The organism is Planococcus sp. MSAK28401 (genome assembly GCF_018283455.1).
Lineage (GTDB): Bacteria > Bacillota > Bacilli > Bacillales_A > Planococcaceae > Planococcus > Planococcus alpniumensis.
Map to the genome: position 1 here is coordinate 3455794 of NZ_JAAMTH010000001.1, position 57671 is coordinate 3513464.

The 57671-nt window shown below is 48.0% G+C and carries 54 protein-coding genes and 3 riboswitches (2 of these 57 only partly in view); of the genes, 14 read left to right on the top strand and 40 right to left on the bottom strand.

Annotation, left to right across the window (positions count from 1 at the left end; all coding sequences use genetic code 11):
• The 6 genes from kdpDN to G3255_RS17570 all read right to left on the bottom strand — a co-directional run.
• On the bottom strand, positions 1 to 692 hold the 5' portion of the coding sequence (gene kdpDN / locus G3255_RS17545) for a KdpD-like non-kinase potassium sensor (RefSeq protein ID WP_211655649.1). It extends 463 nt beyond the left edge of the window; 692 of the gene's 1155 nt are visible here — the first part of the coding sequence; its start codon is at positions 690 to 692; its stop codon lies beyond the left edge, outside the window.
• Positions 693 to 745: 53 nt separating this feature from the next.
• A complete protein-coding gene (kdpC, locus tag G3255_RS17550; protein ID WP_211655650.1) occupies positions 746 to 1321 on the bottom strand; it encodes a potassium-transporting ATPase subunit KdpC in 576 nt (191 codons plus the stop codon).
• 26 nt (positions 1322 to 1347) lie between these two features.
• Positions 1348 to 3348 carry a potassium-transporting ATPase subunit KdpB gene (gene kdpB, locus G3255_RS17555; RefSeq protein ID WP_249222378.1) on the bottom strand — a complete coding sequence of 667 codons (2001 nt, stop codon included), beginning with the start codon at positions 3346 to 3348 and terminating at the stop codon, positions 1348 to 1350.
• Between the two features lie 144 nt (positions 3349 to 3492).
• The gene (gene kdpA, locus G3255_RS17560) at positions 3493 to 5163 is read right to left on the bottom strand and encodes a potassium-transporting ATPase subunit KdpA (RefSeq protein ID WP_211656027.1); all 1671 of its coding nucleotides are present in this window, start codon (positions 5161 to 5163) and stop codon (positions 3493 to 3495) included.
• Between the two features lie 34 nt (positions 5164 to 5197).
• On the bottom strand, positions 5198 to 5275 hold the full coding sequence (locus tag G3255_RS20430) for a potassium-transporting ATPase subunit F (protein WP_211656028.1): 78 nt from the start codon (positions 5273 to 5275) through the stop codon (positions 5198 to 5200).
• A gap of 122 nt (positions 5276 to 5397) precedes the next feature.
• Entirely contained in the window at positions 5398 to 5802 is a 405-nt protein-coding gene (locus tag G3255_RS17570) for a hypothetical protein (protein WP_211655652.1), read from the bottom strand.
• A gap of 424 nt (positions 5803 to 6226) precedes the next feature.
• Positions 6227 to 6368, bottom strand: a riboswitch (cyclic di-AMP (ydaO/yuaA leader).
• A gap of 293 nt (positions 6369 to 6661) precedes the next feature.
• Here G3255_RS17570 and G3255_RS17575 point away from each other — a divergent pair.
• The 3 genes from G3255_RS17575 to G3255_RS17585 all read left to right on the top strand — a co-directional run bounded on the left by G3255_RS17575 (position 6662) and on the right by G3255_RS17585 (position 8414).
• Entirely contained in the window at positions 6662 to 7030 is a 369-nt protein-coding gene (locus G3255_RS17575) for a Na-translocating system protein MpsC family protein (RefSeq protein WP_211655653.1), read from the top strand.
• A gap of 352 nt (positions 7031 to 7382) precedes the next feature.
• Entirely contained in the window at positions 7383 to 7925 is a 543-nt protein-coding gene (locus G3255_RS17580) for a PadR family transcriptional regulator (RefSeq protein WP_211655654.1), read from the top strand.
• A gap of 12 nt (positions 7926 to 7937) precedes the next feature.
• The gene (locus tag G3255_RS17585; protein WP_211655655.1) at positions 7938 to 8414 is read left to right on the top strand and encodes a DUF4188 domain-containing protein; all 477 of its coding nucleotides are present in this window, start codon (positions 7938 to 7940) and stop codon (positions 8412 to 8414) included.
• Between the two features lie 185 nt (positions 8415 to 8599).
• Here the strand turns inward: G3255_RS17585 and G3255_RS17590 are convergent, their stop codons facing one another.
• Positions 8600 to 9241 carry a Yip1 family protein gene (locus G3255_RS17590; RefSeq protein WP_211655656.1) on the bottom strand — a complete coding sequence of 214 codons (642 nt, stop codon included), beginning with the start codon at positions 9239 to 9241 and terminating at the stop codon, positions 8600 to 8602.
• 162 nt (positions 9242 to 9403) lie between these two features.
• Between G3255_RS17590 and G3255_RS17595 the strand changes: the two genes are divergently transcribed.
• Positions 9404 to 9976 (top strand): YdeI/OmpD-associated family protein, encoded by a 573-nt coding sequence (locus tag G3255_RS17595; protein WP_211655657.1) that lies wholly within the window; start codon positions 9404 to 9406, stop codon positions 9974 to 9976.
• A 136-nt stretch (positions 9977 to 10112) separates the two neighbouring features.
• Here the strand turns inward: G3255_RS17595 and G3255_RS17600 are convergent, their stop codons facing one another.
• The 10 genes from G3255_RS17600 to G3255_RS17645 form a co-directional block, all read right to left on the bottom strand.
• Positions 10113 to 11129 carry an ABC transporter ATP-binding protein gene (locus G3255_RS17600; protein WP_211655658.1) on the bottom strand — a complete coding sequence of 339 codons (1017 nt, stop codon included), beginning with the start codon at positions 11127 to 11129 and terminating at the stop codon, positions 10113 to 10115.
• Complete coding sequence (locus G3255_RS17605; protein WP_211655659.1) at positions 11126 to 12133, bottom strand: ABC transporter ATP-binding protein; 1008 nt, start codon at positions 12131 to 12133, stop codon at positions 11126 to 11128. Before G3255_RS17605 ends, G3255_RS17600 begins: the two co-directional genes overlap by 4 nt.
• A gap of 13 nt (positions 12134 to 12146) precedes the next feature.
• Complete coding sequence (locus G3255_RS17610) at positions 12147 to 12977, bottom strand: ABC transporter permease (RefSeq protein ID WP_211655660.1); 831 nt, start codon at positions 12975 to 12977, stop codon at positions 12147 to 12149.
• A 23-nt stretch (positions 12978 to 13000) separates the two neighbouring features.
• Complete coding sequence (locus G3255_RS17615; RefSeq protein WP_211655661.1) at positions 13001 to 13945, bottom strand: ABC transporter permease; 945 nt, start codon at positions 13943 to 13945, stop codon at positions 13001 to 13003.
• A 93-nt stretch (positions 13946 to 14038) separates the two neighbouring features.
• Positions 14039 to 15619, bottom strand: coding sequence for an ABC transporter substrate-binding protein (locus G3255_RS17620; RefSeq protein ID WP_211655662.1), 1581 nt, complete (start codon positions 15617 to 15619; stop codon positions 14039 to 14041).
• A 279-nt stretch (positions 15620 to 15898) separates the two neighbouring features.
• Positions 15899 to 16001: riboswitch (SAM riboswitch) on the bottom strand.
• A gap of 100 nt (positions 16002 to 16101) precedes the next feature.
• Positions 16102 to 16869 (bottom strand): alpha/beta hydrolase, encoded by a 768-nt coding sequence (locus tag G3255_RS17625; protein WP_211655663.1) that lies wholly within the window; start codon positions 16867 to 16869, stop codon positions 16102 to 16104.
• A 158-nt stretch (positions 16870 to 17027) separates the two neighbouring features.
• Positions 17028 to 17981, bottom strand: coding sequence for a homocysteine S-methyltransferase (gene mmuM / locus G3255_RS17630; protein WP_211655664.1), 954 nt, complete (start codon positions 17979 to 17981; stop codon positions 17028 to 17030).
• A gap of 42 nt (positions 17982 to 18023) precedes the next feature.
• Entirely contained in the window at positions 18024 to 18761 is a 738-nt protein-coding gene (locus G3255_RS17635) for an amino acid ABC transporter ATP-binding protein (RefSeq protein ID WP_211655665.1), read from the bottom strand.
• On the bottom strand, positions 18761 to 19480 hold the full coding sequence (locus G3255_RS17640) for an amino acid ABC transporter permease (protein WP_211655666.1): 720 nt from the start codon (positions 19478 to 19480) through the stop codon (positions 18761 to 18763). The genes G3255_RS17635 and G3255_RS17640 overlap by 1 nt, the downstream gene beginning before the upstream one ends.
• A gap of 21 nt (positions 19481 to 19501) precedes the next feature.
• Positions 19502 to 20314: a transporter substrate-binding domain-containing protein gene (locus G3255_RS17645; protein WP_211655667.1), complete on the bottom strand. Its 813-nt coding sequence runs from the start codon at positions 20312 to 20314 to the stop codon at positions 19502 to 19504.
• 125 nt (positions 20315 to 20439) lie between these two features.
• Positions 20440 to 20549, bottom strand: a riboswitch (SAM riboswitch).
• Between the two features lie 199 nt (positions 20550 to 20748).
• On the opposite strand from G3255_RS17645, the gene solA reads away from it, so the two are divergent.
• The gene (gene solA / locus G3255_RS17650) at positions 20749 to 21888 is read left to right on the top strand and encodes an N-methyl-L-tryptophan oxidase (RefSeq protein WP_211655668.1); all 1140 of its coding nucleotides are present in this window, start codon (positions 20749 to 20751) and stop codon (positions 21886 to 21888) included.
• A gap of 332 nt (positions 21889 to 22220) precedes the next feature.
• Here solA and G3255_RS17655 read toward each other — a convergent pair whose 3' ends face one another.
• On the bottom strand, positions 22221 to 23279 hold the full coding sequence (locus tag G3255_RS17655; RefSeq protein WP_211655669.1) for a Gfo/Idh/MocA family protein: 1059 nt from the start codon (positions 23277 to 23279) through the stop codon (positions 22221 to 22223).
• 421 nt (positions 23280 to 23700) lie between these two features.
• On the opposite strand from G3255_RS17655, the gene ahpC reads away from it, so the two are divergent.
• Together ahpC and ahpF are read left to right on the top strand one after the other, a co-directional pair.
• A complete protein-coding gene (gene ahpC, locus G3255_RS17660; protein ID WP_121299338.1) occupies positions 23701 to 24270 on the top strand; it encodes an alkyl hydroperoxide reductase subunit C in 570 nt (189 codons plus the stop codon).
• Between the two features lie 12 nt (positions 24271 to 24282).
• Entirely contained in the window at positions 24283 to 25830 is a 1548-nt protein-coding gene (gene ahpF / locus G3255_RS17665) for an alkyl hydroperoxide reductase subunit F (RefSeq protein WP_211655670.1), read from the top strand.
• Positions 25831 to 25882: 52 nt separating this feature from the next.
• On the opposite strand, the gene G3255_RS17670 is transcribed toward ahpF, so the two are convergent.
• Both G3255_RS17670 and G3255_RS17675 read right to left on the bottom strand, forming a co-directional pair.
• The gene (locus G3255_RS17670; protein WP_211655671.1) at positions 25883 to 26365 is read right to left on the bottom strand and encodes a nucleoside deaminase; all 483 of its coding nucleotides are present in this window, start codon (positions 26363 to 26365) and stop codon (positions 25883 to 25885) included.
• A gap of 91 nt (positions 26366 to 26456) precedes the next feature.
• On the bottom strand, positions 26457 to 27644 hold the full coding sequence (locus G3255_RS17675; protein WP_211655672.1) for a DUF4317 domain-containing protein: 1188 nt from the start codon (positions 27642 to 27644) through the stop codon (positions 26457 to 26459).
• Between the two features lie 246 nt (positions 27645 to 27890).
• On the opposite strand from G3255_RS17675, the gene G3255_RS17680 reads away from it, so the two are divergent.
• The 5 genes from G3255_RS17680 (at position 27891) to G3255_RS17700 (ending at position 33451) form a co-directional block, all read left to right on the top strand.
• Positions 27891 to 29267: an outer membrane protein assembly factor BamB family protein gene (locus G3255_RS17680; protein ID WP_211655673.1), complete on the top strand. Its 1377-nt coding sequence runs from the start codon at positions 27891 to 27893 to the stop codon at positions 29265 to 29267.
• Positions 29268 to 29602: 335 nt separating this feature from the next.
• Complete coding sequence (gene pgaC / locus G3255_RS17685) at positions 29603 to 30862, top strand: poly-beta-1,6-N-acetyl-D-glucosamine synthase (protein WP_211655674.1); 1260 nt, start codon at positions 29603 to 29605, stop codon at positions 30860 to 30862.
• The gene (locus G3255_RS17690) at positions 30820 to 31320 is read left to right on the top strand and encodes a hypothetical protein (RefSeq protein WP_211655675.1); all 501 of its coding nucleotides are present in this window, start codon (positions 30820 to 30822) and stop codon (positions 31318 to 31320) included. The genes pgaC and G3255_RS17690 overlap by 43 nt, the downstream gene beginning before the upstream one ends.
• Complete coding sequence (locus tag G3255_RS17695) at positions 31274 to 32146, top strand: polysaccharide deacetylase family protein (protein ID WP_211655676.1); 873 nt, start codon at positions 31274 to 31276, stop codon at positions 32144 to 32146. Before G3255_RS17690 ends, G3255_RS17695 begins: the two co-directional genes overlap by 47 nt.
• A 207-nt stretch (positions 32147 to 32353) precedes the next feature.
• Positions 32354 to 33451: a hypothetical protein gene (locus tag G3255_RS17700; protein ID WP_211655677.1), complete on the top strand. Its 1098-nt coding sequence runs from the start codon at positions 32354 to 32356 to the stop codon at positions 33449 to 33451.
• A gap of 80 nt (positions 33452 to 33531) precedes the next feature.
• Here G3255_RS17700 and G3255_RS17705 read toward each other — a convergent pair whose 3' ends face one another.
• Positions 33532 to 34437: an AEC family transporter gene (locus G3255_RS17705; protein WP_211655678.1), complete on the bottom strand. Its 906-nt coding sequence runs from the start codon at positions 34435 to 34437 to the stop codon at positions 33532 to 33534.
• A gap of 262 nt (positions 34438 to 34699) precedes the next feature.
• Positions 34700 to 36007 carry a 2-hydroxycarboxylate transporter family protein gene (locus tag G3255_RS17710; RefSeq protein ID WP_211655679.1) on the bottom strand — a complete coding sequence of 436 codons (1308 nt, stop codon included), beginning with the start codon at positions 36005 to 36007 and terminating at the stop codon, positions 34700 to 34702.
• A gap of 379 nt (positions 36008 to 36386) precedes the next feature.
• On the opposite strand from G3255_RS17710, the gene G3255_RS17715 reads away from it, so the two are divergent.
• Positions 36387 to 37454, top strand: coding sequence for an alpha/beta hydrolase (locus tag G3255_RS17715; protein ID WP_211655680.1), 1068 nt, complete (start codon positions 36387 to 36389; stop codon positions 37452 to 37454).
• Positions 37455 to 37558: 104 nt separating this feature from the next.
• Here G3255_RS17715 and G3255_RS17720 read toward each other — a convergent pair whose 3' ends face one another.
• The 8 genes from G3255_RS17720 to G3255_RS17755 form a co-directional block, all read right to left on the bottom strand.
• On the bottom strand, positions 37559 to 38275 hold the full coding sequence (locus G3255_RS17720; protein ID WP_211655681.1) for a response regulator: 717 nt from the start codon (positions 38273 to 38275) through the stop codon (positions 37559 to 37561).
• Positions 38268 to 39881, bottom strand: coding sequence for a DcuS/MalK family sensor histidine kinase (gene dcuS, locus G3255_RS17725; RefSeq protein WP_211655682.1), 1614 nt, complete (start codon positions 39879 to 39881; stop codon positions 38268 to 38270). Before dcuS ends, G3255_RS17720 begins: the two co-directional genes overlap by 8 nt.
• Positions 39882 to 40259: 378 nt before the next feature.
• Entirely contained in the window at positions 40260 to 40877 is a 618-nt protein-coding gene (locus G3255_RS17730; RefSeq protein WP_211655683.1) for an NAD(P)-dependent oxidoreductase, read from the bottom strand.
• Between the two features lie 60 nt (positions 40878 to 40937).
• Positions 40938 to 41903, bottom strand: a complete 966-nt coding sequence (locus G3255_RS17735; protein WP_211655684.1) for a nucleoside hydrolase — start codon at positions 41901 to 41903, stop codon at positions 40938 to 40940.
• A gap of 127 nt (positions 41904 to 42030) precedes the next feature.
• Positions 42031 to 42630 (bottom strand): DUF4230 domain-containing protein, encoded by a 600-nt coding sequence (locus tag G3255_RS17740; protein ID WP_211655685.1) that lies wholly within the window; start codon positions 42628 to 42630, stop codon positions 42031 to 42033.
• Positions 42631 to 42692: 62 nt separating this feature from the next.
• Positions 42693 to 43169, bottom strand: coding sequence for a GNAT family N-acetyltransferase (locus G3255_RS17745; protein ID WP_211655686.1), 477 nt, complete (start codon positions 43167 to 43169; stop codon positions 42693 to 42695).
• Positions 43170 to 43217: 48 nt separating this feature from the next.
• Positions 43218 to 44009, bottom strand: a complete 792-nt coding sequence (locus G3255_RS17750) for a GNAT family N-acetyltransferase (protein ID WP_211655687.1) — start codon at positions 44007 to 44009, stop codon at positions 43218 to 43220.
• Between the two features lie 180 nt (positions 44010 to 44189).
• Entirely contained in the window at positions 44190 to 44777 is a 588-nt protein-coding gene (locus G3255_RS17755; protein WP_211655688.1) for a putative immunity protein, read from the bottom strand.
• A 181-nt stretch (positions 44778 to 44958) separates the two neighbouring features.
• On the opposite strand from G3255_RS17755, the gene G3255_RS17760 reads away from it, so the two are divergent.
• Positions 44959 to 45708: an SDR family NAD(P)-dependent oxidoreductase gene (locus G3255_RS17760; RefSeq protein ID WP_211655689.1), complete on the top strand. Its 750-nt coding sequence runs from the start codon at positions 44959 to 44961 to the stop codon at positions 45706 to 45708.
• Positions 45709 to 45954: 246 nt separating this feature from the next.
• On the opposite strand, the gene G3255_RS17765 is transcribed toward G3255_RS17760, so the two are convergent.
• The 10 genes from G3255_RS17765 to G3255_RS17810 all read right to left on the bottom strand — a co-directional run.
• Entirely contained in the window at positions 45955 to 47463 is a 1509-nt protein-coding gene (locus G3255_RS17765; RefSeq protein WP_211655690.1) for a DUF1846 domain-containing protein, read from the bottom strand.
• Positions 47464 to 47850: 387 nt separating this feature from the next.
• Positions 47851 to 48330: a 23S rRNA (pseudouridine(1915)-N(3))-methyltransferase RlmH gene (gene rlmH, locus G3255_RS17770; protein ID WP_068459441.1), complete on the bottom strand. Its 480-nt coding sequence runs from the start codon at positions 48328 to 48330 to the stop codon at positions 47851 to 47853.
• Positions 48331 to 48419: 89 nt separating this feature from the next.
• Complete coding sequence (locus tag G3255_RS17775; RefSeq protein ID WP_349291458.1) at positions 48420 to 48632, bottom strand: CxxH/CxxC protein; 213 nt, start codon at positions 48630 to 48632, stop codon at positions 48420 to 48422.
• A 269-nt stretch (positions 48633 to 48901) separates the two neighbouring features.
• The gene (locus G3255_RS17780; protein ID WP_211655692.1) at positions 48902 to 50104 is read right to left on the bottom strand and encodes a S1C family serine protease; all 1203 of its coding nucleotides are present in this window, start codon (positions 50102 to 50104) and stop codon (positions 48902 to 48904) included.
• Between the two features lie 680 nt (positions 50105 to 50784).
• A complete protein-coding gene (locus tag G3255_RS17785; protein ID WP_211655693.1) occupies positions 50785 to 51573 on the bottom strand; it encodes an MBL fold metallo-hydrolase in 789 nt (262 codons plus the stop codon).
• 13 nt (positions 51574 to 51586) lie between these two features.
• Positions 51587 to 52390 (bottom strand): two-component system regulatory protein YycI, encoded by an 804-nt coding sequence (locus tag G3255_RS17790; protein WP_211655694.1) that lies wholly within the window; start codon positions 52388 to 52390, stop codon positions 51587 to 51589.
• Positions 52377 to 53711 carry a YycH family regulatory protein gene (locus G3255_RS17795; protein WP_249222165.1) on the bottom strand — a complete coding sequence of 445 codons (1335 nt, stop codon included), beginning with the start codon at positions 53709 to 53711 and terminating at the stop codon, positions 52377 to 52379. The genes G3255_RS17790 and G3255_RS17795 overlap by 14 nt, the downstream gene beginning before the upstream one ends.
• The gene (walK, locus tag G3255_RS17800) at positions 53702 to 55528 is read right to left on the bottom strand and encodes a cell wall metabolism sensor histidine kinase WalK (protein WP_211655696.1); all 1827 of its coding nucleotides are present in this window, start codon (positions 55526 to 55528) and stop codon (positions 53702 to 53704) included. The genes G3255_RS17795 and walK overlap by 10 nt, the downstream gene beginning before the upstream one ends.
• 5 nt (positions 55529 to 55533) lie before the next feature.
• The gene (gene yycF / locus G3255_RS17805; RefSeq protein ID WP_058382289.1) at positions 55534 to 56241 is read right to left on the bottom strand and encodes a response regulator YycF; all 708 of its coding nucleotides are present in this window, start codon (positions 56239 to 56241) and stop codon (positions 55534 to 55536) included.
• Between the two features lie 1147 nt (positions 56242 to 57388).
• Positions 57389 to 57671 carry the 3' end of an adenylosuccinate synthase gene (locus G3255_RS17810; protein ID WP_211655697.1) on the bottom strand. It continues 1004 nt past the right edge of the window, so 283 of the gene's 1287 nt are visible here — the last part of the coding sequence; its start codon lies off the right edge, out of view — the gene reads right to left on this strand; its stop codon occupies positions 57389 to 57391.

Consider the following 57671-nt stretch of genomic DNA (forward strand, 5'->3'; position numbering starts at 1 on the left):
GCGATCTCTCTGAGCGCCAACTCCCTTAGGGCAGAAAGGTTCGTAGTGGTGAAAAAATTCTCCAAGCTTTGTTGTATTTTTTCCGGGGCATAGATTTTGCCATCCTCCAACCTTTTTCTAAGTGTTTCGGGTGATGCATCGATAAATTGAACTTCATTGGCTTTTTGGATAAATCGATCCGGCACCCTTTCCCTCACCGCCACGCCACTAAGCGTTCGGACAATATCGTGCACACTCTCCAAGTGTTGGATATTAACGGCGGAAATGACATCAATGCCAGCTTCTAGCAGTTCATCGACGTCCATATACCTTTTTACATGTTTAGAGCCCGGAATATTCGTGTGTGCAAGCTCGTCAATGATAACTGCTTCAGGAGCACGCCTTTTAATTTCTTCTATATTAAGTTCGTCGAATATTCTCCCCTTGTAAGAAATCTTCATCAAGGGGATTTGTTCCAAATTCCCTATTTGTGCTTCTGTCTCACTTCTTCTATGCGTCTCTACGTACCCGATTGTTACGTCGATGCCTTCTCTTTTTAAATCGTGTGCATCTTGAAGCATTTTATACGTTTTTCCAACTCCAGGAGCGGCGCCGATGTATAACTTCAACTTTCCCCGCCGACCTTCGTTGATCTCCTCCAATAGCTCGTCAGGTGTCTTTTTTCGAAAATAAGGGTGCATCTCTTCCGGCATGTCATCACCTTCTTATGGAAATACCTCGACCAGTAAATGGTCGAGGTGATGAATTATTTTATTAACTGATTCAGATCGACATTTAATAACAGGACATTTACGCGGGGTTCTCCAAATAATCCAAGTTCCCTGTCTTGAGTATTCTTTTCTATCAACCCATTTAAATCAGTTTGACTTATGCCTGTTGCCAAGGAAACGCGTGCCGTTTGAGCATAAGCTCCTTCTGGACTGATATGGGGGTCCAAGCCTGAAGCTGAGTTCGTCACGAGATCAATCGGCACTGCATTATTGTCGGGATGCACCTGCTTCCACTTCTCCACGGCAAGTTTCGTGCGCTCAATCATTTCTTCATTTGATGGCGCATAATTTCCGGACCCTGAATTTGCCGCGTCATACTCAATACTGGAAACGCGGCCATGAAAATAATTTTCGCTGGTGAAGTTTTGGCCAATCAACTCCGCTCCCATTTCTTTGCCGTCCTCATCATATAACAGGCTGCCCCCTGCTTTCTCCGGCATCAATACTTGGGCTATCCCAGTTGTTACAACAGGATAAATAACACCGCACAATAGCATGATTAAAAAACTGGTTCGCACGATGGGGCCAAAAACACTTTTATTTTTACTCATTACTATCCCTTCTTTCTTTAACTTTATTAAATGAATAACGATATGATGATATCGATCATTTTGATTCCGATAAATGGAACTGCCAAGCCTCCCAAACCATATATCAAGAGGTTTTTGCGGAGCAGGGCATTAGAACTCATCGGTTTATACGATACCCCTCTCATGGCCAGTGGAATTAACAACGGAATGATAACCGCATTGAAAATCAACGCCGATAGAATAGCGGACATGGGTGAATCCAGTTTCATGATATTCAAGACGTCCATTTCTGGAATCGCCAGCATAAACATAGCCGGGATAATTGCGAAATATTTAGCCACGTCATTCGCAATACTAAATGTGGTAAGTGCTCCTCGAGTCATCAATAATTGCTTGCCAATCGACACAACTTCAATGATTTTCGTTGGGTTGGAATCCAAATCCACCATATTTGCCGCTTCTTTTGCAGCTGATGTGCCGCTATTCATCGCCAAGCCTACATCCGCCTGTGCCAATGCCGGAGCATCGTTCGTCCCGTCGCCCGTCATAGCCACAAGCTTTCCTTGAGCTTGCTCATATTTGATGACCTCAATTTTATCTTCCGGCTTACACTCTGCAATAAACTCGTCGACCCCAGCTTCTTTTGCAATGGTGGCAGCCGTCAACGGATTGTCTCCAGTAGCCATAACAGTTTTAATGCCCATTTCTCTAAGTTGGGCGAACCGTTCTTGCATGCCCGGTTTTACCGTATCCTTTAAGTAAATCAACCCTAGAATCCGGTTTTCAACAGCAACCGCTAATGGAGTTCCACCCTCTTTGGCGATCTTGACCGTTTCTTCATCTAAATCACTCGGTATTTCCCCGCCTTTTGAAGAAACCCATTTTTTCACAGCATCGACCGCCCCTTTGCGCACTTCGCGGCCATCTGCCAGATCCATCCCGCTCATTCTCGTTTCTGCTTTAAATTCAATAAATGAACCCTTGTCTCCTATATTCAGGTCATATTCCGAATTTCTGCTGTTTAATAATTCTATGACTGATCTTCCCTCTGGTGTTTCATCTTGGAAAGAACTAATGCCCGCCCATTGCGCTAACTCAGCCGCAGCGACATCTCCTACAGCTACAAAATCACTGGCCATTCGATTCCCATATGTGATGGTACCCGTTTTATCCAGGATAATCGTATTAATATCACCAGCAGCTTCCACTGCCTTGCCACTCATGGCAATGACATTGAATTGTGTCACCCGGTCCATACCGGCTATTCCTATGGCGGAAAGCAAGCCGCCAATGGTCGTAGGGATCAAACAAACAAGCAACGCAATTAAAACCGCTATTTCTATATTAAACCCAAGGTAGTTCGTAAAAGCCGGCATCGAAACGACCACAATCATGAAGATTAAAGTCAGACTGGTTAATACGGTGTTGAGGGCAATTTCATTTGGTGTTTTCTGTCGCTTCGCCCCTTCGACAAGAGAAATCATTCGATCCAAAAAGGATTCTCCAGGGTTACTGGTAATTTTCACTTTAATTTGATCACTTACCACACGTGTTCCGCCTGTAACGGAATTAAAATCTCCGCCTGCCTCTTTGATCACCGGGGCAGATTCCCCTGTGATGGCCGATTCATCAACCGATGCCAGTCCTTCAACAACCTCTCCGTCGCTTGGAATCATTTCTCCTTGAGACACGATAACGAGGTCTCCTTTTCTCAAACTATCGGAAGGCACTTCCTCGACAATGTTATTGACTTTTAAGCGGTTGGCCATAATCTGTGTTTTGGATTTCTTTAGAGAATCGGCCTGCGCCTTTCCTCTCCCTTCTGCTAGAGCTTCTGCAAAATTCGCAAACAAAACAGTAAATAACAGGATCAATGTTACGGAAATATTAAACCAGGGTTCCACATCACTAGGCCCAAATAAATCCGGGAAAAAGGACAAGAGCAAAGTTATGATAAACCCAATCTCCACAACAAACATGATGGGGTTTCGAACCATTGTTCTCGGGTCGAGTTTAACGAACGACTGCTTTAATGCTTGTAAGAGCATGCCCTTGTCCCTGGCTTGTTTATTGCCACCTCTATTTTCAGTATCGTATTTCCGGTCTATTGTATTTTCAAATCCCTCGAACGAATCAATTTTTTCTTCTTTTTTATTTTCTTTTACCACAGTTCCCATTCCTTTACCCCCTCACTATTTAAGTGTTAAATATTCTGCTACTGGCCCTAATACCATCGTCGGGAAAAACGTTAAAGCGCCAACAATAAAGATAGTGCCCACTAAAATGACGCCAAATAATGAAGAATCAGTTCTAAATGTCCCTGAGGTTTCCGGGATAAGCTTTTTGGACGCTAGTGCGCCTGCCACAGCCAACATTGTAATCAAGCCGAAGAATCGGCCGATGTACATGACAATCCCAGTTGTTATATTCCAAAATGGCGTTGCATCCCCCAGTCCCTCGAACCCTGAACCGTTATTGGCAGCGGAAGAGGTATATTCATATAAAATCTGGCTAATGCCATGGAATCCCGGATTTGAAATCGCCTCGTTGCCAAATGGAGTGTACAAAGCCAAAGCAGAGAATCCAAGAATTAAAAACGGTGGAATTAATAAAGTCACCGCAATCAGTTTCATTTCTTTTGCCTCAAGCTTCTTGCCCAGAAACTCCGGAGTTCGCCCGACCATCAATCCGCAAAGGAAAACGGCAATCATTGCGTACATGATCACGTTAATGAACCCAGCTCCTATGCCTCCAAAAATAGTGTTCAATAGCATATTGGACAATGTCAGCAGTCCGCCGATCGGTGTGAGGGTATCGTGCATCGTGTTGACGGCCCCTGTTTCGCTCGCCGTTGTGACCATGGCATACAGCATGGATTGACCGGTGCCAAACCGCACTTCTTTGCCTTCCATGCTTCCTTGATCCTGCTGAATTCCCAATTCATTTAACGCCTGGTTGCCTTGGTATTCATAAGTCAATCCGATAGTTAGAAAGGCAACGAACATCATGGCCATAGCAGCAAATAATACCCGCCCCTGCTTCTTATTGCCGACCATTCGCCCATAAGTGAACGGGGTCGCCGTTGTTATAAGGAACATTAAAATGATTTGGAGAAGATTACTTAAAGCTGTCGGATTTTCTAACGGGTGGGCCGAATTGACGCCGAAGAAACCACCCCCGTTATTGCCCAGTTCTTTAATAGATAAGAAGGCTGCCACCGGTCCTCTTGCAATGCTTTGTTCCGCTCCTTCAATAGTTGTGGCGGTTGCTGAAGGTTCGAATGTTTGTGGAACACCTTGTGCGATAAAGAAAAATGCTGTCACAAACGAAATCGGCAACAGGACTCGTGTAATGGCACGGATCAAATCTACATAGAAATTGCCGATTCGATTTCCCGACAAGCCCCTGATAAAAGTGATCACCACTGCAAGTGCAGTACCAGGAGCTGCAAACATCATGAACAATATGCCGATCATCTGGCCTAAATACGATAATCCACTTTCACCGCTGTAATGCTGCAGATTGGTATTTGTCATAAAACTAATCGCGGTATTAAAGGCAAGCGTTGGCTCCATGCCGGGATTGCCGCTTGGATTCAACGGAAGAACTCCTTGCAGTCTGAATACGAAATAAACAAGTATAATCATAAAACCGTTTGCTAAGATCAGCGATAAAGCGTATTGTTTCCAGCTTTGCTGCTCTTTCTTTATTCCGCCAACTTTAAACAATAGCTTTTCGAATGGCCCATAAATTTTATCTAATCCAGTTGCGTTATAATCAAAAGCTTTCGCTAAGTAAATTCCCATTGGTTTGGCAAGGATTAAAACCGCCAAAAGTGTAGCGATGATTGAGATAATGGTTATTCCCACGTTGATTTCCCTCCGTCTTTTTCATCTTTTAAAATTTTTCTGGATTTATTAACACATACAATAAATAAATTGAAACTGCGGCGACCGTAATCAACAGCAAACTCATCAAGAGCCTTCACTCTCCTTGCTCACTACCGACGAAGACCAATTCGTCAACGCCACCATCGACAGCGGCAAAATAATAAACAAGCTCAGCATAATGAAATCCAACATCTTCTCAACCTCCGTTTAATTTAATAAAAACCGTATATTTTGAGTATTCGAGTGCAGCACTATTTTTGCGCCCAACAAGGTATATAATTGTTCCGGTATGCTCTTATTGCGTGCGACGACCAATAATGGCGCTTTGACGCTGGATAATGAGACTTTTATCAAAAAATGGGTGGTGGTCAAGTCACTTTCCAGGACAATGACCCGATCAACAGGCGGCATTTCAATAAGTTCCTCATTAGCTTGCAGGAAGTGGATATTTTCAAACCCCAACTTGGCCAGGGCCCATTGGACTCGTTGATTTGTCACCATAAAAATAAGATTTGCAGATTCACTTAACACATTTTCCAAATAGCCGAGTTCATCTAAACTTGGCACACAGATTAAGCAGCGTAAGCGTTCATTCTTGATTGCCCCTCCCACTTAAAGGCTTCCTCCTTTCGAATTCTTCTTCAACCCGGTTTCGGCTGGAAAACCCAACCCACTAGTTTTTTATGCTCCTATCCAGGAACCCGGTCGGGAATTCAGAATCTAAGCACAAAAAAATAGACCAATGCTCACTTTTTCCCCAAGTTCATAAGACAAGTTTTGTGACGCGGTGATTAAGCATAGATCTATGCTTAATCACCGCTGACTTGTGTTATCAACAGTTTTTGGAAAAAAAGTACTCATTGGTCTACTTAACACCCAGCAAGCAACAACTGTTGCTTCCTTTGCATTCTGTCTTCCAAGATTGACTTTTTCAAATAGGCACAATAAAAAGACCTACAATGATTTCAAGTTGCTTTTTATGAGGGCATTATAAAAATGCCTCAAAAAAAAAGCCTCCTGAATAAAGGTGGTCTTAGACCTCCTTCGCTTTAGCCGACGAAGTTAGCTGACGGGTAGGATGGCGAAAGAGTTGCTCTCATCCTTTCTACATGCGTAGAATTAACCCCAAAAGATTGGGTCCTCCGTTCCCGTTTGACGGGATTTGGCCGAGATATTTTGTTTACGAGATTATATTACTCCTACTGGGGATTATTATGCAAGAGCTTTTTAAAATATTTTTTTATCGTCTGAAAAACAGGCAATTACATATGGTGATTGACAAGTGATTCCCCAAATTTGTCTCAGTGTCTTTTCACTAGGCCCAATATAATTGCTGCATATTCCTTCCTGACTTTGCTTTCATTGTCTTTTATCGGATTCCATTTTAATCCAAAAATAGATATTGACAACGCCTGAGAAAGGACATACGATTGTTCTCGAAATTATAAAATTATTTTTGGGAGACGACCACATGCCAGTTTCGAAAAAAAGAAAACTAGAATCAGAGATTAGCGAAGCCTTTATTAAGTTCCAGCGTGAACTTATTGGACGCGGACCGCAGGAAGCCAGAACGTATATTGTTGAAGATATGGTGATCACCCGTTTTAAAGGCGTATTAACGGTTGAGGAAAAACACCTTGTGGAAAATAATGACGGCAGAAAGCTTGTTAAAAAAATGAGGCAGCTATTAAGAGAGATGTATAGCACCAATTACGAAAACATCGTGGAAAAGTGTACAGGCGCCCGTGTTCATTCAAGCCATAGTGATATCAGCACGAAAATCGGTGAAAGAATCGAAGTATTTATCGTCGATAGGGACTTGGAAAAAGAATTAAATTAAGATAAAGGCATAAATATTAATGACGAGTACAAAAACGCAATAGCAAAGTATATTCTTGTTTTTGAAGCTATTCAAAACTGTGGCCCGCTTTATCGATCCGTTAAAAATTCGGTATTAACTAAGAGGTTTTTTTCGGTTTTGTGCTTCTCTTATCAAGTTCTTTTAAAATCCCCAGTTTGATAAAATTCTCTAAGGTTGCGAAATTTTAATCCTTCGCAGCCTTTTAATCGTTTACGTTTCAACATACTTAAAATTAAATTATCTTTTAATTCAGTCAAATGTCTTGCGTTCTCTATAAAATAAGATTAATATATATATAAATGATATATATCTTTTAGATAGGTGTGAAAAAGTGAAATCATACAATAATACAACCTACGCCATATTGGGCATCTTGACGACAGACTGCACTTCGGGCTACTCCATCAAACAATTCATGGATCAAAGCTTGAATCATTTTTGGAAAATCAGCTACGGCCAAATCTATCCTACGCTCAAGCTGCTTGTCGAAGATGGCTTGGCGGAAGTAAAAAGCGCCTCTACGTCGGGCCGAGCGGATAAAAACGAGTATTTCCTCACCGAAAAAGGCTTGGCGACATTGAAAAATTGGATCGAGCAACCCATCGATCAAGTTCCAGCTGAGCGCAACGAAGTGTTGCTGAAATTATTTTTTGGCTCCCACCAATCTCCTGAGCGCACTGTTTCCCTCCTTGAGGAGTATCAAAAAACCTTGGAAGCCCGCCATGCTACGTATGAAGCGATCGAACAGGGCATCCGCCACAACCATCACGAAGAGCAAGACGCCATGTACTGGCTGTTCACTTTGGATTACGGAAAACGAGTCACACAAGCGGCCATTGGGTGGTGTGAATATACTTTGAAGAATATCCGATAAGGAGGAACAGACATGGCACAGCAAGTTTTTCCCGGACGTTTCACTACGGAAAACACGGAGGATATTGTCGTTTTCATCATTGGCATGCGCTTCAACAACCGGTTGGCAGTGAACAGATGGTTTCCGGTCTTCAGTGCGATGCCCGGCATGATCAAGGAACTCTATACGCATAAGGAAGAACTCGGATTTTTGTCGATGGAAAGCTATTTTGGATTGCGCACCACAACGATGATCCAGTATTGGCGCTCGACCGACGACTTGCTTGCGTATGCGCGCAACGACAAGCATTTAACGGCCTGGAAAAAATTCAATCAGAATGCACGTAATAATGACGCCGTCGGAATTTACCATGAAACTTTCCAAGTTCAACCCGGGCAGTACGAATCGGTTTACGTAAACATGCCGTTCTATGGTTTGGGCAAGACTTTAGAACATCAACCCATAGGTTCAGCTAAAAGTTCTGCCCGCCAACGCCTTAAAACGCAGTGATTATTCCTTTTGTCTCGAGTTTATGATTTTTCAAATACAAATAACCAATTAACAGCAAAGAGCACTCCCCCTGTTTGAGTAGATACTGAAAACAGGGGGAGCGCTCTTTATTTTAGTCATTTTTGTTCGATATCATAAAAACTATGGGAGTTAAAACTTGCTCGCTTGTGGTTTCGATTGGTCAATTAGGAAAACTCCCTGAAGAATGAAGCGAACAGCACGAAAACGATAATCAAAACAACGATCGTGATGATAATCCCTGGCAGCACGACGATGAAAAAGCCTTTCCAGGACGACACTCGGTGCGCTTCGCCTACCGCCTTGCAGACAATAATGAATGTCCAGATGGAGACGACTGCCATGACGATGGACATGATGACGACAATCGGGTCTCCTTCCACATTCGTCCGATCAGCCAGGAACGTTTCGGGTGATGCAAGCACCCAGATGATCAGCAATGGCAGCAGCCAAATTTGCGGGATTTGGGCAGTGACCAATGCTTTGAACATTTCCTGATACGTCGCCGTTCCTTTAAACAACCGTCCGACAAGCACCAGGATCGCAGCACCCAGGAAATAGCCGAAAGCGCTGCCGATCGGCCCGGTCACCAATGCTTGTAGAATCGCTGCCCACGGCGCCATATCGGAGCTGCGTTCATTCATCATCCCGATCAAACCGGAAGCAAAGCCTGTCAGGACGATGAGCAGTATAATGAACTTAAATGATTTCCGTTCAATGACGAAACGGACGGTTTCACGTGTGCGCAGCCAGATATCGGTGAATGGATTCAATCCGCGTTCATTTTTGATTCGCTCTTCTCTTACCATAATTTCTTCCTCCTTTCTATAGTGATGATCGCAATGGCCTAAAAGGCTATCCCCTATGTTTCTGCATATCTTTTGAATACCCTTTTCTATCTGTTGACGAAGGGTATGAAATCGCCGTCGAAATGGTAAATGAATGCCCATTTGAGAAAGGAGGAATGCCGAATGGAGATAGAGAATTTGCTTAGCGTAAGCTCCAGGCAAGAATTGAGGGAATGGCTGGGAAAAAATTCATCCTCCGTGAAGTTTTGCTGGGTGCTGATCGGGACCAAAGAACGGCGGGAAGGAATGCCTTATTTGGATGCCGTGGAAGAAGCCTTATGCTTTGGCTGGATTGACGGCATCACGAAAAAAACAGCCGATAATCGTTTGGCCCAAAGGCTTTCTCCGCGCCAGAAAAAAAGCAATTGGACCGAATTGAACAAAGAGCGCGTGAGAAGGCTGGAGAAACTGGGCTGGATGACCGAGCAAGGGCGCAGCGTCCTTCCTGATATGCGGCCGGAGTCATTTGCGATCGACGAAGAAGTCGAAGCACGCTTGAAACAAGACCCGCAAGTCTATGAAAACTTCTTGAACTTCCCTGAGCTGTACCGCCGGATCCGGATCGACAATATACAAAGTTATAAAACCATTGACCGCGAAATATTCGATAAACGGCTGGAAAAATTCATTGAGAATACACGCGACAATAATATGTACGGGCAGTGGCATGACAATGGCCGATTATTGGATGACTGAGCTCTTCTCGCATGTTTCCACCTTTGTTAGGTAGATATTTCTACTTTTGTTAGCTAGAACTTTGCGAGGAACGCTGGCATCTTCATCGAAAAAAGCATCCTTCTCAGCACTCGTGCCGGGAAGGATGCTTTTTCTTCTATACATATAACGGATCTTTCGCCGCATTAGCCGGCTGTGTTTCGTCAAGCGGATAAAAACAGGCGACTTCCTGGCCCGAGAGCCCTCTTGGTTCGAGCGCCGGCACTTCATTTTTGCAGCGTTCAGTAGCCATCGGGCATCTTGTGTGGAACACACAGCCGCTCGGCGGGTTCGCCGGCGACGGAATCTCCCCTTTCAGCACGATGCGTTCCCTGCCGCGCTCAAGCAGCGGATCTGGGACCGGCACTGCCGACAACAAAGATTGTGTATACGGATGCTGGACTTTCGTATGGAATGCTCCTCGCTCCGATTTCTCCATCACTTTTCCTAAATACATGACAGCCACGCGGTCGGCCAAATGATTGATGACAGATAAATCATGCGCGATGAAAACATAGGTCAAGCCCAATTGCTTCTGCAGATCCTGAAGCAAATTGATGACTTGCGCCTGCACCGAAACATCGAGTGCGCTGACTGGCTCATCGCAGATCAGCAGTTCAGGCTCCAGGGCAAGGGCGCGGGCAATGCCGACACGCTGCCGTTGACCGCCTGAAAACTCATGCGGCAGTTTATCGTAATGGGTGTCCGGGTTCAATCCGACGAGTTCAAGCAATTCCTTGACTCTCGATTCCAGCCGCTCGGTCTTTTTATAAGCTTTCAATGGCGCTGCTATGCTGTCCCCGATTTTCATCCGCGGATTCAAACTGGTGTAAGGATCCTGGAAAATCATCTGGACATTGCGCCGCATGTCATGAAGTTCTTTTGCGTTCGCTTCTGCATAATCTTTTCCGTGGAACAGGATTTCGCCCGCTGTCGGTTGTTGCAGGCCGACGATGCTTCTCGCGAGCGTGCTTTTCCCGCAGCCCGATTCGCCGACGATGCCGAGTGTTTCGCCTTTTTGGACTTGGAGGTCAATGCCGTTAAGCGCTTTGACGTAGCTTTTCTCGCGCTGCAACAAACCTTTTTTGACGGGGAAATGGACATGCAGCCCTTTAATATCCAATAATGCGCTCATGTTGCCAGCACCCCTTCCAATTGCTTTTTCTGTTCTTCGAATTCATTGCTTGAAAGAATGCACGCTGCCGAATGTCCGCTTTCCCGTTGTTCAAGCGGCGGATCAACTTGCCGGCATGCGTCCCGTGCGAACGGGCATCTCGGTTCGAACGCGCATCCCGGCGGCCGGTCGATCAAACTCGGCGGCTGGCCGTCGATCGGGATGAGCCGCTCCGGGCCGCCTTCGCGAATGACCGGGACCGAACGCAAGAGCGACCACGTATACGGCATGGAAGTCCTGTAGAAGATATCTTCAGCGCTTCCCGATTCGACGATTTTCCCGGCATACATGACTAGGATGCGGTCGGCCAAATGGGCAACGACGCCGAGGTCGTGCGTGATGACGAGAATAGCCGTGCCGTATTTTTCCTGGATGCCCTTCAGCAAATCCAAAACTTGCGCCTGGATAGTGACATCCAGCGCCGTCGTCGGCTCATCGGCAATCAATAATTTCGGGTTGGAAGCAAGCGCCATGGCGATCAACACACGCTGGCGCATCCCACCAGAAAATTGATGCGGGTAGCTGTTCATGCGTGCTTTGGCATCGGCAATACCGACGTCTTCCAATAACTCGATTGCTTTTTCGCGTGCTTGTTGTTTCGACCGTTTTTGATGCGCTTGTATGGCTTCGATCAATTGCTTGCCGATTTTGGAGACGGGATTCAAACTCGACATCGGATCCTGAAAGATCATGGCGATGTCGTTGCCCCGCAGTTTTCTCAGTTCTGTTTTGCCCATTTCCAACACCGATTGGCCTTCAAAATGAATCGTGCCTTGCGGATACATTGCAGGCGGTTCCGGATTGAGCTTCATCAAGGAATGGGCGAGCACGCTTTTCCCGCTCCCTGACTCCCCGACAATGCCGATCGTCTCCCCTTTTCGGATGGAGAAAGACACGCCGTCGACTGCTTTTACGAGGCCGCCCGGTGTATCCAGATGGACATGAAGATTTTCTACTTGCAGCATTCGAATACCCCCTTCAGGCAAGCTTCGTTTTGCGCTTGCGTTTCGCTTGATGTGGATTAAAACTGTCTCTTAGCCCATCGCCGAGCAAGTTCAAAGCCAGAACGGTAATGACGATCGCAAGGCCTGGGAAAATGGAATACCAAGGCGCGATGGTCACGTAAATCTGTGCTTCCTGCAGCATATTGCCCCAGGTCGGCGTTGACGGGTTGACCCCCACGCCGAGAAAGCTGAGCGCCGCTTCCGCTAAAATCGCTTTAGCGAAAATGAAGGTGCTTTGGACGATGACTGGGGAAAGAATATTCGGCAATACATACTTGAAGATGATCACCGCATGGCTCGACCCGGTCGTCTGGGCGGCTTCGATATAGGATTGGTTTTTCACTTGCAGCGTTGCCGAACGGACGACTCTGGCCATAACCGGGAAAAACGCCAGCGTCAGAGCGATGATGATATTTGTGATGCTGCCGCCAAGTGCCGCGACTAGCGCCAGCGCAAGGATCAGCGCAGGAAAGGCCAAGAAGCCATCGATGATTCTCATCAGCACGAAATCCACTTTGCGGAAATAGCCGGAAATCAAGCCGATTACTGTGCCGATCACCGTCGACAGCACCGCAACGATGACGCCTACAGACAAGGACACCCGGGCCGCGACGATGGTCCGCGAGAAAATGTCGCGCCCGAAATCATCCGTGCCGAACCAATGCGCCGCTGAAGGGCCGGTCAAGCGCTGCTCCGGGGAAATCGCGGCCGGAGAAAATGGCAGCCAGGAACTTGCGGTGATGGCCGCAAGCGCAGCGACCACCAGTATGGAGAGCGCCAGCAGATTCGTTTTCTTAGTAAACATCGGTTTCGTCTCCTTCCAAATGGTCAATCATAGCGAATGCGCGGATCGAGGAATGTGTACAGCAGATCCACCAATAGATTGACGAACACATAAATGCCGGCAATGAACAGCACAATTCCCTGTACGACCGGGTAATCGCGCCGGTGGATGGAATCGACCAAGAGCTGGCCGATGCCCGGGATCGTAAACAAAGTCTCGATGATGACCGTGCCGCCGAGCAAGCCGGCCACTGTAGCGCCGAGCACCGTGGTCGTCGGGATCAAGGCATTGACGAAGACGTGGCGCATCAATACTTCACGTTCCTTTACGCCTTTCGCGCGCGCCGTTTTGATGTAATCCTGATTGACCGAATCGAGCATGCTGTCGCGCAGCATACGCGCGATGATGCCCACTTCGACGATTGCCAGCACAAACGATGGCAGCAAAATATGGTGAAGCCATACATCCGCCCCTTCCGCAAACGGCACATAGCCGGCCACCGGAAAGATCGGCAGCGCAACGCCGAAGCCGAGCACCAATAGCGTCGCGAGCCAGAATTCCGGGACCGATACGCCGAACAAGGAAACCGATGTGAAAATCGGATCCAAAACGGTTTTGCGCAACGCGACGATGAGGATCGCCACCGGAATGGCGATAACGAGCAAAATCACCGTCGACAGCGCCATCAAGCTGAAGGTCGGTCCGAAGTTCTCAGCAATCAGCGAGGTCACCGATTGCGAAGAATAAACGGAGGTTCCAAGATCCCCTGTGATGACTTGTGAAAACCAATTGAAGAATTGGACATAAAGCGCTTGGTCCAAGCCCAGTTCACGCTCCAAATCAGCAATTGCTTCCGGTGAACTGTCTTCCCCTAAAATGAGGAACGCCGGGTTGCCGGGCGTCAGATGCACGATCATAAAGACGATAACGCTGACGACCAGCATGACGGGAATCACCGACAACAGCCGGCGAATCGTATAGTTCAGCATTGCGTGTTCCCCCTTCTCCATAAAAGGAAGAAAATCGCCAGCATCGTTCCTGACGATTTTCTTCTCTTAGTTATCCTGTTTGATGGCTCGTTGTTAATTGGTTTTATACGTATTCCAGAAGCGCGGGCCGTACCATTCGCTATAGTCGTGGAGATCGGTTGTGCGCGCATTCAAGTTCGAGATGTTCGTCACTTTTTCAAACGGCAATTCTTCGTAGAGCGTTTCGTTCAAGCCGGCGAGGATCTGCTGTCGCTCTTCCTCGGATTCCGCTTGTGCCCACTGGGCGATTTGCTCCTGCCATTTCTCGCTGTTATACCACCCGCTGCTGTTCGAATCCTGGCTCAACATGCCTGCCTGGTTCGGCGAGAAGAACGGGGACCATCCGACGACAACTAGATCCCAATTGGAAGCCTCTCCCCATTTCTCAAGGTATGTTGCCCATTCGTAAGATTCCAGTTCGACCGCAAAGCCGGCTGCTTCAAGCTGCTGTTCAGCGATCTCGGCAATTTTCTTATAGTCGTTGGAATCGCTTGAGAAGATGATCTTGATCGGCTCGCCGTCGTAGCTGCTTTCTGCCAATAGGCGTTTCGCTTCTTCCACATCGTAAGACAGGAAGCCTTCTGTGTTTTCTTCCGAATACAGGGCGGTTTGGTTCGGCGTGAACAACGCGCCGTCCAACTCATAAAATTCCTCGTTGCCGTATGTCGCTTTGGCAATCGCTTCTTTATCGAGTGCCGCGTTCAATGCCTGGCGCACTTGCAGGTCATCGAACGGCGCTTCCGATTTATCCGGCGTCAACACCGTATAGCCATTAGTGGCTGTGCCCGGTTCAATGTTCGGCGTGCTTTCGATCACTTCGTACAAATCGAGCGGAACTTCATCCCCAAAATCATAAAGTCCGGTTTTCAAGCCATTGACGACCACTTGAGGGTCTTTGACGATTTTGAAATGAACCGAATCCACATACGTTTTTTTCTCGCCCGTCAAACCGCTTGTCTCATCGGTTCTTGATGCGTAGTCATCGTATTTGGAAAGCACGATTTCGTCGCCGCGCTTCCACGAATCAAACTGGAATGGCCCAGTGCCGATATATTGGTCATGGTCGAGCGGCTTTTCGCCGGCTGCTTCAGCGACCGCTTTCGGCAAGATGACAGCGGCCGATTTCGGGGCAGCTAAGTCGGAAAGTAAAGAGCTATAGGCTTTGTTCAATTGAATGGTCAATTGCGAGTCGTCTGCTTCCACGGACTCAACGTGGTCGTTGGTGATCTTGCCGACAGATGATACTTTCAGCCACCGTTCGATGGACGCTTTGGCATCTTCTGCCGTTACTGGTTCCCCGTTATGGAAAGTCACGCCTTCGCGCAAGGTGATGGTGTAGGTTTTTCCATCTTCGCTCACTTCGTAATCTTCAGCGAGCAGCGGCGCAGCTTCGAAATCCTGGTTCAAGGCAAACAAACCTTCATAAATATGCCAGCCGATTTTGCGCGCGGCACTTTCGCCCGTATACATCCAGTCCAATGTGTTCGGATCCGCGCTGATCGCCACGTTCAGTTCCCCGCCTTCTACAGGCTCTGAATTTCCGCCGGAAGTTGATGGACTTGCTTCCCCGCCGGAACAGCCGGCCAATCCGATAAGTGCAATTAAAGTGATAACTAAAAAGATAAAATTTTTCACGATGTTCCTCCTTATAATTGAAAAAATGATGATGCCTCGAGTATGTATGCAACTGCCTAAAAGCCTATCCAAGTTCCCAGATTTTCAATGAAGCGCCGAAGTGTTGATGCGCCAATCTGCCGCTCAAGCTCCGACGGTATTTCGAAAACCATTTGTCCACTGAAGGCACCTCCTTCATCAAAAATAATTTATCTTACCTGTTTACTTGGTTTTAACGTAATAAAAAACCCCTTCTTCTTTTTGACAAGAAGAGGAGCAGTTTCACACGTTCGATCGCCTCTCTTATCTCTGTACACACGGTACAAGGAATTAGCACAGTGCCGCGTGGCGGTCTGCTGCTTTGACGTCCCAGGGCCAGTCCCTCAGTCAATCTCGATAAGATGATTAAATTGTAAAGTTCATGTTACGGCCCTTGATCTGGCTTGTCAACATTATTTTGAATAAATTGAATTTATTTACATGGAAATGAAACACGATTTGATTTACCCTTGCCCGCCAGCCGGCAAGACATTAGCCTGTGCAATCCATTCAAGAGATTTGGCGACGATGAAATCTAATTCATGGTCCATGGAAGCGATGTGATAGGAATCATGGAGTTCATATTTGGACGCGTTTTCTGAACCGATTTTGCCAAGAATATAATCGGTGTTAGCTGGCGGCACAACATGATCTTCAAGCGACTGGAAACAAACGACCGGGCAGCGGACTTCGCCGAGTTTTGCGCGGACAGCATCCATATAGCCGAGCAATTGTTGATACGCCTTGACCGGCGCTTGCCCATAAGTGATTTCTACCGCATCCGCTTTTTTAATATCGGGCGCATCTTCTGTGACATAATCATGGGCCGGCTTCGTGCGGTAGGTTTCAAACTGCGGAATATCGATCGCTGGGTTGATCAACACGAGACCCTCGATTTCAGGATGGCAGCTGGCCAGATCCAAGCTCAAGGTGCCGCCCATCGATTGTCCGATGACAAAGACCGATGTGCATGACTGCTTGAGTTCTACATAAGCCTGCTCGATACTCGCGAACCAGTCGCCGTAAGAGAACTGTTCCAGATCCTTGAAATGTGTGCCATGGCCCGGCAGCCGCGGACAGGAAACCGTATAGCCTTGTTTGCCGAGTGCTTCGCCTAATTCTCTGACGCTTTGCGGCGTGCCGAGAAAACCGTGGCATAATAGGATGCCGGTGCTATGTCCTTTCAAAAAGAAAGCTTCCGCCCCTTGAATGACAGGATATTGTTCGTTCATGCAAACCCTCCTTTAGCTGTTTTAAAAGTAAGGAGGCCGACTTGCTGCCTCTAATGTGACGTACTGCGTAAAAAAGCTTATTCACATTAGACTATATTTAAAACCTACTTGTCAACTAGGTTTTATAAAATGGACGATCACTCGCACCACAGGCTGCTTTAAACTTCGGAAGCCTTCCCTTGGCGGGCCCAGTTGGCGATCGTTGCAATATCTCCTGGGGTCGTGCTGCAACAGCCGCCGATGATGTCAGCTCCCGCTTTATGCCAGGCTTGCGAATTGGCTAAAAATGCACCAGCCGACGGTTCTTCGCTCCAGGTTTTGCTTACCGGGTCGTAAGTGGCGCCGGAATTCGGATAGACGATGACCGGTTTGGAAGACGCGCTTTTCACTTCCTGGATTAAGGACTCGATAAACTGCGGCGCTGTGCAATTAATGCCGATTGCCGCCACTTGCGGTCGTTCCTCGAGCCATTTTGCACAATCCGCGATCCGCTCCCCGTCACTGATATGGAACTCATCTTTCGCACTGAACGTGAACCAGGCAGATACTTGCGGAAATTCTTCCAGCACGCTTACGATCGCTTTCGCTTCCGTGAGGCACGGCAAAGTTTCACAAGCTAACAGATCCGCCCCTGCTTCCACCAGCACCCGGATGCGCTCTCTGTGAAATTCGGCCAATTGCTCTTCCCCGATCGCATAGCCGCCGCGGTATTCAGAGCCGTCCGATAAAAACGCGCCGTACGGGCCGACCGATGCTGCCACTAAAGGCTTTGGCCTGCCTGATTGGTTCGCTGCCTCGTCCCAAAATTCATCTCGCGCTTGTGTTGCCAACTCGACAGACTTTGTGATCAATGCGATCGCTTGTGATTCTGTCAGCCCTCTTTCTTGGTAGCCTTCGATGGTCGCCTGGTAACTGGCTGTAATGGCGCAATCCGCCCCCGCCTGGAAATAATCCGCATGCACTTTCTTGATCAACTCCGGGTTCTCCATCAGGATTTTCGCTGACCATAAGGAATCATTCAAATTGCATCCGTAGTGTTCAAGCTCTGTCGCCATGGCCCCGTCCACAATCAGGACCGGGAACTCGTTCAATATCTGTTCAATCGGGTTCATTGCAAACCATCCTTCCGCTCTCAGTCGTTTTACTTTATTCCCTCAGCCTTGGACGGCTTTACCTAAAAATTGTCTCGTTCTTTCAACGGCGGGCTCGGTGAAAATTTGCTGTGCCGTGCCTTGCTCAATAATGACGCCGTCTTCCATAAAGATGACGCGGTCCGAAATTTCGCGCGCGAAACTCAATTCATGGGTCACGATGAACATTGTTTTGCCGGTGTCCGCGACGCGCCGGATGGTGGCCAGTACTTCATCGACCAGTTCCGGGTCCAATGAAGAAGTCGGTTCGTCGAATAACAGCACTTCCGGGTCCAAAGCCAGCGCACGGGCGATGCCGACACGCTGCTGCTGGCCTCCGGACAATTGCGCAGGGTAATGGCTCAGTTTGTTCGACAAGCCGACCCGCTCGAGCATCTCGATGCCTTTCTTGTCGGCGGCGTCTTTTTTCATCCGCTTGACGCTCGTCAAACCGACGGAGACATTTTGCAGCACGGTCAGATTCTTGAACAGGTTGTATTGCTGGAACACCATGCCCGTTGCGGTCCTGAGCGCGAAAATCTCCTTTTTCTTGGCGGTGGCCGCATCCACCCGCTTTCCGCCGATTTCCACGATGCCGCTCGTCGGCTCCTCTAAAAAATTGATGCAGCGCAACAGCGTCGATTTCCCGGAACCGCTTGGCCCAAGGACCGCCACCACTTCGCCTTTTTCGACGGTTAAATCGATGCCTTTCAAAACATGCTGGCGATCGTAATATTTATGCAGCTTCTCCAATTTGATCATCAGGCAATCCCTCTTTCATATCGGCGTGCGCGTTTCTCGATCTTCACCAATAAGCGCTCGACGGCAATGCATAAGATCCAATAGACGACCGAGACGGCGATATACACTTCAAAGAACGCCAAGCCGCGGGAGCCGAGGATTTTTGCCTGCCCCATGATATCGATAACGCCGATAATGAACACGAGCGAAGTGTCTTTGATCGTGCTGATGAACATATTGCCGAGGTTCGGGATCGCCACCGTTAAGGCCTGCGGGAAGACGATCTTCAGCATCATCTGCACAGGCGTCATGCCGATCGCTTTGGCCGCTTCGAACTGCCCGCGGTCGACCGATTCGATCGCCGAACGGATCGTCTCGGATAAATACGCGCCCAAATTGATGGAAAAGGCCATCAAGGCATAGAATTCCGGCGCGATGCTATTGACATCCGCCGACTGAAGCCAGCCGTATTCGCTCTGGAGAAAATAAATGATTTTCGGAATCCCGTAAAACACCAGGTAAATCTGCACCAATAACGGTGTGCCCCGGATAAAGGAGATATAGATCGACGTGATGACGCTGAGCACAGGCACTTTGTAGATTTTAATCAATGCCGCTGCCACGCCGATGATTAAACTCAATAGCAGCGAGCCGACTGCGATGCCGATCGTAACCGGCAGCCTGGAGATAATGGCAGGAAAGCTCTCGATCAAGAAATTCAAGTCCAGTAAATTTTCCATGGTTTCTGTCCTTCCGCTAGCTTATTCAGGGATGTAGTCGCCGCCGGTCCATTTCTTGGACAGTTCGGACAAGGTGCCATCTTCTTTCAGCTGTTTCAAAATCGGGTCGATTAAGGCTTTCAGCTCTTTTCCTTTTTCTTCGTCTTTCAAGACGATGCCCATATCGTCATTAACTAAGGACTGGCCGACAATCTCCACGCCGAGTTCATTTTTTTCCAGTACCGCGTTCATCATGATCGGGTCGTTGACGTAAGCATCTACGCGTCCGTTCTGCACATCCTGCAGAATTTCCGATGGGTTGCCGCTTTCGCTGTATTTCAGTTCGATCGGCTCTGCGGCGGTTTCGTTATACTCCTCAAGCAATAAAGTATAAGAATCGCCTGCCAACGCCCCAACCGCTTTGCCTTCCAAATCTTCAATCGTTTGGATGTCTTCGCGGCCTTCTTTTACTGCGATGACCGTTTCCGCTGCGAAATACGATTCATCGGTAAACAAATATTTTTCTTGGCGTTCCGGCGTTTTCGCTACTTGGTCGGCGATGGCCTGAATTTTATTCGACTCGAGCGCAAGGAACATGCTGTCCCACGGTACAGCGACGTATTCGAACGTATAGCCGTCCAATTGTTCATCGACGGCTTTCATCATGTCCACGTCATAGCCCGTCAGTTGATTGGCATCATCCGCGAAAGCGAAAGGCGGATAATCATTTTGCGTTCCGACGCGAATCACTTGGTCTCCTGTAGCGTTCGCCGTCTCTTCCGATGAACAGCCGGCAAGTGTTCCGGCAAGACCTACTAAACAGGCAGTTGCGAATACATAAGCGTTTCTTTTCATAATTCAAGCTCCTTTTGGTGTGTAGTTTTTTACGATAGGGCTGGACTTTCCGCCTTATGTAGAGCGCCTGCCCTCCTTTTGGATGCAAAAAAGCCTCTTTCAATAGGAAAGAGGCTTCGACCAATTTCTTATCTCTCAGAATGAATACATCCTGCAGGAATTAGCACCTCTCATGAACATGCATGATGGTTGCTGGACGTCATAGGGCCTGTCCCTCAGTCTCTCTGGATAAGTTATTTAATTTTTTTAATATATTAACGATAGTATTTGAGATGGTCCTTGCTGTCAAACCCTTTTTAAAATAAATCAAAATTTCGCATAAAAATTCAAGAGCAAATTGACAAAGCGTGCTGCATTGAATACCATCAATTTAATATTCAATTGTTGCCGGGTTGGGCGGCATGCATTCAATACAAGAGCGGAGTGAACACAAGATGAGCGAGGAAACTATTTTCGACGTCGCCATCGTCGGTGCCGGCACGATGGGGATGGCCGCCGGCGCCTTTTTGGCACAGCAAGGCAAGAAGACATTGGTGATCGATGCATTCGACCCGCCCCATGCGAACGGCAGCCATCACGGGGACACCCGGTTGATCCGCCACGCTTACGGGGAAGGCAGGCATTACGTTAGGTTAGTGTTGCGCGCGCAGCAATTATGGGAAGACTTGGAGAAGCAGACCGGCTACAAAGTGTTCGATAAGACCGGCGTCATCGGGCTCGGCCCGGAAGACTCGCCTTTTCTATTGGAAAGCATTGCAGCCGCCAATAGCTACGGCTTGCCGCTCGAAATATTAAGCAGCGGCGCCATCCAAGAAAGATGGCCGGGCTTCACTGTGCCCGAGCATTTCATCGGCTGCTACGAGGCGCAGGCAGGCGTGTTGTACAGCGAAAATGCCATCCGTGCCTATAAAAAACTGGCGCTCGAAAACGGCGTTCACTACGTGCCGAATACACCCGTCCAGCACATCGATATACAGGACGGGGATCGCGTGAAAATCTCCACCGGACAAGGGGTTTTCTATGCTGAGAAAGTGATCGTCACAGCCGGTGCATGGGCGAAGAAGCTGCTGCCAGACCTGCAATTGCCGATCCAACCGACGCGCAAAGCGGTCGGCTGGTTTGAAGCACCGGAGATGTACAATGCCGATCAATTTCCCGGTTTTTTTGTGGAAGGCCCCGAGATGATGTTCTACGGCTTCCCGAGCATCGACGGCGCTGGCGTAAAAGTCGGACGCTCGGATGGCGGGCAGCCAATCGACCCGGACGAACAAACCCAGAACTTCGGGCAATACGAATTTGATGAGGGCGACTTAAGAAGATTCCTGGACCTGTATATGCCAGAAGCGAGCGGAGAATTGAAACAAGGCAAAACGTGTTTATACACCGTCTCCGACGACCATAACTTCATCATCGACCGCCATCCGGACAACGAGCGCGTCATTTTCGCCTGCGGCTTTACCGGCCACGGCTTTAAATTCGGCAGCGTCATGGGCGAAGTGTTGAGCCAATTGGCAATAGACGGCCACACCGAATTCGACATCGCCCCCTTCTCACTCAACCGTTTCAAACTATGAGCGAAATGAAAAAAGAGTGTTGAAGAAATTAGTGATTCACTATGGATAAAAAGAAAATCACTTATTCTACATTTTAAGATCAATGTTCTACCTAAGTATTTGGAGAAGCGTTCGCTCGTAACCCCTTCTGCTCAATAATGCTACGCATTACTTTCGCAAAGATAATGTCTCCCGTAGGTCGACCTTATCTTTCCAGTGGTAAAGCGAGACGACCGAGACCCCGCAAGACGCGTAGCGGCTGAGGAGGCTTGGGCGCGAGCCCACGGAAAGCGAGCGATAAGCTTCGGAAAATACGGCTTCTTAACTTTTCTCGACAAGCAAAGAGTCTCTCCTTATTGATAAAGGAGAGACTCTTTTTCGATGGTGACCACTTGCTTGGTGTCGGCTGCTTCCATGATGCCCAAAATGACTTTTAGTGATTTCAAGGCATCTTCTCCCGTGACGATTGGTTCCTGGTCCAGGCGTATCGAATCGACGAACGCATCAATGACACCGCTCGGAGTCTGGTTGTCATTCGTTTGAATCGCTTCCAGCTGGTAGTTCACTTTCTCGCCGGATTCCAGGATGAGTTCCAGCTGATACTCGTCGTCGTGATAGATTTTCATGATGCCTTTCTCGCAATACACAACGGTGCTGTTGTCCTCTTCCCCGTAATAGGTCCAGGAGAAGGCAGCGTTCCCGAGACGCCCTTTTTCGGTCGCCAAGCTGCAGACAAGGTTGTCGCATACTTCAATCGGCTCGCCGTTTTCATCCGTTTTGTGCAAAGCTCCCTGAAAGGCGCTCACTTGAATGATTTCATCATCGAGCAGGTAATGCAGCAAATCGATTTTATGGATGCCGAGGTCGCCGCCGACGCCGAAGCCCGAGCGCTCCTTTTTGAAGAACCATGTCGATTTCGTTTTATTGATGCCCCAGGATTCTGGGCCTGAATGCCCGAAAGCGGTGCGGAAGGTCAAGATTTTCCCGAGTTCTCCACTGGCCAGGATTTCCCGTGCTTTTTGGTGCGCGCGCGTAAACCGCTGATTGTGGTCGACCATCAGTTTCTTGCCGGATTTTTTCTGTGCCGCCAAAATTTCCTTGGCATGTTCAATCGTTAAGGAAATCGGTTTTTCGCACAGCACGTGCTTGCCGCTCAATAGCGCTTGTGTCGAGAATAAATGATGATGTTCATTCGACGAGCAGTCACTGATGGCTGTGATCTCGGGATCGTTGAACAATTCCTCGACGCTTTCCACATTCCGTCCGCCAAACAATTCGACCATCGCTTCGGAACGGTGGAGATTTCGGTCGTAAAAGACGATTTCATCCACATATGGATTCGCTGTATATTCCGGTGCGTGGCGCATTTTCGTAATGGCGCCGCAGCCAATGATGCCTACTTTCATGACCATGCCATCCCCTCGCTCTTTTATTCCTATCATAAACGATGCTGATGAAATTCCATATCCCCATCTTCTTCGACACTTCACTATCAATTAGGGAGCAGTAATGAGAATTTTATAGTCAATGGACTTTTATCATATTCTGAAATATTTGATTGAAATTAATTTCACAATCTTTTTCCGTTATTTCATTTCCATGTGAAATACGGGAAACGGCACTCATTCATTAGGTTTTATAATTGATTATAAAGAAAACGTTTACAAATCAGGGTTCTCTTTGACAAAATATCCGTTTCATATGACAATGGAAATAGAATTAGAATTATTATAATCAGATAACGATATTAATTGAAGCGGCCCGCTTCGATTAATTTTTTTTGCGTTGTCGGTTATGGTCATTCTAAAAAAACATTCAGGAGGTAATTATTTTATGTCTTTGATCGGAAAAGAAATCCAACCATTTAACGCGTCAGCTTACCAGGCGGCGAGCGGCGACTTTATTGAGGTCACAGAAGAAAACATGAAAGGCCAATGGAGCGTTGTGTGCTTCTACCCAGCAGACTTCACGTTCGTTTGCCCAACTGAACTTGAGGACCTCCAAAGCCAATACGCGACATTGAAAGAGCTTGGCGTGGAAGTATACTCTGTTTCTACAGATACTCACTTCACCCATAAAGCTTGGCACGACCATTCAGATGCAATCGGCAAAATCGAATACACCATGATCGGTGACCCGTCGCAGCGCATTTCACGTGGATTCGATGTTCTTAACGAAGAAGAAGGCCTTGCACAGCGCGGCACATTCATCGTTGACCCAGAAGGCATCGTCCAAGCTGCAGAAATTAACGCAGACGGCATCGGCCGCGACGCAAGCACGCTTGTCGGCAAAATCAAAGCGGCACAATACGTGCGCAACAACCCAGGCGAAGTATGCCCGGCTAAATGGGAAGAAGGCGGCGACACATTGAAGCCAAGCCTTGACCTTGTAGGCAAAATTTAAGGAGTTTTGACAATGATACTAGATGCGCAAATCAAATCTCAATTAGAGCAATACTTGCAGCTACTGGAAGGCGACGTGCTGCTCCAAGTGAGCGCCGGATCCGATAAGGTATCAACAGATATGGTCGATTTGGTGGAAGAACTATCCGCCATGTCCCCGCGCATTCAAATGGAGCGCACGGAGCTTGAGAGAACCCCGAGCTTCAGCGTCACCCGTCCTGGAGAAGTAACGGGCATCACTTTTGCCGGCATCCCGCTCGGCCACGAGTTTACGTCGCTCGTCCTTGCCTTATTGCAAGTGAGCGGACGTGCGCCGAAAGCCGACGAAAAAACGATGGGACAGATTAAAGCACTCGAAGGCACATACCATTTCGAGTCTTACATCAGCTTGAGCTGCCAGAACTGCCCAGAAGTCGTGCAATCACTTAATTTGATGAGCGTCCTCAACCCGAACATCACGCATACGATGATCGACGGGGCTGCCTTCAAAGAAGAAGTCGAAAGCAAAGACATCATGGCTGTTCCGACAGTCTTCTTGAACGGCGAATCGTTTGCAAGCGGCCGCATGTCGCTTGAGGAATTGCTTGCGAAACTCGGCAGCTCACCAGACGCTTCCGAATTCGAAGGCAAAGATCCGTTTGACGTGCTCGTCGTCGGCGGCGGCCCAGCTGGTGCCAGCGCAGCGATCTATGCGGCTCGTAAAGGCATCCGCACAGGCATCGTCGCGGAACGCTTCGGCGGCCAGGTGATGGATACCTTGAGCATCGAGAACTTCGTCAGCGTCAAGCACACGGAAGGCCCGAAATTTGCGGCCAGCCTCGAAGAGCATGTGAAAGAATACGATATCGAGCTGATGAACTTGCAGCGCGCAAAACGCTTAGAGAAAAAAGAGCTGTTCGAGCTTGAACTCGAAAACGGCGCTGTCGTCACAGGCAAAACCGTCATTCTTTCAACAGGTGCCCGCTGGCGCAATATTGGCGTTCCGGGCGAAGAGGAATTCAAGAACAAAGGCGTGGCCTACTGCCCGCATTGCGACGGCCCGTTATTTGCCGGCAAAGACGTCGCGGTCATCGGCGGCGGCAACTCCGGCGTCGAAGCGGCGATCGACCTTGCAGGCATCACGAATCACGTGACGGTGTTGGAATACAACGCAGAGCTTAAAGCGGATTCCGTTTTGCAGGATCGCCTGAAGAGCCTGCCGAACGTCACGGTGCTGACAAATGCCCGCACACAGGAAATTACCGGCACCGATAAAGTGAACGGCATTTCCTATATCGACCTTCAAAGCGGCGAAGAAAAGCATGTCGAACTATCCGGCGTCTTCGTCCAAATCGGCCTCGTGCCAAACACCGACTGGCTCGGTGACTTTGTCGAGCGCACCGCGCACGGCGAAATCGTCATCGACCAGCGCGGCGCAACGAATATGCCGGGCGTGTTTGCGGCAGGCGACTGCACAAACATCCCGTACAAACAGATCATCATTTCGATGGGCTCTGGCGCAACGGCTTCATTGAGCGCATTCGACCACCTCATCCGAAGCGATATCCCTGTTTTGGTGTAATAAAGACAAAAGGACTGCGAAGAGAATTTCTTCGCAGTCCTTTTTTATGTGCTTACCGCTTCGCTTCGTGCAAGCGCCGATGAAACTGGTGCACTTGTTCTGCAAGTTCCGGCACCGGTCCGTCGATGTCCGGGTCTGTCAGGATTTCCGGGATGGACAGATTGCGGACAGGCGAAGGCTCCGCGCCGAGCTCTTGCATCCACTCGCCCAATTGCTGTGACGAACTCGCGTAGACGATGCGGCCGAGCCCGACCCAGCCATGCGCCGCTGCGCACATCGGGCAATGCTCGCCGGACGTATAGACAGTCGCTTGCGCCCGTTCTTCCGGGGCTAGATGCTCTGCCGCCCAGCGTGCAATTGCAAATTCGGGATGCTGCGTATGGTCGCCGCCTGCCACATGGTTATGGTCTTCAAACAACACCTCACCCTGTGACGATACGAGGATTGAACCAAACGGCTCGTCCCCTTTTTCAAGCGCCTGTTCGGCGAGTTCTACGCAGCGCTGCAAATATTGCAGATCGGTTTCTGAGATCATAGTGGTCCTCCTTTTGAGTTCCTATAGATTATCTATAAGGATTTTACCCGTTCAACATTCAGCATAACCGTAAACAATTTGAACAAGATTGTTACTCCAACTCTTCCTCCGCCAATAATTTAAACCCTTCCACTACCGTATCCTCTTCGACTTCGATCAGGATGCAGCGCCGGCCATTGTAATTGACTTGTTTGACGTAACGTAAGTCTTCGGGGCCGATCTTGATTTCCGCGACTTTCGTGTTGATCTTGATCGATTTGGCCCCGTATTTCGGCACGATGTGGCTCGCTTTCATCTCGTACTGGCGGTCATCGGTCACTTGCTGGAAAGCCTGTTCCACTTTCTCCGTGCTGATGTCTTTGATGCCGCTCGCCTTCAAGACGCGCTCGACTTCCTTGGAATCCAGCATTGGTGCCGGCTCGTCCTCGTCTTCCGCTTCCACTTCGAGCATGCTGTTGATCTCGTCGTAGACGCCCGCGAGCGTTCTCGAATTGACTTCATCGCCAATCACTTGCTTGACGATTTCTTCAAAGACTACTTTATCGTCTTCTGCAGTGGTGATTTCGTCGCCGTTCAGCACGTTTTCGATAAACTGGAAATCCGGCTTATTGGCCTTTGCCGCGGAATACAAGATGCGGTTAACATCTGCGGCGCTGTTCGTGAAACTCGGGAACAAGAACCCGCCGACCGGAGACGACAGCTTAATGACCGGGTCCGCCATGATGTTCGACTTGAATTCCTTTTCGATAAAATCAAACACCAGCGACGATTTCGGCAGTTCGGTCTGGTTCATGCTGCTGAGGACGAACGGCGTCGTGTACACTTCGTCGCGCATTGCGGCTTCCGTCTCGTCAGGCTCGCGTTTCGTCGTCTTGAAATACGTGCCGCGGATAAAGGTGATGACCATGTCTTTCTCGTATGGCGTTTCTTCAACCATCTTCAAAGCGACACGCTGCATATTTTCTTTCCAGCCTTCTGCATCGTCCGCATGAAGCCCTTCGTACAGTAAATGCTGCGTATGGTCCACTTGCCCTTCTTCGGGGCGCTGAAACTTCACTTCGAACAGCTTGATGTCGAGCTTGCCTGCTAGCACTTTCTTGAAATTGGCCAAAAACAGCTCTTGCTGCTCCCGGTCGAGCAAGGAAAACGAACGGCTCTCCTCGTGGAAGATCTCACTTGTGTCCTGCTTGATATATACATTGTAAATTTCGGCGATTTTCAGTAAATCCGTCTCCAGTTTGAATTGCTTGCGGATCTCGGCAATGTCTTTTTTATTCATCTCTATTTCCAACTCCCAGCTAATAGAATCCATGTTTTTGCAAAAAAAGAGCATCGAAAGCCTGCGCTTTTGACACTGCTCCATTATACCAGTTGAACGGCCTTGCATGTACGATGCCCGCAATTCACAGGCAGCCTTTCGCACAGTAGCTCTAGCAGAAACCGTTTGGATTTGCTGCGCAATAAGCTATGATGTCTGGAAGGCGTATCAATAAGAAACCAATGTGGAGTGAGGAGCATGCAGGATATGGGCAAACGAATTGAGCATGAAATTTTATGGCAAGTCAAAACAGGCGATGAACCGATCTATTCCACTCCCATCTTCGCCACCTTCAGCAAGGGCCAGCGAGTTGTCATCTATCAATCCTGGGATTGGTACATCTACGTCCGGGAAGTGGAAACCGGGCAATTAGTTTGGCGCTATCTCTTCGGGGCGCCGAATTACGGGCGCCCTCAAGCAGCGGATGTGGACGGCGACGGCAACATCGAAATTTTCGGCGCTTCCCATGACGGCCATGTTTACTGCTTGAATGAACAAGGAGAACGCGTCTGGTTTCACTCAAACCTCTATTACCGCGAAGGCAGCGGACAAGTCACGTCAGCAAGCGAATGGGGAATTACCGATTCAACAAAAGAGTGGGCGGCCAATTCGTTTCTGAGGATGGATGGCAACCACGCCGAGCTCGCTATCGTTTCGGGGCCCGGCACAGGACAAAGGCGGAAAATCAGCGGCACCGAAACGGACACCATTTGGATCGAAGAGGCGTTCGACACCTTGCCCGATGCCACATCAACTTACGAGATCCACCCTTTTCACGAATCCGATGTGTATTACCAGCATGCCGGCCAGCTGGTGAAAGAGCCGGACGGTTGGTACCTATATACAACTTCTTTTGATAATCAATGCGTCAAACTGAAAGCAAGCACCGGCGAATTGATATGGAAATTCAGCTCACTTGAACAGAACGAACCGTTTCCGGCAATCGTGGATATCGACGGAGACGGAAAACTGGAATGCCTCTTCAATAGCATCGACGAGCATGTCTATTGCCTAGACGCGGAAACCGGTTCGCTGAAATGGCACAACCATGCCGGGTTTGGCATCGATTGTTTCGGGAGCTATGCCGATATGGACAACGATGGCGTTTACGAATACATCATCAACGGACGGGGCGGCAGGACGCTTTATCTAGACGGCGTTACGGGCGAGACGAAATACAACTCGACAGATTGGTCAGTTTGGGCGACCAGCGAAACCAACTCAAGAGCGACGGTCTTCAATTACGAACCGGACAAAAAAGCGGTGGTGTTCGGCGGCTTGGCTGGCTTCCTCTATTGCTTGGACGGCCAGGCGAATACCATTTGGCGAACCCACTTGGCTGCGAATATGCGCGGGTCGACGACTGTCTTGGATATCAATTCGGACGGAGAGCCGGAAATTCTGGTTCCAGATATGATGGGCACCCTTACGATTCTCAATAAATATGGACAAGAAATCGGGCAAGTACATGTCAAAGGCGGCATTGAAGGCACGCCGCTTGTCGGCGATTTAGATGGAGACGGGAAAATTGAAGTATTCCTAACTAGTCTCGATGGCTATGTGAGCATGATCAGATTCATCTAAAAAATCATATACTTTTCCATATCGAATATCTCCTCCATATGAAGCAGTCTGAATCCGATAATCATTCGGATTCAGGCTGCTTTTTTAAAGTCGTTTGCCATCATCTGTCCCCTATCTGCGAGAGAAACCCACTTTTAAATTCAAAAAACAATAAAAAAGACAAATTATATTAATTATCTATTTTACTTTATTTAAAATCATGCACATTTACCTATTTATAAAATAAATATTAATTCTTTTTAAATTCTATTGACACTTTACTACTACACTAGTTATACTCACACCTTAATTGTTTTAAAATTCACAAAATAAAAAATTAATAAGGAGGCACCTCAATGGAATTTTCCCAGCTGTTTTCTGGCCCTTATAGTTTCATGACAGGATATGTTTTTGTTTATCCTTTTGCGATGGCCCTTTTCTGGATAGCCGGTTCTATCCTTTTCCTTAGAACCAAGGAGTTGAAAAGCGAGCCTTTAGACATTGAAGCATTTGATTGGCCCATGATCAGCATCCTGGTTCCTTGCTATAACGAAGAAGAAACCATCGAAGAAACCGTCCGCAACCTGGTTGGACTGTCTTATCCGAAAAAAGAAATCATTTTAATCAATGACGGTTCGAAAGATGAGACGAGCGGGATCATCAGAAGATTGGCCGCGCAATACGGGGATGTTCGGGCCATCCAGCTGCAGGAAAACCGCGGCAAGGCGAACGCGTTGCAAGTCGGCTTATTCGCTTCCAGATCGGAATACCTCATTTGTGTCGATTCGGATGCCCTACTTGCTGATACCGCCCCTTATTATTTGATCCATCAGTTCTTCGAACAAGGCGAACGGGTCGGCGCTGTAACCGGCAATCCTACGATCCGCAACCGCAACAACTTGCTTAGCCGGATGCAGCTGGTCGAATACGCTTCGATCATCGGGGCGATCAAGCGGACGCAACGGCTGCTCGGAAAAGTAATGACCGTTTCCGGCGTGGTCGTCGCTTACCGCAAAAAAGCGCTCGTCGATGTCGGCTTATGGGACCGCGACATGATCACCGAAGACATCGCGGTCAGCTGGAAACTCCAAAAGCGTTTCTGGGATATCCGCTACGAACCCCGTGCGCTGTGCTGGATGCTGGTGCCGGAAACGGTATCGGGCATTTGGAAACAGCGGGTCCGCTGGGCGCAAGGCGGGCAGGAAGTCATCCTGCGCCACTGGAAAGTATTGTTCAACTGGAAACAGCGCAGAATCTGGCTCATTTATCTTGAACAATGGTTCAGCATTCTATGGGCTTTCTGCTGGCTGTTCATCACGCTATTGTTATTGTTCACGGCTACTACGCTGCAGGAAATGCTGTTCTGGTTCACCTTCAGTTCCTTCGCCTTGGTGTTCATCAGCCTCATTCAATTATTCATTGCCCTGTCCATTGACTCCCGCTATAACGGGAAATTGAAATACTATTTCTGGGCCGCTTGGTATCCAGCACTTTATTGGATGATCAATACCGCTGTCGTCATCGCAGCCATCCCGAAAACAATCTCATCTCGCCTTAAAGGAGGTTACGCTGTATGGAACAGCCCAGACCGCGGTATGAAGAAGAAAGTTTCCTGATCGTCGTCAAGCGCCCCTGGCTCTACGCCAGCATCGATTTCATCTTTTCGATGCTGTGCTGGCTTTATAGTGTATTAGTCGTCTCATTTATCGTCTCCGCCACTTTCGGCTTTAATAACATTCTGACACGGGTCATGAATTCTTCCTTTAACATGGTCAATCAAGACATCCGCCTATTCATTGCGGCAGCCCTTGGCGTCTTCCTGCTGTTGTATACGTTGCTGTATTTGAATCATGTCTACAATAAGAAGAGGTTCGGCACTTTAAGAAGACGGCGCTACCCTTCCCCGACAAGCAATGCCGAACTTAAGTCGTTGGGGTTGATGAAAATAGAAGCGATCGAGAAACTGCAAAGCGAAGACTATGCCGTTTTTGAAACGAACCCGATTGTTCCTCTTGGAGGTGAGAGCATTGATCAAAAAGATCTTTATTTGGACGACCATTATCGCATTAATTAGCTTGTTTTTCCTATCGCGAAAAGACCTTTTCGTCGAGGCTTTCTCAGAAGACAAGCCCGCCATGTCCTTCCCTGAAAAATTGATCGAAGACGGCTGTCTCGGATTGAATTACCACCGTGTCCAAAACGATGATTTGCTTGTTAAATCGGCACGCAGTGTGCTGCAAACCAACGAGCTGGTGCAATACAGCGTGCTGCAAAGTGAATTTAAAGCACAAATCGATGCTTTGGTGGCAGCAGATGCGAACTTTTTGAACGAAGAACAATTATTGAAAGCGAAAGCGAGTGGCGACTTTCCTGAAAAATGCGTATGGATTTCATTTGATGATATCGATGTCTCGGTTTATGAAAATGCTTTTCCGATCTTAAAAGAAGCAAATGTTCCCTTTACCTTGTTCGTCATTGCAGGGCAAGTCGGCAATAAGGACTTCAGCAACTTGGAAATGTCCACTTGGGACCAGTTGCGGGAGATGAAAAACAGCGGATTGGCTGATTTTGGCTCCCACACTTTTGATATGCATCGCTTCGAAGGCGATACACCCGTCTTTTTGGTCCCCGAGCAAATTGATGCGTTCAAAAAAGATTTGAAAAAAAGCGTCGAAACGATCGAATCCGAACTCGGTGTTAAAGTAAAAAGTTTCGCTTATCCTTACGGCAACACCAACGAACGGGTGGTTCGCGTATTGAAGGAGCAAGGGCTTGAAGCCGGCCACATTCTAGCTCCCCAAACCATCCGAACATCAGATGACAATTATTGGATCAACCGGATCATCGTCAATCAAACCACTTTTGACGACGTCCTGCTTCCTTATTTGGAAAATAACTAAGTTTTGCAACCACTACTACAGCGCTTGTTGCTTCTGGGCGTTTGGTGAGGAAGCTCCTTTCTATACGGAGCTTTCCTTTTTTGTTCAATAAACCAGTTTTATGCTATCTTCATTTGGCCCTAGTGAAACAGTATTTCTCCATCTCGAACTTTCAATTGCCCGTTTCTCCCGCCACGCTGAATAAAGTAATATAAAGGCGGAATGATAATGAAAAAATGGATTTCCCTGATTGCCTTGTTCATGCTGGCCGGCTGTTCCACACAGCCGGTCCAGCCAACCGAAGATACAAGGAAATATACACACGGCGTGTCCATCATCGGAAACTCGGTGCTATGGTCTGAAAAAAGTGAGGAACAGCGCAAGGATGGCTGGACCCATGATATTTATAAAAAAGAAATCGGCGAAAGCCAATTCGACACACTCGTTTCCAGTCCCGAAGCACAAGAACCGGTCAGCGCCAGTTCAACCGATGAAACGACCATCATCACCTACGAGGACGGCTATGATTCAACCAATAATGTTTCCCAGCGTTATAAACTCTATGATGACAATTGGCAGCTTTTGCATGAAGGCACCTTGCGAGACGGCGGGCATTCCGGGCATACGGCTTCGACAAATGCGCATCACGTCCTTTTTTGGTCCCACGGCTGGGTTAACGGCGGCGGTGTCAATGACCTCGGTTCAGGCAAGGAAGTCATCGTCTCAACCGTTTCAAATGAAGGCGAAGTTTTGCATGAAATAAACCTATCCCAACCAGACGACCGCGACAGCTGGCCGATGCTTGCCGCTTCTGAAGATAATGCACTGCTCGTTTGGCAGCAGTTCAATGACGACGCGAGCGAAGCCGCCCTCCGTTTTGCCGTTTATGATCCAGAGGCAAACGAACTGACCGTCACGCCAACCGAATTATTGCCGCAAGTGGACTTTTATATTTACAGTGTTTCTTATGTACCCGAAGCACAACAATACGTCGTCGCTGCCCAGACAGATCAAGGCGGCACTTTATCATTGCTGTCAAAAGAAGGGGAACTCCTCGACCAAATCACGTCCCCCCGCCTGGTCCGGGAAGCCGCCCCGGCTATAGAAGGAAATACATTGGTCTTCCCGCAGCTGCCCGCGAATTATTTCACCGTCCACATTTCGGACGATCAGCTCCAGCTGAATTCTTCTGATTCATTGGATATCAGCTGGGGAACGTCCGGCACCACCGGCGTATTTCTCGATGAGCGCCGTGTGTATTTTGCGACTTTGAACAAAGAAGGCTTGCAGGAAGTGACGGTGGAGTTGGACGAAGCAGTTCAATAACTACACATATAAAAATAAGGAGTCATCCCTAAGCAACTTAGGGATGACTCCTTATTTATTTTTTCCAGGCAGTCACCGTTTTAAAGGATCAACAGCAAGACCGGAATGGTAACGATGCTCGCCAAGGTGCTGACGAACATCGCGCTCGACACCATATCCGGGTTCATATCGAATTTGATAGCCAACAGCGTCGTCGTGGCAGCTGCCGGAGTCGCCGCAGAAATGAGCAGCACTTTTGCTTCCAGTGACCCGCCCGGATACAGCCAGGCCAACAGCACGAACGCGATCGCCGGGAACGCAGCCAATTTCAGCACGGCCGCCGTACCGATAAACTTCAACACGGTTTTGATCTGAATCGATGCCAAGGTGATTCCGAGCAGCGTCAACAGCACCGGCACCGCCGCCTGCCCAAGCAAGCCCGTCGCATTCCCAATCGCCTCAGGAACCGCGATGCCCGCTATTTTTAGAACCAGCCCGATGGTGATGGCAATAAACCCGGGCATGCGGATGATGGTAATAAAAATCGCCTTCTTGGACACATCCGCATGGTTCGAAGCATAAAAGATGCCAGCCGAATTCATCAGCAAAGATTGCATGACGACGTAAATAATGGCGATGGCCATCCCTTCGTCCCCAAAGGCGAACAACACGATCGGCAAGCCGTAATTCCCGGTATTCGGAAACGCGCTCGCGAGCATCATCGTGTTGCGGTACGATAAATTCCATCTAAATACGATGCCGAGAAGCTGAATCAGCACCGCAAACAAGACGAATAACAAGACGGCAAACAACACAATCCGCCCCAAATCCCCCAAATCCAATGAAGATGTCGTGACGGAATGGAAAAACAACGCCGGGCTGAACACGTAAATGCACAAATCCGACACCGGCTTCTTTTCTATATCCATGAATCGGCCGACAAAAAAACCGATGCCGAGCAAAATAAAGACCGGCAAAATGACATTGATGATTTCCGTAACAACCACGACATTCACTCTCCATCAGAAAGAGGGAAAGGATTTCTCCCCTCCCTCAGATTATAAAAAGCCAATAGATTTCTAGTTGGCAAAACGTATACATTTACAATAAATTTAAACTTCTAAAGTAGCTTGGAGAAGCATCCACTCGACTGCTGTGGATCAGCGAGACGACCGAGACCCCGCAAGGCGCGCAGCAACTGAGGAGGCTTGGGCGCGAGCCCACGGAAAGCGAGTGGTAAGCATCGGAAAGCTAGGTTTTTTTAATTTATTAAATGAAAAACGGTATAAATATACTGGCCAATAATAAGATCAACGCGCCGCCGAGACGGGACGAAATTTGCGCAAATGGCATCAATTCCATGCGTCTTGCCGCAGACAGCACTGCGACATCGCCCGTTCCGCCCATATTCGCCATACATAGCCCTGCTGTGATGGCCGCTTCGATCGGGTAGAAGCCCATGAACTTCCCGACCACACCGGCACCGATGACGGCACCGATGACGACTGCCAAGACGATGAGCACGTATTGGATGCTCAAGGCATTGAGCACGGCTTCAAGGTCCGTATACGCGACCCCAATGCCGACCAACAACGCATTGGTCCAGTTGCGCGCCACAAACTCATACCACTGGCTCGCGCCTTCTACGATAATTTCCGGCATGACGTTGGCAACTTTGAGCGCTGCCACCAAAACGATCATGATCGCGTATGGATGAAGCGGGATAAAATCACCCAATAAGTTTCCTAAAATATAGAACGATACAGCAGCCAAGACGCCGATGCCCATTTTGGCCAAATCGTAGCTCGGCGTTTCTTTTTTCTCGTAATGGAAATTGCGGATCAGCTGGCCATTCCCCGTCAAACTCGGGTATTTATCGCCAATCAAGTTCAATACACTCGCCAAAATGATGGCGAAGACATTGCCGAGTGCCAAAGCCGGCACTAAAATCGATAGGTAATACCCGGGCTCATTGCCAAGCATTTCCGAATAGACTTGGGACATCGGCACAGCGCCTGCCCCCATGCCGCCGCCCATGATCGGCATGGCGATGACGAGCACCGCTTCCTGGACACTGAAGCCCAATACCATTCCGACTAAGGCAGCCAGTCCAACCGCTCCTGCCACCGCAGCGAGCAATGGCAAGGCGTAGCGAACGCCCGCTTTTACCAAGATCTTCGATTCCATCCCTAAAATACTGCCGGTAATCAAAGCCGCAATATAGAAGTTGAGGAAATCGCCGTCTTTCATGAATTCCGTAATTCCTGCTGTCGTACTTTCAGGCATAAGCCCACTATAGACCATATAGGCGGATCCGAAAATAGCGACAATCGCGCCGCCTCCAAGGAATGTGCGGACGATCGGCATATGATTGCCGAACCAGCCCAATAATTCACCGAGCACCATGGTAATGAGCAATGCGCCGATCATGCCGGCCGGCAAGTTTTCGGTATACATCGCGTAAATCGCAATAACTGCGAAAACCCCGAACCATAGAATCGGCATATTGAAAATCGTGAATTTGTCTTTCAAATTTCTCGCCGGCAACTGCGGCGGGATCTTGTTTGTTTCCTTCATCGCTGGACACCTCGTTTTCTTGAGCTTGCGCTGTTTTGGTAAGCGCTTTCAATGTATTTCATATTTTAGACAAATTTCAGACAACTTCTAGCTTATGAAAGTATTGGTTTTATTGTAATTAAAAAAAGTAGCCGAAAAGCTTTGGCCGCCAGTACATTTATCACAATAAAAACCTTAAAAGCCTCTGGATGCTTGATTATATGTTTCTTTTTCAACAAACAAGTGAATACAAATAGTAAATACTGTTTTTTCTGTCATTTGATTTTCCGAGCAGAGTCCCAGCAACGCTCGGTTAAAAGAGAATGGGTATTTCATATATTTTACAGTCGGGAGCCCATAGGCATATACCCCGCTGTGTTGCTAAGGAGGATGGTACAGGATGAGCCATACGCAAGAAGAGCTAACCGCAAGATTACAGGAAAATACAACACATTCAAAAAAAGAGAAATTAGTCATCATTAATAAGGAAATTCCTTTTGAAGAAGAGAGCCGCGGTTTAGACCCCCGAGTAAAAGAATTCCTTACTAATGAAGCCGATCCACATGGCAGGCGCCCACTCGAAATCGACGACCTGGAGATTACCCGAAAAAGAGTCGAACTCAATAATAAAGATTTAAGCAGTGGAATTCGTTCGGAAGCGTTAGAAATACCGATGGAGGATCATGAAGTTTCCTTAAACATCTATAACCGGACAACAGAAAAAAAGCCAGTCCTCGTTTACCTTCATGGAGGAGGTTTTTTCGAACGGGATATGGACGTGATGGAAAACATCTGCAAGTTCCTAGCGCAAGAAGCCCATGCTGTAGTAGTGGGGGTGGAATACCGCTTGGCACCGGAGTACCCTTATCAGGACGGCTTGAACGACTGTCTCGGAACCGTGCGATATATTTATGAAAATCCCGAAAAGTTTAATGTTGATGTTGATCAGATAGGCCTTGTGGGAGATAGCGTCGGGGGGAATCTTGCTCTGGGAGTGCATCAATTAAGTTTAGAGGAGAAATGGAACATATGTTATATAGGCATGCTCTGCCCGCTGGTGGATTTATCGGACATCTCAAGAAACACGTGGAATATAAACCATTATGATATGTCGAAGGATGCCGAGTTGATTCGCCAGGAACTGGTGACCATGAAAGATTCTCTAAGTTTCATTCAGGCGCTCTATCTCACTAATTTAGAAGATATGTTTCTGCCGCTTGTTTCCCCTCTACTGCGTGCAGATAAGACCAACTTGCCGCCTACGACGATTGTGACAGCTGAGTTCGATTTTTTGCGAATTCAAGGTGAAGAGTTTTCCGCCCAATTGCTGGAAGCAGAAGTTCCCGTCCGGCATTTTAAATATAAAGGAATGGATCATGCATTTGTCAGAAAGCTCGGCTACTACCCTCAATCGGCCGACGCAATCAAAGAAGTTTCCCGCCATTTTTTAGAAGTGCTGCAAAAATAAATGCTTTTCAAATTTATGACATTAAAGAACCCGGTAAGCTTTTACGATAAGCTTACCGGGTTCTTTGTGATTATACATGAAAATAAAGCACAGCCTCGATGCTTTTATAGATATGGATCAAGGCGGCTGGCCCCCTGGGGATTTACCCGGTATTGATAGATGGGCCGCCCTACCCCGTAGGTCAAGTCTTCCTGCAAATAGCCGATAGCGCTGAGGAATTTTAGGTATTTCCGAACCGACACCCTGGAAATGTGGGCCGACTGCGCCAGTTCATCTGTCGAAAACACCGCAGCTTCGTTCGACAGGATCACTTGCTGGATGGTTTGCAAGGTCGTTTTGGTCAGCCCTTTCGGCAAATGCTGGACAGTCGCTGATGGAGACGGGGACTGCTGTTTTCTGCCGAGCAGGCTGTCGATTTCCTGCTGGCTGATTTGTTTATTATCGTGCAATTTATGGAAATTATTTTGGTATTGCAGGAGCGCTTCCTGGAAACGGCTGAACTCGAAGGGCTTGATCAAATAATCGGAAGTACCAAGCCTTAAGGCGTGCTGAATTTGCTGGATTTCAGAGGCCGCCGTGATCAAGATGACATCGAGGTCCTGCTGTTGTTCACGGAGCATATGCAAAAATTCGATGCCGGTCAATCCCGGCATGTGGATGTCGAGCAACACCAAATCGATATCCGACTCCGCCAGTATCGCGATGGCCTGCTGGGCATTTCCAGCGGTGCCGATCACCTCAAAACCGTCCATGCGCTCGACGAATTGCCGGTTCAACGCAGCCACCATTGGGTCATCTTCTACTATCATTACTTTAATCATCCTTTTCACCCCTTGCTTCATACGGCAGCACCAACTCGAAGGTCGTGCCTTCATTGTCCCCGGAGGCCACTTCAATCGAGCCTTCGAGTTTGTCTACGCTGTTTTTCACCAAATACAATCCGAAGCCGCGATGGTAGCCTTCCTTGCTGGAGACGCCTTTCGCGAACATCGTTTCCTGCAATTCTTCGTCGATGCCGGTTCCTGAATCGCTGATCGTGATCGTCAGCAATTCATCGACATAGGAAAATGCGGCGTGCACCCGCTTTTGGTGAGTCGCTTGGACGTTATCGATCGCGTTGTCGACCACATTGCCGATGATCGTAATCAACTCGTGCGTGACCGCGGGGTCGTCCGGTTTTGGAATATCGGTCTCGCAGTTGATCATCAGTTCCACCTGCGCTTCTCTCGCGAAACTGATTTTCCCAAGGACAAAGCCTGCCAGCACAGGATCCTTAATGGAGCGCGTCACATTGCCGACTTCCACGGCCTGGTGGTCGACCAATTTCGCGATAAACTGCGACACTTGCTCGTATTGCTCCATTTTAATCAAGCCGAGCAAGACATGCAGTTGATTCATGAATTCGTGCGATTGCGCCCGCAAAGTTTCCGCATACATCTCGACGCCGGTCAATTGTTCGGCAAGCAAATCGATTTCCGTCTTGTCCCGGAATGTCACCATCGCGCCGATCACTTGGTCATTCACCAATAAAGGCACTTGGTTCGACAGGATCGACAGGCCATTAAGCTCCTGCTCCTCATCCAAAACGGTGCCTTTTTCAACCAACACATTACTCGTCACAAGACCCGGCAGAAATTCATGGATGTCCTGGCCGATCGGCTCACGGTCTTTGAATCCTGCTTTTTCGAACAGCTCTCTCGCGGACCGGTTGGCGAGCATGATACGTGAATTTTGGTCGATCGCGATGACGCCTTCGTAAACGGAATGAAGCATCTGATTGCGTTCTTCGTGGATGCGCGCGATTTCGGGAGGCTCCAGCCCGAACAGGCTCTTTTTAATATAACGCGCCAAAAACAATGCGCCGATAATGCCGAACAATAAACCAGTCAGCGAACCGATCCAGATGGTCTGCCGGTTTTGCCCGACCGCCGCTTCTACTTCCTCCAAGGAAATGCCGACCGCGACTGCGCCGATTTGATTATTGTTTTCATCAAACACCGGCGTGAACGCACGGACCGATTGCCCGAGCGTCCCTTCCGCACGCGAGGTGTATTCCTCGCCCTCTAGCACGCGGAGTTCATCGCCACCGGCAAACGCCTTGCCGATATTGTCGGGATTCGGATGCGATTTGCGGATGCCGTCCATATCCATGACGACGACAAACAACACATCGGCGGCTTGTTGCACGGCCAGCGCATAATCCTGTATATTCGCTTCCGCCGCTTCCCTCTCCAAGCCTTCGTGAATGACTTGCGACTCTGCGGCGGTGCGGGAAATGCTGACGGCTTTATCTTCCAGCTGCTGCTCAATCCGGTCGCCTGATGTATCGGCCACCAGCAGATTGGTAATCACCAGCGACACCAACACCACCAATAGCACAAACAGGATAATGATCGTACTTAATTTAAATCGCGACAAAAACGCCATGGTACACCTCATTCTTTACTGCGGAAAAATTCGCGTGAACAGATGTTTCTACTATAAGCCAAATCCGCCCTAAAGAAAATCGTGGGAATGAACGAAAAAAGCAGCCGCAATAGTTGCAGCTGCTTCGCTTGTCGAGAAACTCTAGTTAATCGTATTTTCCGAAGCTTATCGCTCGCTTTCCGTGGGCTCGCGCCCAAGCCTCCTCAGTCGCTTTGCGCCTTGCGGGGTCTCGGGTCGTCTCGCTGATCCACAGGAGTCGAGCAAACGCTTCTCCAAATACTCAGATAGGCCATTGATTACTTAATGTCGCAAAGCTAATCTCTTTTTTACTTATAGCAGATTAAAACCTATTCCACACTCTGAAAGCCACCTCATGATTCACGTCGCAATCCCGATCGACTTGTTTTCATACTCTGCATTTCCCAGTGCCTTGACGATGAAATGCGCCACATCCGCCCGTGGAATGGTCTTTGATTTACCCGGCACGCCTTGTTCTGACTCCCGGTAATGCCCCGTAAACGAATCATTGGTCAAGCCCATCGGCCGGACGATTGTATAGGTCAGCCCAGCCGCTTGAATGGCATCTACGGCGGCACGGTGATCGATCAGCACCTGCTTGAGCACACCCATCATCACTTTGCCGCCTATGCCCGGAAGTTCATCGTTAATTCCTGCCGATGCCGTGTAAACGATGCGCTTGACGCCATGCTGTTGCATGCCCGCCACGATATTTTTCGCCATCGTTTGTAGATCCGCTGACTTTTTCATCCCTTGATTGGAACCCAAACACGATACGACCGCGTCATGGCCGGCGATTGCTGCGGCGACTTGTTCCACGTGGAACGCATCTCCCTGCAATACCGTTAACTTTTCACCGGTCACTTTCAATTTGTCCGGAGTCCGCACAAACGCCGTCACTTCATAACCGTGCTCCAATGCTTGCTCGACGACCGATCGGCCAACACCGCCTGTCGCCCCGAATACGATGATTTTCATGTCGCTTCACCTTGCTTTCTTATGAGTTGTTAAGCTATCGAATCCAAAATATAAAACGAATCAACGTGATTCCACACGGTCCGAAATCACCTTGACGGCTTTCACGAATTCTGCAACGAACGCTTCCCGGTCCACGCTATGCAACACATGGACATTCGGCTTTTCGCCTGTCCGATTCGTGAAATCGACCACCGTGGCACCTGCTGTAATGCCTTCGAGTGAAGCTTCCACATAGCAATCCTGTCCTTCAAACAATTCCGGTTTTAATAAACACATGACTGCGCAGACATCGTGGAAATGCAGAACCTGGTCGTAATTTTCCTCGTGAAAAGGCGTTTTCTTGATAACATCCAAATAATGCGTGACGAGGCCGTATGCCTTCTTAGCAAATTCGGTACCGATAGCCAAAATACCTTTCGCTTCCTCCAGCGTCACGAATGCTTTATGCGTCACATCCAAACCGCTCATGACGACCGGAACGCCTGAGCGGAAGACGATTTCGACTGCGTGCGGGTCGACATAGGCATTGAATTCAGCGGACGGTGACATATTGCCGCCCACTGCCGCTCCGCCCATCCACGAAATGCGCTCGATTTTCGGCTTCACTTCCGGATGTGCCAATAATAACGCCGCCACATTCGTCAAAGGGCCGGTAGCGACTAGGGTCATTTTCTCCTCGCTCGAAAGCAAAGTTTCCCGCATCGCAGAAACGGCCGGCCGTTCGCTCACCGGCAAAGTCGGCGACGGAAACTCGACATTGCCGAACCCGCTCTCCCCGTGAATCTCTTCTGCCATCTCAAGTTCACGGAACATCGGCTGCTCCAACCCGCGCGCCACTTCTACCTCCGCCCCGATATAACTGAGGAAGGTGCGTGCATTATAATTCGTCTTGTCCTGCGAAATATTCCCCGAACACGTCGTCACCAAGCGCACATCAAAGAATTCCTCATGCGCAAACGCCAAAGTCAGCATCATCGCATCGTCAATTCCCGGGTCTGTATCAACCATGATCGGCAATCTGGCCATCCGTCAAAACCACCTTTTCTACTCTAATAATGTTCAGTTTACGCTAGTCGAGGGGCAGAGTGAACTATTAGCCACGGACCCCAAAAGCCACCACAGTCAGAGACTGTGATGGCTTTGTTGATATGTATTAATAAAATTCGATAATTACTTCGTTATATGCAGGAGTTTCAAGAAGTGCAGTTAAAATCTCTTCTGTGTTTTTGTCTGCTTCTTCCAAGAATCCTTGTTCGACTTTCTCTTTTTCAAGCTTTTCTTTTTCAAGGTTTATATCCTCTACAATTTTCTGAGAAGGATAATCCGAGAATAACTCATCTTTGATATCTCTTATTTCCATATTTTCAGTGTCCGCCACATTCTCAAGTATCTCTGCTTTTGGAACTCTGACTACCAATTGCTTTGTGCTCTCGTCGTATGAAGTTTCGATTTCCGAGGCTTTGGACCCCGCTTTTATATACCCATCGTATTCAATTAATCTGATCGCTTCTGCAAATTTAATATCCGACACCCCAGGCAAGGAAATGTTCTTATCGGTCTCACTGACTATGACATTGCTATATTCATATTCAAGTGATGCCAATTCCGCAATCTTTACTATTTGGTCCTTCACCAAGGAGGCGTCGGAACTGCTATTGGTAGTGACGCCAAATAAACTTGTTTGTGAAAATGCATACCCAGCAGCTACCCCTATAATTAATACAAAGAATAAAATTCCAACCAATTTTTTCATCGTTTAGTTCCCCCACATATTTAATTTATTGCTCTCTCTATGGTAGACCATAAAATGATTTATTACACATACTGAAAAACAATTTCGCCTTCTTCCATTCCAGCTGGTGTAAACTCCAGCTTTTTAAGCAACTGGATGGAAGCCAAGTTTTCAGGAGATGTTCCGGCTTTGATTTTCAGGCCGGGATATGACTGTTGGATCCAGTGAATCATGGCTTTAATCGTTTCATAAGCATAGCCTTGTCTTTTAAAAATGGGGTTAATAGTATAGCCAATCCAACAAGTTTCGCCTTCTTTTTTAATAAAAACATCCCCCATTAGGGACTCATCGGCTTTACGGATAATTGCTAATTGAGCACCCTTTTCCACAGATGGCTCTCTTAATAAAATTTCTTTATATTCTTCTCGGGCCAAACCTTTAAAATATTGAAACTCCATCCATTCCGGATTATTGCGGTACGTAATAAAAGCGTCCAAATCACTTTCAATAAAAGGCCTGATGTAGCACCTTTTCGACTCAAATATAGCTTGTTTCTGCATCTATTGCGTCCCTCCTCATGGGCATCCAGGCATTTAGAGCCGCAGCACTCAAGAGCGAGCCTGTACCTCTTTGATGCTCTTGCCGTCCAAGAACGCATGGCACGTCTGCAATGTCAGGATGGTCTTGAATCCATAGCGGGCATAGACTTTTTCGACCCGTTCGTTAATCGGATGCACCCACAGCTTTTTGAGCTGCATGGTTTGGGCTTCCTTCTGTATATATTCTAACAACGCGCCGATTAACCCTTTTCCTCTGTATGCTTCAATGGTCGCGACACTTTCAACTCTTCCCTGATTTCCGTGAGCAAACAAGCAGGCAGAAGAACACGGGACGCCGTCGTATTTCAAGACGTAGTGGCGATAGCGCGAATCGTTGAATTCCGTCTCAAATGCTTTTTCACGCACCGTTTTCCCGCCGAACTCTTCAATTTGGCATTCCACGGATAAAGCCTCATCGTAATTCAGGGCGGTCACTTTCTCGATGACAATGTGTTCATTCACTGGAATCGGCGCAAGTTGCTGATTCCACAACTGAATCGGCTGTGAAAACTGTTCGATCTGAAAGCCACTTTCTTTCAGTGTCTCTATAAAGGAGGTCAAAGACTCTATATTGCCCAAATAAAACCTGGGCGTGATTCCTGAGGCACGGTAAAATGAAACGACTTCGCTGATTACATGGCCAGGCTCATCAGGAGGCCTGTTCACGTAGGCATGGTTGGCATCGTAATAATCGGGTTGATCCGGGTTGCTGAACAACACACCCCAAGGCTGGTCCTGCTTTTTGGAAAAAGACTGCAACAACTCAAAGTCCAGCTCCTCAATCTGCTCTAGTAAATTCATGGATTTTCCGCCTCATCCCATTTTTTTGTGTGACTCACCGTACTGATATTCCTATTAATCTCATCGTTGATTGAGTTAAGGACAGCTTAAACAAGTTCTAAGCTGTTGAGCCTTCACGGGATAGGCTTGCCGTTATTTCCCACAAGAACTAAATGTGAGTATTAAAACTGATGAAATTGTTCATTTTGGCCTTTGTTTTTCACTCAACAGCCGCTCTTTATTCGGTTTTGTGTCATCCAATAGGAAGTCCACCCACTCAAGTTTCAATTTATCCGTGTTGTCTTGCCAGTACAACAGGCGTTTCTGATAAAAATTAATTTTGTCATGAACTGGTGCTTCAAAATGATCGATACCATGTTTTAAAACTAGAGCCGTTAATTCATACATGGGCAAGCCTAACGCATGCGTTTCAACATGAACAGTTGCTCCAGCATGTCCAATGGCGTGGCATAAGGCTCCATATTGCGGGTCATCAATTTCTTTTGCTACGGCATGAGAATTTAAAATAGCGCGTTTGGCTTTATCCATTTTCATTTTGCCCCTCGCCCAATCTTCGCATAGGGTTAGACAGATTCTTGGTCTTTTCTCTTTCGGGTATTTTTCTTCAAATTCCATTAGAGGTGTTTTCGCGCAACCTAAAGCCCACATCACTAATGTTCGATGAGTCTGCTGTTGAATTAGCTGAATCAGTTCTTGTAAACATTCGCTGTCTCGAGAAAATAATATTTGGTTCTTTCGTTGAAATTTGACTTTGACATCAGAAAACATCTTATCAGCCCCTCACTAGATCATGGGTTACACACTCATCAAGGAGTGGTATCAATTCTTCCATAGAAGAAAATTCCCGACCCGCTTAATGGAAAGCAGCTAGATTTCCTTTGGCTAAACGAGTGCTATATACTGATTATACAGACTTTTTGACTTTACTATGACGTTTGGAGGAGATCAGATGATGTTCGAAAACAAAGTAGTGGTTGTGAATGGTGGGACGGATGGAATTGGCAAGGAAGTGGTTCGTTTCTTTTGCAGAGAAGGAGCTAGCGTTCATTTTACGGGAAGAGACAGCGACAAAGGTGCTCAAGTAGAGAGTGAATGTGACGGGAAAGCCCATTTTCACCAAGTCCATAACGAAAACCCAGACGAAATCGAAAGCTTTTTTAAAGCACTTGAAACTGATGGGCATCCTATCGATATTCTCTTCAACAATGCTGGTGTTCTCTCTATCGGAATAGGCCCATTGTCTCGCGTAAAGCTAGATGACTGGAATCAATTAATTGCCGTCAATCAAACGGCGATTTTCCTCTACATGAAATATGCTTTAGCCGTGATGGGCAAGCAAAAACATGGAGTCGTGATCAATAATGCAGCGATCCTTGGAAACGATAAAGTCAATCCGATGCTGCCAGCTTATAGCGGCACCAAAGCAGCCGTTGTCGCGATGACCCAAAGCACCGCACTGCGCTTTGCCAATCAAGGAATCCGCGTCAACTGCATCTCTCCTGGCCCGACAGAAACCGACCTGGCCATCAAAGCCTATGGCGGAAAAGAAAATTACGACAAGCAATCACAGGGACACCCGAGAGGAAGCTACGGGAAGCCAAGTGAAATCGCAGAAGTTGTTCTGTTCTTAGCTTCAGACAAAGCCTCCTATATAAACGGTGCGGAAATCGTTGTAGATGGTGGTTACTCATTAAAATAAATAGACTTAGGAAACAAGATAGGATTAGTTTAATCATTTAACATAGAGAAGATTATTTTCCTGTCGGGTGAAGTAAAGTTGTTTTTTTACAGTCTTTCACAAGGAGCGCTTGATTGATTCAATAAAGCAAAAAGGTTCATTCTTCTCATTAAGAGAAGAATGAACCTTTTCAGTAAACGCTATAAATGAAAATACTCCCGCCTCAGGCTTCTATGGAAGGGGAAAAAGGCAGGTGTTTTCTAAAATCTAATTGTAATATAGGTTCTCAGTTGGATATACCGGATCGTTGGTGATGTCGATTCCAAGCTTCTTAAAGGTCTGTTCGTTTTCTCTATTCAATATAACCGTGGAATGAGCTTGGGTGTCTTTTAAATGTGGCAATTGCTTATAAGCCAGCTCAGAAGTAGGATTGGTGACCGCACTGATTGCCAGTGCAATGAGCACTTCATTGGCGCTTAATGTCGGGACGCGGCTATTCAAGTCATCGGTTTTCAACCGTTGAATCGTTTGTAAAATCATCGGCGACAACAAATCAATTTCATCGGAAATATTGGTCAATTTCTTCAACCCATTCAAAATCGCGGCTGCCGAAGCATCCATCAAAGTGGTCGTTCGACCGGTGATCATCTCGCCATTCGGCAATTCTATCGCAATGACGGCTTGTAAATTCGTGCTGTCAATTTGCGCTTGGACTTCTTTCGCATAATTACGGGCCGGCAATACAGGTGCCCGATCCTCTTTCTTTAAACCGGTCTCTTCTAGAATCACTTGCATGTGGCGCACACTGTCTTCATCGGCAAGCCCTTTTTTATAATCGTTCTCTACGACGAAACTGCGCCGAATGATTTCCTGCTTAGCAGCTTCCTGGACAACGCTATCATCCGTGATGCCCGATTTCAGGCGATTGACCCCCATATCAGTCGGTGAGCTGTAAACAGACTCTTTGCCGGTGATCCTTTCAATAATCCGTTTGATGACAGGAAATGTCTCAATATCACGATTGTAATTGACCGCTACTTTCTCATACGCTTCATAATGATAATTATCAATCATGTTTACGTCTTTTAAATCGACGGTAGCCGCTTCATAAGCGATGTTTACTGGGTGCTTTAACGGCAAGTTCCAAACTGGAAAAGTCTCAAACTTGGCATAGCCGGCTTCATTTCCCAGTTTATTCTCATGGTACATTTGGTTAAGGCAGGTGGCGAGCTTTCCGCTGCCCGGGCCAGGGGCCGTTACTACCACGATCGGCTTTGTCGTTTTAATATAAGGATTTGTCGCAAATCCTTCTTCCCCAAGGACCGCCTCCACGTTTGCCGGATAACCTTCGATTTCGCGGTGAATACAGACGCTAATTCCGCTTCTCTCAAGCTTTGTCATAAATACTTTGACTGTTGGCTGTTTCTGGTAACGGGTGATCAAGACACTGTTGACAGAAATGCCGTATGCCCGGTATTCGTCAATTAAGCGCAGGACATCTTGGTCATAAGTGATGCCGTAATCTTCACGGACTTTGTTTCGTTCGATGTCTCCAGCGTAGACACAGATGATGATTTCCGCCTTTTCTTTCAGTGTATGCAATAGTTTGATTTTGGCATCTTCATCAAATCCAGGCAACACACGCTTGGCATGTTTGTCGCCTATCAATTTCCCGCCAAATTCCAAGTAAAGTTTATCGTACTGCTGCACCCGTTCTAGGATGTAGGCTGATTGTTCTTTCAAATACTTCTCCGAATCAAATCCAATTTTTTTCATTAATTTCAGTCCCACCTTTTATACTTCAAACTCTCTTAACCCGAGGGATAAAAACGCCTTAAGAGATACTGCTAAATAAAAATCTACTCTTTATCATTATAAACTTTTGAAAAAAAGTAAATCGGTCCAATTGCTTCATTGATTAGGGTATCCCCATAAGCAAAGTAAGCTTTCCATCGATGTATCCGACTAAAATAACAGAATTTAGCCCAATATTCAGCATATCCAAATGATCAAAACCTATTCCTTTTGCTAGTCTCAATAACTGAAGTAAATTAATTTATCAGTGTAAAGAAAGCATTGGAATTGGTTTTAACAACTGGATTCTCCTTGGTATTTGGACAAATCATGTATTAGTTAGAGTTTATTTACTAGCATAAACCTCATTTACTTATGGTACGGTTCACCCTTCATAATCCGGAACCCACGATAAACCTGCTCCAGCAAAATCAACTTCATCAATTGATGAGGAAACGTCATCTTCGAGAACGACAATTTCTCATCCGCACGCTTCAGGACTTCATCATGCAACCCAAGAGAGCCCCCGATGACGAAGACGACTTTGCTGCGGCCATAGGTCATGAGCGATTCCATGTCTTTGGCGAGCTGCTCAGAGGTCTTCATCTTGCCGTCGATCGCTAGGGCGATGACGTAGGCGTCTTGTGGAATTTTGGCTAGTATACGCTCGCCTTCTTTCTTTTTGACGATTTCCATATCCGCCTCGCTCAATTGCTCCGGCGCTTTTTCATCCGCGACTTCTACCTCTGTAATTTTTGCATAAGCCCCTAAGCGTTTTGCATATTCTGCAATACCCGCTTTCAAGTATTTCTCTTTCAGTTTTCCGACCGTCACAATGGAAATGTTCACAACTTATCCCCCTTTACACGAAATTTACAAACAAGTTGCCCACAGAGTTTATGCACATATCCACAGGCGATTCTACATATTGTAGAATTTTATTTACTCGCCACAAGATACAATGCCTGTTGTTCACAGTAGTTGCACTTTGTGGATAACTTTTCGCTATCTGATAATTCTGTCAGTATAGGATAGCTTTCCGTTTTGGCGACAAATTCGTCAAGCCCTTGTCCCACATGCGTTTGGCAGCAATATAACTCCATTTTTACGCCTCCTTTCGATTTCCGAATATTCAACACAGTTATACACATTTCGTTCCCTTTTATCCACAATCCATTTTAACAGATATAAAACACTACGGATAGCGAAGCTTTTAGCACCTGTGGATTGTTAACAATCGATTTTTAATAAAAAAGTTATCCACATGCTATTTTTCCGAACAATAGCCCCTTTTCAACTAAAAATTCGAGCTCCGAAGTGTATAATATTCAGCTGATTTTTGTTTCTTCCTCTCATTTCCGGAAATGAAAAAAAACAGTTCCAATCGGTGCATAAAACACCAATTGGAACTGTTGGGATATTACTGTGTGGAATTGTCGGTGAGTTCAAGCTCGAATTCGAGCAATTCGCCGTTTCGGTATGCTTTTACTTGCAGCATATCCCCAATTTGTTTTTCATTATAAAGATGCTGGCGCAACTCGATAATATCGCCAATTTCTTCACCATCCAGCTCAACGATGACATCGTATTGGCGCATGCCCGCTTCATCCGCTGCAGAAGACGGGACAACCGAGCTGACCACGACGCCCGCCGTGATGTCTTCCGTCAAATTCAATGTATCTTCACGATATGTGCTCGGCACTTGCGCCAAATCAATCAGCGTGATGCCCATTGCCGGGCGCACCATTTCACCCGTTGCTTCGAGTTGATTGATGACCGGCAGCGCCGAATTGATCGGAATCGAGAACCCAATGCCCTCGACTTGCGAAGTGGCGATTTTCATCGAATTGATGCCAATCAATTGCCCCGCCAAATTGACGAGCGCGCCCCCGCTGTTGCCGGGGTTGATCGCCGCATCTGTCTGCAAGACTTCCGCTTGCCAGTCTTCGGTACCGTCGCCGTCTAAATCGACCGGAACTGCCCGGTCAGTACCTGATACGACGCCGCTTGTCACGGAACCGGAAAATTCAAGGCCAAGCGGGTTGCCGATCGCAATGACCGCTTCCCCGCGCTTCAAGGCATCCGAATCGCCCAGTTCCACAACGCCTTGCACTTTTTCGTTGCTCATTTCAAGGACAGCAAGATCGGTCCAGATATCACTGCCGACTACTTGCGCTTCGACTTTCGTCCCATCAGCCAATGTCACTTCGATGCCGCTCGCACCGTCAACAACGTGATGGTTCGTCACGACATACGCGGTATCGCCTTCACTTTTATAAATGACACCAGAACCCGTACCGACTGCCTGTTCCTGGCTTTGTGAGAAGAAATCCCCGCCTGTCTGGAGATTCGATACGCCAACCACCGCATCCGACGCCTCATCGACGGCTTTCGTTACGTCGGTCGTGATATCAAGCGACGCGCCTTGCTGTTCACGGCTTTGCTGCTGGATCTGGGTGCCAGAATTCGTCGATTCGGTGCCTGGCAATAAGCCCGGTGCTTGCGAAAACAACAGCCACATCAATAGCGCCCCGACCATCACGCCAAAAACCCCCGCAAAGAAACTGCCCGCACGGCTCGGCTTCGGCTGCCTGCCATTCGGCGTTTGATTGTAATAACCCATAGCCTCCATCCTCTCTTATGCCTCTCTTTTTATCATAAGATGTACCCGCCAAAATGCAAGCAATCCTCCCTGTACGAGCCCATCAGGAAGTCATCACTCAACTTACTTTGTACACTTTCAAACTGGATGATTGGTCGCAGCGCAGTAAGATGATGCTTCCCACAACTATTACTACGACCTCTATATTCATCCCACACTAGCTGATGGGAATGGAGGCGGCGAATAAATGGGCGAAGTCACGCTGAGCCCATTTATTTGCGACACATCTGATTGAGAAATGCGGGAGCAACGTAGTTACCCGATGCGCTTCAGCAACTTTTCCCCAATCACTGTGCTTTTTCGGCATAAAGACCTTTTAAGCAAGCTTATAGAACCAGTCTATAGTATTTTTCCCCTCACACTAGCTGATGGGAATGGAGGAGGCGACTCCTGCGGGAATAGCATGAGCCGAAGACCCTGGACGGAGCGAAGCGAAGGAAGCGGCTGAGGCCATGCCCGCGGAAAGCGTCCGCCGCAATGAGCATCAGCGGCTAAATGCGAGACCGCGCCAGCTGCATGACCCACATCCTGTGGGCCCGAAAGCGTCCACTTTCACGGACATCAGCGGCTCTAAAAAACAAAAAAACCGCCCCACAAGCCATATATAAGGCTTCTGGGGCAGTCTCTCCTCTTACATCTATTCACACCACAACCAAAGGCGTCGCTTCAGTCGGCGAGGTATCGAACAAATCGACATAATCGCCGACGAAGATGCCTTTCGTCTGCAATGTCTGCTCGACGCTCATGCGCGCGAGGTCTTTCATGTTATTGTCTTTGCTCAAATGCGACAAGTAGATGCGCGTCGGTTTCTCCGCGAGCACTTCCGACATCGCGACCGCCGCGTCTTCATTCGACACGTGCCCCACATCGCTCAGGATGCGTCGTTTGACCGACCATGGGTAACGCCCCATCTGCAGCATGCCGATGTCGTGGTTGCTCTCAAACACATACGCATCGGATGCGCCGATGATGCCTTTCATGCGGTCGCTGACATAGCCCGTATCGGTGATCAGTGCAAGTTTGCGGCCATGTTCATGGAATACATAAAACATCGGGTCCGCCGCATCATGTGACACGCCGAACGATTCAATGTCCAGCCCGCCGAACGATTTCGTCGTCTCCATATCGAAATGGAAACGCTGCTCGACCGGAATCTCGCCGACCAGCCCGTCCATCGCGGACCAGGTTTTGGCGTTGGCGTAAATCGGCACTTTATGCCGGCGGGCGGCGATGCCGAGCCCTTTAATATGATCGCTATGCTCATGGGTGACAAGAATGCCGTCGAGCTTGCCCATATCGCGGCCGATGGAGGCGAACAACGACTCCAATTTCTTGCCACTGAGCCCCGCGTCCACTAAAAACGCATGCTCGTCGTTTTCTATATAAATGGCATTGCCAGTCGAACCACTGGCCAATACACTGAAGCGCATAGTTAAAATCTCCTTACTCTGCTGTTTCCTCGTCCTTCTTGTTCAATTCAATGACACCGTCCTTGATGGCATTGACGAAATGATCCGTTTCCTCACCTTCGGAATCCTTCACGCGGATGCGCCAGGTCGGGACGAACATCTGCCGGTTTTCCGACACTTGCACATGCGTCGAATAGCCAAGTTCGGCTTCGGTGATGCGGCTATTGGTCTCAAGCAGACTCTTTTGATAGAGCGTATGAATCGCTTCTAGCGGTTTGATCAATCTCTTTTGCTCTTCATTTTCGATAATATTGTTGAATAAAGTTTGCTCGAAGCCAATCACGGCATCGTTTTCGTTCCAGAACACGGTTAGTTGGCCGCCTGTGCTATGGAATAGCGGGACGTCTGTGATCTGCTGGAAAAATACCGCGTGGTTCTGGTCTTCATCGATTTTCCATAAGGTGTATTCCGAGCTTTCCGGAACTTCTTCTTCAATGAATGCCTGCAGTGCGTCTTCTTTATCGCCTTCTAGATCGACTGGCTCATCGTAAGTGATTTGCAGCAGCCGTTCATCTAAAACATTGACGATCCCGTCTATTTCTACATCAGTTTCAGCAAACGATTTTGATTCGCCGCGTACATATGGCTTATCTTCTGATATCTCCGGCAATGCCGAATAGGTGATATTGTCTCCGTGGAGCTTCTCCTCGATGCTCGATTCCGGAAGTGGTTGGATCTGTTCGGCTTCCGTATAACGGTCGATATACAGTGAATACAAGAAAACATTGAGAATCGAAAAAACAATGATGAAAATGGTTTTTGTTTTACTCCAATCCAAGCTTCACGCCTCCTACTGATTCGTCAGATAGCCGTGTCCAGTTGCCATTTGCTTTATAATACCAAGCCGGTTGGAACGTGATCAATTGACCGTCTTCACTGCGAGTCAGCTCATAGCCAATCGTCACCGCTTCAATCGTCGATAGATCCGTATCAAGGCGCGACAAAGCTTTCAGAACGGCTTCGCCTGACGTCATTTCGACGGTGCGGGTTTCTGCGACTGAATCGCGGAAATAAGTCGGCCGGCTATAGCGGAATGCCTGCTCGATGCCGTCACTGATGCCCCATTCGACGTCTAGGCTCACGGCCATCGTATTGCTAAAGACCGGCAAGCCGTCGAAAAACAATTGATAACTGATCTGCTGATTGACCGATTTCATGCCGAAATACACGTATTGGTCGGTCCAGCCGCCGTGTTCATTAACGAAATTAATCGAGTTGAACACTAGGTCGGACGGGATCGCCGGGTCGGAGGTTTCGGCTTTCGGCTGTACATAATTGATGCTTTTCTGGCCGTCCAATTCGCGCATGATGGCCCCCGACTCATCGGTGAATTCCTCGCTCTGCAGGTCTCCTGCAAACTGTGAGGTCGGGCTGTCCATGATGGCATCTGCAAATGTAGAGGCCGGGGTCTCGCCCAGCAAATAATTAAAAGCTGTCTTCTCGATCGGACCTTCCGGCACATAGACCGGCAGTGTGCCGATGTCAGGATCCGTGACGTAACGGTCGTACTCTTCGGATGACTGCACGTAGTCGCCGCGGAACTCGATCAGCTCAGCGTCCGATACTTGTGCTTCGTAAACCCGGCCGGAGCCAGTGTTGATAAAATAAATGACAGGGTCGGGATTTTCCTCTGTCCCCCATTCGACTACGACCCGGTTAAAGGTCGATTCCGGCAAATTAGTGTCGGAAATATCCATGATGATGTCAAACACAGGAAACGGCACAGCCCCTGGATAATACAACACGGTGCGTCCCGGTTCTTGTAAATACTGCTTGAGTACCTCTGTCCCCGCTTCTTCTTCAAATAGCTGGACGTCGGAAATCTCCCATTGCTGGATCGTGTCCAACATCGTTTCAATTTCGGTTTGTGAGAAAGTGCCGGTCACTTCGTCTTCGTGATGATACAGCACTTTTACGGGCCTCACGACTTCCTCTGCACTGCGCTTGTCACCGATTGATACATCATCCACTTGCGTGGGCGTTTCAAGCTCCTCAAGCTTTGGGGTGAATGTCCAAATGGTGAAAGTCAGTGCCAGGCTAAGAAAAATCAAAATAAACAAGGCAACGGATTTTACATGCTCCAAGTATTTCAATCCCATTCACCTCCATCATCAATTTCATATGGCAAGGTGAAATGAATCGAAGTCCCTTTGCCGTAACGGCTTTGCGCCCAAATTCTGCCGCCGTGGGCATTGATCATTTCCTTCGAAATGGCAAGGCCTAGACCCGTACCGCCCATTGCACGTGAACGTGCGCGGTCGACACGGTAGAAGCGGTCAAAAATGCGCTCGACGTTTTCTTTCGGGATGCCCATTCCTTCGTCGCTGATCGAAACGAGCAACTCGCCTTCTTTCTCGCGGACAGAAAAGCGAACTTTTCCGCCTTCCGGAGAATACTTCAAAGCATTGGAAATGATATTATCGATGACTTGCGTCAATTTATCGGTATCGATTTCCACGAAGTACTGCGATTTCGGCACTTTGCGCTCGAACGATACATTCTGGGATTTCGACATTTCAAAGCGGTCGATGATGCGGTTAAAGAACACGCCGAATTCCACCATTTCGCGGCTTAAATCCGCTTCGCTCGAATCCATCTTCGACAATTTCAGCAAATCGTTGACGAGGCGGATCATCCGCTCGGTTTCGGTCTGCGTGACGTTGAGGAAATTCGGTGCGAGATCCGGATCCTGCCAAGCACCGTCAGCGAGCGCCTCCAAATAACTGCGCATCGTTGTAAGCGGTGTCCGCAGTTCATGCGATACGTTCGCCACAAACTCGCGGCGCTCCATGTCAATCTTCTCCTGCTCCGTATTATCGTGTAGGACGGCGATCAAGCCGTTGACAAACCCGGTCTCTTTTTGAATGACCGAGAAAGTCGTGCGCAATAGCGTCGCTTGATCTTGTGAACTGATGTCCAGCGTAATCGCATCGCGCATATCGATTAAATCTTCGAATGTATAGGATTCATCAAGTCCAAGCACCGTCGTGACCGGACGGTTGATAACTGTTTCACGTGAAACATTCAGTAAGTGCAAGGCCGGTTCGTTAATTAAGATGATGCGCCCTCTGCGGTCGGTCGAAAGTACGCCGTCCGTCATATTGGCAAGCACCGAAGCGAGTTTGCGCCGCTCACTTTCCGTTGACTGCTGGGATTCCTGCAGCCGATTCGTCAAATGGTTGAATGCACGGGCAAGCTGGCCGATTTCATCTTCACTGTAAACGCGGACTTTGCGCGAGAAATTGCCTTTTGCCATCGCCTGCGCTTGCCTGCGCATATCGGCAATCGGCCGTGAAATTGTCTGGGCGACCAATACGCCAAGCACGGCCGTGATGACCAAAGCAATGGCGGTACCGCCTGCCAAAATGGAGTTGATGGTGTCCATTTGGTCATAGACATTCTCGACTTCCGCTTTCACATACAGTGTACCGAGCATTTCGCCCCCCACCGCCGTGATTGGCAAGGTTCGGACCCACACCCGCTCTTCTAGGCTTCTGTCTATATACGTTTGCGTGAGCAACGTCTCCCCGATGATGGAGCGGCGGATCTGGTCATCTGTCGAACGCTGGCCGACGAGCGACTGGTTCTCGCCCAAGGAAGTTGCCAAAATCCGGTAACGATTATCGACTACGCGGATTTCAATGATATCCTGCGAATTAAAATTAGAAAGGACCGACCGAAGGCTCTGCTCGACTGTCAGGTCCTCGTCTGTCCGGTTGCGGATCATCTCTTCGCGGACGCTGAACTCAATGATTTCCATCCGGTCTTCAATCGAATCCTCGAAATTTCCGCGCAGCGTTTGTTCGAGCTGTTCGGAAAAATAAAGGCCGATGATCTGCATCGCCAGCAAGATCAGCAAAATATAAATCAATACAAATTTCACATGAATCGACTTAAAAAAACTGGTTTTCAGCATTCAGCCTACTCCTGTTCAGGGTTCCGCAGGTAGTAGCCGACGCCGCGACGCGTCACGATCCACGCTGGGTGACTCGGATTGTCTTCGATTTTTTCACGCAAGCGGCGAATCGTGACGTCCACTGTCCGCACATCGCCGAAATAATCATAACCCCATACCGTCTGCAGCAAATGCTCGCGCGTCATGACTTGCCCGATATGCTTCGCCAAATAATGCAAAAGCTCGAACTCGCGATGCGTCAATTCGATCGTCTCTTCGCGCTTCAACACCAAATACGCATCCGGCTGGATCGTCAACGACCCGACCTGAATATCGTTCGATCCTACACCTTCCTCTTCTGCCGGCACAACATTCTGGCGCCGCAGATTCGCTTTGACACGCGCAATCAATTCACGCGTCGAGAATGGCTTCGTCACATAATCATCCGCTCCGAGCTCAAGCCCCAGCACTTTGTCGATCTCTGAGTCTTTCGCCGTCAGCATGATAATCGGAAAATCGAATTTCTTGCGCACTTCGCGGCATACTTCCATGCCGTCGCGGTTCGGCAGCATGATGTCGAGCAGCATCAAGTCCGGCTGAATTTCTTCTGCCACTTTGATCGCCTCGTCGCCGTCATAAGCCACTACCACATTAAAGCCTTCTTTTTTCAAATTAAATTGCAGGATATCTGCAATTGGCTTTTCATCATCCACAACCAATATTGTTTTATTCATCTATCTTCTCCCCCTCTGCTTCCCAATTGTTCCACATGTACACAGCCGTTTTGACATTCTTTGCTATCCTTTACTTTATCATTATTTCAAGCATTTCGCACCTTTGATAGTCACAGCGGGGCTCAGCAGCGCCCGTTTCTAGAGGCGTGAGAGCCTGACGATTGTTTGCTTTCTTGGTGGGGCATGAAGGAAGATAGCTAGAGTTTGCTTGTGGAAAATGTTTTTGCGTTGTATTTTTGCTTCAGCTTCGTATTCGCCGCCTCGCTTTGGGTTGGCCTTTCGCCATAAGCCAGGAAAATCCCCTGTCTTATGGCGTCGGCTCACCCTTGTCGCTCGGCGGCTTGGAGATTTCATTGATTCGGATGCGTTTAAATAGATCTGCTTCTTTAGCTAGTTGCCGGCTAGTGGGGGAATCGCTTCCCGGGAAATATATTAGAAGATAGCGGGAGTTTGCGTGTTGAACTATTTCTGCATTCTACTTTTTCTTCCTCTTATTATTCGCCGCCTTGCTTTGGGTTGGCCTCTTGCCGTAAGCCAGGAAGAGCATCTGTCTTACGGCGTCGGCTCACCCTTGGCGCCGGGCGGCTTGGTGATTTCGTTGATTGGCGTATGTTTAATCAAATCTGCTTCTGTACGAGTTGCCGGCTAGTGGGGGAATCGCTTCCCGGGAAATATATTAGAAGATAGCGGGAGTTTGCGTGTCGAACTATTTCTGCATTCTGCTTATGGTTCAGTTTAGTAGTCGCCGCCCTGCTTTGGGTCGGCCTCTCGCTGTAAGCTAGGAAGTACATCTGTCTTACTACTTCGGCTCACCCTTGTCGCTCGGCGGCTTGGAGATTTCATTGAGTTGAGTGCGTTTAAACAGATCTACTTCTTTACCCAGTTGCCGGCTAGTGGAGGAATCGCTTCTCGAGAGGCGGCATCTGACACATAGGTTCTTGAAGCAAATAACTTGTTGGAAGATGAGAGCTGAAAAAAGACGAAAAACTTATGATTTTCGCCTTTTTTCTCTATTTCCTATGACCTTGTTGTCATAAACATCATATAAGCGCACAAGACGGCTTTTTCATTTATGGCGAATTTGTAGCAAACGCAAAAAAAGCCACTGCCCTCTTGAAAAAAGAGGCAGTGGCTTGTGGGTAGTTGATTAACGCCAAACGCTTTTGACGATGTTTGTTTGGTTGCGGTCAGGTCCGACAGAGAAAATCGAGATCTGGACACCGGTCAATTGCGAGATACGCTCCAAATAATGGCGCGCGTTGTCCGGCAATTCATCCAATGATTTGCACGATGTAACGTCTTCAGACCAGCCTGGCATTTCTTCGTAGACCGGTTCGCAGTCTGCGAGCATGCGCAAGTTTGCTGGGTATTCTGTGATCAACTCGCCTTGGTAACGGTAAGCCGTACAGATCTTCACCGTGTCGAGACCC

Coding starts and splice junctions, on each gene's coding strand:
- kdpC (WP_211655650.1), bottom strand. CDS start 1,321: ATGAGTAAAAATAAAAGTGTTTTTGGCCCCATCGTGCGAACCAGTTTT.
- kdpB (WP_249222378.1), bottom strand. CDS start 3,348: ATGCTCTTACAAGCATTAAAGCAGTCGTTCGTTAAACTCGACCCGAGA.
- G3255_RS20430 (WP_211656028.1), bottom strand. CDS start 5,275: ATGAGTTTGCTGTTGATTACGGTCGCCGCAGTTTCAATTTATTTATTG.
- G3255_RS17575 (WP_211655653.1), top strand. CDS start 6,662: ATGCCAGTTTCGAAAAAAAGAAAACTAGAATCAGAGATTAGCGAAGCC.
- G3255_RS17585 (WP_211655655.1), top strand. CDS start 7,938: ATGGCACAGCAAGTTTTTCCCGGACGTTTCACTACGGAAAACACGGAG.
- G3255_RS17590 (WP_211655656.1), bottom strand. CDS start 9,241: ATGGTAAGAGAAGAGCGAATCAAAAATGAACGCGGATTGAATCCATTC.
- G3255_RS17595 (WP_211655657.1), top strand. CDS start 9,404: ATGGAGATAGAGAATTTGCTTAGCGTAAGCTCCAGGCAAGAATTGAGG.
- G3255_RS17600 (WP_211655658.1), bottom strand. CDS start 11,129: ATGAGCGCATTATTGGATATTAAAGGGCTGCATGTCCATTTCCCCGTC.
- G3255_RS17605 (WP_211655659.1), bottom strand. CDS start 12,133: ATGCTGCAAGTAGAAAATCTTCATGTCCATCTGGATACACCGGGCGGC.
- G3255_RS17610 (WP_211655660.1), bottom strand. CDS start 12,977: ATGTTTACTAAGAAAACGAATCTGCTGGCGCTCTCCATACTGGTGGTC.
- G3255_RS17615 (WP_211655661.1), bottom strand. CDS start 13,945: ATGCTGAACTATACGATTCGCCGGCTGTTGTCGGTGATTCCCGTCATG.
- G3255_RS17625 (WP_211655663.1), bottom strand. CDS start 16,869: ATGAACGAACAATATCCTGTCATTCAAGGGGCGGAAGCTTTCTTTTTG.
- mmuM (WP_211655664.1), bottom strand. CDS start 17,981: ATGAACCCGATTGAACAGATATTGAACGAGTTCCCGGTCCTGATTGTG.
- G3255_RS17635 (WP_211655665.1), bottom strand. CDS start 18,761: ATGATCAAATTGGAGAAGCTGCATAAATATTACGATCGCCAGCATGTT.
- G3255_RS17640 (WP_211655666.1), bottom strand. CDS start 19,480: ATGGAAAATTTACTGGACTTGAATTTCTTGATCGAGAGCTTTCCTGCC.
- G3255_RS17645 (WP_211655667.1), bottom strand. CDS start 20,314: ATGAAAAGAAACGCTTATGTATTCGCAACTGCCTGTTTAGTAGGTCTT.
- solA (WP_211655668.1), top strand. CDS start 20,749: ATGAGCGAGGAAACTATTTTCGACGTCGCCATCGTCGGTGCCGGCACG.
- G3255_RS17655 (WP_211655669.1), bottom strand. CDS start 23,279: ATGGTCATGAAAGTAGGCATCATTGGCTGCGGCGCCATTACGAAAATG.
- ahpC (WP_121299338.1), top strand. CDS start 23,701: ATGTCTTTGATCGGAAAAGAAATCCAACCATTTAACGCGTCAGCTTAC.
- ahpF (WP_211655670.1), top strand. CDS start 24,283: ATGATACTAGATGCGCAAATCAAATCTCAATTAGAGCAATACTTGCAG.
- G3255_RS17670 (WP_211655671.1), bottom strand. CDS start 26,365: ATGATCTCAGAAACCGATCTGCAATATTTGCAGCGCTGCGTAGAACTC.
- G3255_RS17675 (WP_211655672.1), bottom strand. CDS start 27,644: ATGAATAAAAAAGACATTGCCGAGATCCGCAAGCAATTCAAACTGGAG.
- G3255_RS17680 (WP_211655673.1), top strand. CDS start 27,891: ATGGGCAAACGAATTGAGCATGAAATTTTATGGCAAGTCAAAACAGGC.
- pgaC (WP_211655674.1), top strand. CDS start 29,603: ATGGAATTTTCCCAGCTGTTTTCTGGCCCTTATAGTTTCATGACAGGA.
- G3255_RS17690 (WP_211655675.1), top strand. CDS start 30,820: ATGGAACAGCCCAGACCGCGGTATGAAGAAGAAAGTTTCCTGATCGTC.
- G3255_RS17700 (WP_211655677.1), top strand. CDS start 32,354: ATGAAAAAATGGATTTCCCTGATTGCCTTGTTCATGCTGGCCGGCTGT.
- G3255_RS17710 (WP_211655679.1), bottom strand. CDS start 36,007: ATGAAGGAAACAAACAAGATCCCGCCGCAGTTGCCGGCGAGAAATTTG.
- G3255_RS17715 (WP_211655680.1), top strand. CDS start 36,387: ATGAGCCATACGCAAGAAGAGCTAACCGCAAGATTACAGGAAAATACA.
- G3255_RS17720 (WP_211655681.1), bottom strand. CDS start 38,275: ATGATTAAAGTAATGATAGTAGAAGATGACCCAATGGTGGCTGCGTTG.
- dcuS (WP_211655682.1), bottom strand. CDS start 39,881: ATGGCGTTTTTGTCGCGATTTAAATTAAGTACGATCATTATCCTGTTT.
- G3255_RS17730 (WP_211655683.1), bottom strand. CDS start 40,877: ATGAAAATCATCGTATTCGGGGCGACAGGCGGTGTTGGCCGATCGGTC.
- G3255_RS17735 (WP_211655684.1), bottom strand. CDS start 41,903: ATGGCCAGATTGCCGATCATGGTTGATACAGACCCGGGAATTGACGAT.
- G3255_RS17740 (WP_211655685.1), bottom strand. CDS start 42,630: ATGAAAAAATTGGTTGGAATTTTATTCTTTGTATTAATTATAGGGGTA.
- G3255_RS17745 (WP_211655686.1), bottom strand. CDS start 43,169: ATGCAGAAACAAGCTATATTTGAGTCGAAAAGGTGCTACATCAGGCCT.
- G3255_RS17750 (WP_211655687.1), bottom strand. CDS start 44,009: ATGAATTTACTAGAGCAGATTGAGGAGCTGGACTTTGAGTTGTTGCAG.
- G3255_RS17755 (WP_211655688.1), bottom strand. CDS start 44,777: ATGTTTTCTGATGTCAAAGTCAAATTTCAACGAAAGAACCAAATATTA.
- G3255_RS17760 (WP_211655689.1), top strand. CDS start 44,959: ATGATGTTCGAAAACAAAGTAGTGGTTGTGAATGGTGGGACGGATGGA.
- G3255_RS17765 (WP_211655690.1), bottom strand. CDS start 47,463: ATGAAAAAAATTGGATTTGATTCGGAGAAGTATTTGAAAGAACAATCA.
- G3255_RS17775 (WP_349291458.1), bottom strand. CDS start 48,632: ATGTGTATAACTGTGTTGAATATTCGGAAATCGAAAGGAGGCGTAAAA.
- G3255_RS17780 (WP_211655692.1), bottom strand. CDS start 50,104: ATGGGTTATTACAATCAAACGCCGAATGGCAGGCAGCCGAAGCCGAGC.
- G3255_RS17785 (WP_211655693.1), bottom strand. CDS start 51,573: ATGCGCTTCAGTGTATTGGCCAGTGGTTCGACTGGCAATGCCATTTAT.
- G3255_RS17795 (WP_249222165.1), bottom strand. CDS start 53,711: ATGGGATTGAAATACTTGGAGCATGTAAAATCCGTTGCCTTGTTTATT.
- walK (WP_211655696.1), bottom strand. CDS start 55,528: ATGCTGAAAACCAGTTTTTTTAAGTCGATTCATGTGAAATTTGTATTG.
- yycF (WP_058382289.1), bottom strand. CDS start 56,241: ATGAATAAAACAATATTGGTTGTGGATGATGAAAAGCCAATTGCAGAT.